The organism is Iodidimonas sp. MBR-22 (assembly GCF_029946565.1).
Lineage (GTDB): Bacteria > Pseudomonadota > Alphaproteobacteria > Sphingomonadales > Rhodothalassiaceae > Iodidimonas > Iodidimonas nitroreducens.
In genome coordinates, this window is sequence record NZ_JARKVQ010000005.1 from 114,210 (window position 1) to 170,116 (window position 55,907).

The window sequence follows — 55,907 nt, forward strand, 5'->3', positions numbered from 1 at the left end:
CCCGATGATCAGGACATCGTGCGGGATCGCTATGCCCAAGCGGTGCAGAAAGGCACATTTGGCGATCTGTTCGATTTTCGGTTGATCGCTGCGGATGGAAAATCCGTTTGGGTGAGCTGCCGTTTTGGCACCATTCGCTGGCATGGGCGGGCGGCGATCGTCTCGTCTTTTTTCGATATCACCGAAACAAAACGCCAAGTTTATCAAAGCAGCGAAACGGAAAAGCTGTTTACCAGAATTCTGGAAATTTCGCCCGATGTGGTGGCCATATCGCGCTTGTCGGATGGCACCTATTATTGGGTGAACAAGGCTTTTACCGAATTTTTCAAATGGGAAAGAAGCGATGTGATCGGCCGCTCGGGCATCGCGCTGGGCATCTGGAAGGAACCGGATCAAAAACTGCACCTCTTGTCCGAGCTTGAACGCCATGGTGTGGTGCAATCCTTTGAAGCGATCGCCTGCGATAGTGCAGGGCGCAGCTATACAACATCTTTGAATGCCACGAAAATCCGCTATCTGAACGAAGATTTCATCGTCACTGTGGGACGGGATATCACGCCTGAGAAAGAACAGCGCAAAGCCCTCGAACAGAGCATGCTGACAGCCGAGCTTGCCAATCGCGCGAAAACCGATTTCCTTGCCAATATGAGCCATGAACTCAGAACGCCGCTCAATGTGGTGATTGGTTTTTCAGGATTGATCATCGATCAGAAGGATCGTTCTTTCCAACCCGCAAAGATCATCGATTATGCCGAAAATATCCAGGCCGCCGGGCAGCATCTTTTGCAGATCGTCAATGATCTTCTGGATATGTCGCGGATCGAGATCGGGGCGGTTGATCTGAAGCCCGAAGATTTTGATCTATGGTCGGCTTTCGATCAGGTGATCCGGCTTTTGCAGCCTAAAATCGATGAGCGAAGATTGCAGTTGCATATCGCTCCGATCCCGGATGAGTCTGAGGTGCATGCCGATTTTTTGCGGACCCGACAGATCATGATCAATCTTATGGCCAATGCCATAAAATTTACGCCCGAAGGCGGCAGCCTTGTTTTTAGCATCCACGCAGAAAGCCCCGATTTTTGCAGCTTTTCGATCAAGGATAGCGGCATCGGGATGGCGGAAGATGAAATCGCGCGGGCCATGCAGCCCTTTGGACGGGCCGATAATTCCTATACCCGCCAGCATGATGGGGTGGGGCTTGGTTTGCCGATCGTGCAAAATCTCACCTCTTTGATGCAGGGCCGTCTGGCGATTGTATCAACGCCCGGCGAAGGCACCGAGGTGACGATCTCACTGCCCCGTGCTCAGCCACACTAGAGCATTTTCCGATCAAAGGGGATCGGATCAAATGCTCTAAATATCTGTTTTACCGCGATTTCCTAGCCGCGTCGTGATTCCACTCCGCTCGAAATCTCTCTAGGGCGTAGACTCATAAAATCAAAGCCATAGCAGGATTGAAGCGAGTTTGATTGGGGCCGGGAAGGTCTCGGGGCTTTTGTCATCTTAGCCAAGAAACGACATTTGCGGCTGCCATTCCCACCCATACGGCCGATACGATGACGATCCAATTTACATCCTCAAACGGACCAACAAAGGCTATATAATATGCTGATCCAAGAATAGAGCAGAGTGGAAGCAGAAAATAACTCCATCCGGCATAATTCGGGATCGTAATATTTTTTGTAGATTCATTAAATTTATCGTCGTTCGAATAAATAATATAAAGATATTTTGTTACAAAAGATATTAAAAGAGTAAATATAAGAAATATCAGGATATTATTATATCCTTTAGTGTGCAAAATGCTCAGTAGAAGGAGAAATCCGGCACTCCATAGCACAAGCGCTCCAATATCGATCCATTTTGCCTTCATCTGTGGCGAACCTCCGAACTCAGAAGGGGGCAAAGCCCGCATCGATATTATATCTGTCGCGCCTCTAAAGCCGTGCTCATAAGCGGTTACAATCTCTTATCAAGCAGCGGATAAATCGCGCCAACAATAAGCCCGACGATTAACGCCAGAATGCCTGTCTGCCACAGTGAAAGATCTCCGATAAGGAGTCCCCCTGCTATGGCTGCAAGGCTTCCGAAGGCGATTGCACTGACCAGAGAAACAACTGCCGCTTTTTTGTTCAATGCCTTTAACATGGCGGACATCCCCTTTCAGAAATTCCTAAGCGAGTTTGTGAACAAGTCTGTTGCAGAACGGAATTGATCTGATTGTCGTCGGCATCTGGAGCAACTATTGCGCGGCTAAAGCGCATGATGCCGTCGGCGTCGCTTTGCGAGCCCGCAACCGGATGGATTAAAGTTCATCGTTCCGGGCAGAACAACCCTTTTTAAACGAAAAAATTTCACAGTCTCGTTTAAACGAAAGTGCCCCCCATGTTCCTGTGCGCCGGAAAGGCTCGGCCCCTTGGATGGTTTTCTCTCCGCTGCCCCCTCCCTTTTCATGAAGCTTTTCTTTTCCGGGCAGAGCTGAAATGCTGCGTCTTCGGATAGCGAAAAGCATCACATCTTGTCAGGAAATATTCTTATGTCTTTGCCGATCACCCTCTTGGCGGCGTCTTTACTGGTTAGTTTATTTCTGATTCTGGTTGTCAGAAATATTCAGGCGCGTTTGCTCAAAATCAAGGCGGATCAATCGGGTGGCGCCTCGCCCGAGATCGAAGCGCAGTTAAATCACCGGATGCGCGTGGTTGCCAATTTCTCTGAATATGCGCCTTTGGGTCTCGTGATTTTGGGGGCATTGGAAGCCGCCCGCGCCCCCACATTTCTGGTCATGGGGGTGGCGATTGCGCTGGTCCTGGGCCGTATTCTTCATGCTTGGGGGTTTTCCCGGTCGGCGGGTGCAAGCTTTGGCCGCATGTGGGGCACCATCATCACCTTGCTGACATTGATCGTCGCAGCCCTGGGCGGGCTTTATACGGCGCTGTTGATGGGCTGATCATTTGCCGCTAAACCGCATGCTTTCCAGTTTTTGGCTAAGATCGGGCCGTGCTTGCGGTCAAAAGCCATGAGGAGCCGGATATCATGCTGTTGCGCCAGCCGCCCTTTGCCCTTTTTGATCGCGCAATGGACGAAGGCGCGCCCGAAATGGGTGGAGAGAATCAGGCGATAGACACCCCGGCCATGGGGGCGCGGCTTTTTAGCCAGCCCATTGCCCTTTTATGTGCCCGGGATGTGGATGCGGTTTGGCCGGTTTTGCGGCAGGCCGAGGCCGCGCTCGCCGCAGGTCATTGGCTGGCGGGCTGGATCGCCTATGAGGCGGCGGCCGCTTTTGAGCCGAAAATCCGCAAAGCCCAGCGCTTTGATCCGCAAGAACCGCTGATCTGGCTGGGGGTATTTCCTGCGCCCCTTGATCTTTCGCCCCCAGATCTGGACGATCTTTTTGCTCAGGCTCATTCCGGCACTACGCGGCGCGCTGTTTTATCCCATCCTCGATTATCTGAGACGATAAAGGATTATGAAGCGGCCTTTGCCCGTATTCGCATGGGCCTTGATGCGGGCGAACTTTACCAGATCAATTACAGCATGAGGCTGGATCTGGAGCTGGCAGGCGATCCGCTGAGCCTTTATCAGCAATTGCGCAAGGCCCAGCCCGTGGCCTATGGCGCTTATGTTCATGATGGTAAGCGGCAGATTCTCTCGCGCTCGCCCGAGCTTTTTGTGAAGCGTCACAAGGGCATTTTGGAAACCCGTCCGATGAAGGGAACATTGGCCCGGGGCCTTGATCTGGAGGACGATCGCCGCCGGGCGGCTTTTTTGCGGGGCGATGAAAAATCGCGTGCGGAAAATCTGATGATCGTTGATCTGTTGCGCAATGATCTGAGCCGCATCGCTGCCCCCGGCAGTGTCGAGGTTCCGGGCCTTTTTGAAATCGAACACTATCCCAGCGTGCTCCAGATGATCTCAAGGATCAGGGCGCAGCCACGGCCCGATCTGGGCTTTGCTGCCTTGATCGAGGCCATGATGCCCTGTGGATCAATCACCGGGGCCCCGAAAATCAGGGCGATGGAGTGGATTGCCGCCCTCGAAAATCAGCCGCGCGGGATTTATACGGGGGCCATTGGCTGGGCTGCCCCGGATGGGGACCTGTGCTTTAATGTGGCGATCAGAACACTGGTGGAGCAGATCGCGCCGGCCCCACATAGCCCCGAACCAGGCGCGCCGCGCCGGATGTTTCGCTTAGGGCTCGGGAGCGGGATCGTGGCCGATAGCCAATGGCGCGCCGAATATGAGGAATGCCTGCTCAAGGGGCAGTTTTTGGGGCCAAAGCTTTCAGGAGAGGCTTGCGGCGGCTTCAATAAGAGCGGTGATGCCAGCCTAGATGCCAGCGTTGAGGATGCTCCTTGGGCGCAAGCCGATTTTGCCCTCATTGAAACCATGCTGTGGCAATCCGGTCATGGCTGTTTGCGCCTGCCCCGGCATCTCGCCCGATTGTGCGCTTCGGCGCAGTATTTTGCGATTCCGTATGACGAAGATGTGATCTTACAAATATTTGATCAGGCTCTTGCACAGGATTTTGAGGGCCGATCTGATGCCAGGATGGGGGATGCTTCAGGCAAGCGCCTTGTGCGCCTGCTCCTTGGGCGCTCGGGTGCGGTCAGTGTTATGGTCGCGCCCTTTCGGCCCTGGCAAAGCCCGATCCGGCTGCATCTGGCCCCCCGGCCTTTGCACAGTCAGGATCTTTTGGGGCGGCACAAAACCACTTTGCGCCAACGCTATGCCGTTCATGATGCGGCAGGACGCTCCTTGTTGTCGAGGCTTGCAACAGATGAAGACGAGATCATTTTCTGTAATGAAAATGGGCGTTTATGCGAAGGGTTGCGCAGTAATCTGTTCATCAGGCGGGGCCAATTTCTGCTCACGCCCGCCTTGGATGAAGGCCCTTTGCCGGGGGTTTTGCGCGCCGAATTGCTGGCCACGGGGCAAGCACAGGAAGCCCGCCTTGATCTTGATGATCTGATCCATGCCGATGCTGTGTATATCGGGAATGCCGTGCGCGGCCTTGGTCGGTGCGTGGGCACTCTCTTGCAACCGGGCCATGGCCATGCTTCCGACAAGAAGCGTTCATAATCAAACCATAATTCTATCTCATCTTGGTGAGAATGAATGCAGATGGAGCGATTGTTAACGGTCACTTTACGCGATGCGTGTATTCTTGGATGTTGAAGGCTGCAAAGGGCAGTTGAAAAGGCATCATGGAAAGCCACGTCGTCGCTTGATACGTGAACATCCGGGGCCTCTATCGAATGGAAAGCGGACCATGGCAACTCAACACAAACATGTGACGATGCAATATGCTGATGCCTTAGCCACCGAATTGCTCCGCCATTTGGGATATGAAGCGGCAGAAAAAACCTGCTGTGAAAATCATTGGGATGGTGTTTTGGAAGCTTTGCGTAAGCAAGCCGAGCGCAAGCCCGTGGCCCGTTGAATCTTAGAATAAACATTTTAAAACAAGAGCTTCTGGCCATGTTTGTGGCCCGGATACCCCCTTCATCTGATCATGAACGCACAAGCGAATCGCAGGCGCTAAGGAAATTCTTGGCATCTAGCAAGACATAATTTGGAAACTTTTTGCTTGGAATCGAGCGAAATTCTTGGATTATGTGGCGCGGTTTTGGCACATTGAGCTGAAATCGGGCATCAGCGTTCTAAAAGCCATTATAGATTTGGCTGCATATTTTCGCTATGTCTGTACTGCTAAGGATCACGGTTCGCGCTCTTGAGTGTTCTCTTTGCGCACGGATTTGGATCATTAGGTTATAGAAAATCTTGTCCCGGCTTCGGCACGGGATGGATCAACGCAGGAGAGATGGTGTCATCGTGTGTGGCCAAATCAGCCCGCAAGTTCAGCCGTTTAATCCGCTTGCCAGATGCATCAGATCTGGCGGCGCTCTTTCCTGCATATCTCAACATGGTCATGAATTCGGGCAAGATGGAGCCGTGGTCAGACAATGATGCACAGCGAACACAATCTGCCCGAATCGAGCCGCAGCAGGGGCTGCGGTAGAGTGGCAAGTCCTATGGGAAGAAAAATGCAACCACGATTGAGAAAGCTCGCTTGCTCGACGGCGGTCGCCGTCGCCTTCGTCTGCGGCGCGGGTGTCGCCCAGGCTCAAAGCACAGCGCCACAAACACCGCCACCTCCGGTTGAAGTGCGCACCGGTCAAGATCTTGACAAGATCTTCAAGGAGGCGGAAGAAATCAACTTGTTCGCTCAAGCCTCGCAAGAGCGGATCGATAGCACGGCCTCTGAAACCCAGCGTCTGCTTCGTGATTTCCAGGCCGTTTTGCGGGAAATCGAAAGCCTGAAGGCTTATAATGCCCAGCAACGCCGGGTTGTCAGGGATCAGGAAAGCCAGATTTCCGAATTGCAGCAGTCCATTGATGAAGTGGTCTCGATTCGTCGGGAAATCACCCCTTTGATGCTGCGGATGATCGACCGTCTTGGGGAATTTGTCTCTCTTGATGTGCCGTTCCTCAAGGAACAGCGGGCCATGCGGATCGAAAATCTGCGCGAATTCATGGATATGTCGAATATCTCGCCCTCTGAAAAATTCCGCCTCGTGTTGGAAGCGTATCAGATTGAAAATGAATTCGGTCGGACCATCGAATCCTATCGCGGTTCCCTTGAAATCGATGGTCAGGAACGTCAGGTCGATTTCCTGCGCATTGGCCGCGTTGTGCTTGCCTATCAAACGATTGATGGACAGTTCCAGGGTCGTTGGAATCAGGATAGCAAAAGCTGGGAAGCTCTAGGCGCGGACTATAGTGGTTCCATCGATGCTGCCATGCGCTTTGCGAAAAAGCAGGCAGCGCCGCAGATGTACCTCCTGCCGGTTTCCGGTCCTGAACAGTCGAAGGAGGCAAAATAATGAACAAACTTTTCACAACAGCCATTGCCCTGATGATGGGCAGTGTGGCCTCCGTTGCATTTGCACAGGATAGCGCTGAACAAACCGAGCCGCCGGCGCCGCAATCCCAGATGCGCCCGGCTGATCTTGATAGCTTGCTGGAGCAGGTGCGTCGCGGACGGGTGACGGAAACATCTGAGCATCGCGAACGGGAAGCGGAATTCCGCGCGCGCCGTGATCAACAGGATCGGATGCTTACGGAAGCGCGTCAGGAACGGGCTTCGGAAGAAAAAACCGCTGAAAATCTTGAGCGGACCATCCAGAACAATGAACAGCGTATTCGCGAACTCGATGCCACTTTGCAAGATCGACTGGGCGAACTGAAAGAAATGTTCGGCGTGCTGCAGCAGGTTGCTGGCGATATGCGCGGGGTCATCGAGAATTCGCTGGTCACCGTGGAATATGGCAAAGCCGCCCGTGTCGATGGCATCAACAAGCTGATCGAAAAAGCGTCGCGGTCTTCAACTTTGCCGTCGATTAACGAAATCGAGGTTTTGTGGCAGCAGATGATGCTTGAAATGGTGGCATCGGGTGAAGTCACCAAATTCGATCATACGGTTGTTGCCAACTCGGGTGAGAAACAAACCGTTCCTCTGGTCCGGGTTGGGAATTTCAATCTCGTTTCCGATGGCAAATATTATGATTATCTTGCCGAAAGCGGCAATGTGGTCGAATTGGGCCGTCAGCCTTCCGCACGCTTTACGGGGTCTGCATCCGCACTCGCCAAGGCCAGCGCAGGTGAAACTATTGCGTTCGGGGTGGATCCCACACGCGGTCAGCTTCTGAGCCTGCTGATCCAATCGCCCACTTTGCAAGAGCGGGTCGATCAGGGCGGTGCCGTTGGTTATGTCACTCTTGCCCTCGGGGCGATCGGGGTGCTGATTGCGATCATCAAGGCGATCACCTTGTCGATCACCACCGCGAAGGTCCGTGGCCAAAGCAAAACCCCGGGCGATCCCAAAACCAGCAATCCATTGGGGCGCGTTCTTTCCGTCTATCAAAACAACAAAGGCGTTGATGTGGAAACGCTGGAGTTGAAACTTGATGAAGCTATCCTGCGCGAAACCCCTGCGCTGGAGCGTGGCCTCACAGTGATCAAGCTGATCTCTGCCGTGGCCCCGCTGCTTGGTCTGCTCGGCACCGTGACCGGGATGATCGCGACCTTCCAGGCGATCACTCTGTTTGGTACCGGTGACCCCAAGCTGATGGCCAACGGGATTTCCCAAGCCCTCGTGACAACGGTTATCGGCCTTGTGGTGGCCATTCCAACCTTGCTGATGCACAGCTTCGTTGCTGGCATGAGCAAGAAGGTCATCCACGTTCTTGAAGAACAAAGCGCCGGGATCATCGCTGTTCACGCGGAAAAGGAGCATGGTCGTGCAGTCTCTTCTTGACGCATTGACAGCTATTCAGATCTTCATGGAGAAGGGCGGCGTCGTGCTCTATGGCGTCCTCGCCGTCACCTTCGTCATGTGGATCCTGATCATCGAACGCATCTGGTACTTCACCGTTAATGCTAAGCTGGATGTGAAACAGGCTCTGTCCGCATGGGAGTCGCGCGACGAACGGCGTTCGTGGTATGCTCATAAAGTGCGGACGGCGATGATCTCTGAGGTGTCCCAGAACCTCAATACGAATATCGACCTGATCAAGACCCTGGTTGCAACCTGCCCCCTCGTTGGGCTGCTTGGAACCGTGACCGGGATGGTCAGTGTGTTCGATGTGATGGCGGTTCTGGGCAGCGGCAATGCCCGCGCGATGGCGGATGGTGTGTCGAAAGCCACCATTCCGACTATGGCCGGGATGGTCGCAGCCTTGTCAGGCGTGTTTATGAGCACATGGATCGAGCGCAAGGCCAAAAGTCAGGCCGAGCGACTTGAGGACACACTGACGATGGATCATTGAGGAACGAGAAGGCTTGGAGAATTTGACCGCTGCGCTTACCGGCGCAGCGGGATGACCCGAAGTCACACTCAGTAACCGAGAGAATCGATGCGCAAGTTTTCAAAAGCCGAAGAGGAAGCAGAGATCAACATGACACCGATGCTCGACATCGTGTTCATCATGCTGATCTTCTTCATCGTGACTGCATCATTCGTGAAGGAATCCGGCCTTGATGTTAACAAGCCGCCGCCTAACGAACAGGAGCAGAAAGATGACGACAAGAAAAATATTCTGATCCAGGTGGATAGTTCGAACCGGATCTTCGTTAACAGACGGCCCGTTGATATTGCATCCGTACGCGCCAATGTCGAACGCATGCACGCAGAAAATCCCGAAGGTGTGGTGGTGATTCAGCCTGCACCAGATGCATTTTCCGGAATCGTGGTTGAGATTTATGACCAGGCAAGACAGGCTGGCGTTTATAATGTTTCGATCGCGGAATCAAAACAGTAACCCTAAAGGGGCGTTTGCCGATCATGGCAGGCGCCCCCTCTATCCATCAATGGGGCACAGGCAGGGTACATCATGAGAGATCACGCTCAAAAGCAAGCAGAAGAAAATGAAATCAACATGACACCGATGCTCGACATCGTGTTTATCATGCTGATCTTCTTCATCGTTACCGCCACCTTCATTAAGGAAGCCGGTGTCGATGTGACGAAGCCGCCGGCCGTAACGGCTGAGAAAAAAGACCGCGCCAGCATTCTGATTGCCGTAACGGAATCCGATGAAATCTGGATGAATCGTAAAAAGGTTGATTTGAAGTCCTTGCAGACAAATATTGAGAAGCTGCATGCTGAAAATCCGCAAGGAACCATCGTCATTCAGGCGGATGCCCGGTCCAAGGCCGGTTTGATGATTGCCGTGACTGAGGCTGTCAATAATGCTGGCGTTCCGGGCGTTGCCGTATCCACCGAGGAGAACTAGCATGTTAGCGCGTTATGTTACGGCTTTAATGATCGGCACGGCTGTTACCTTTGCCCTCTTTTACATTATGCAGGCTCTGGTTGTCAGTGATCGCGTCGAACTGAGCGATATCGAAAGTGTTCGCTTTGTTGATGTTGTGCGGGTGGATCGTCAGCAGGAAGCGAAGCAGGAAGACCGCAAGGTTGAAAAGCCTGTGCCGCCCGAAGCCCCGCCGCCCGATCTGGATATCCCCAATGTATCGGCCAATAATGCGAGCCAGGGCTTGAATTTTGGTCAACTCAATCTCAATGCCGGCATCGATTCTGGCGGCGTTGCTTTGGGGGCTCCCACAGATGGCGATTATCTGCCATTGGTGCGTATCCAGCCGCAATATCCTCGTCGCGCTGCAGAGCGTGGCATTGAAGGCTATGTGATTGTGGAATTGACGGTGACACCGCAAGGAACCGTGGAAGATGTCCTGATCGTTGAAGCCGAACCAAGAGGCTATTTCGAACGGTCCGCTGAACAGGCGGCCTATAAATTCAAATACAAGCCCAAGGTCGTCAATGGTGAACCCATCGCTGTGGAGGGTGTTCAATATCTCTTCAGCTTCAATCTTGAAGATGGTGGCCGTCGATAAACTGTATGGGTCGTCCCGATTGTTGGGGCGACCGCACATATCCCCGAAATCGACCTTTGGGAGGGTCATGAGATGATGATGAAACAAAGACTCTTTGGATTGCCACTGTTAACAGCGCTGGGTTTGATGGCTGTGACCGTGCCTGCTGGCTTTGGGCTTTATTCCGCCCCGATGGTACAGGCCCAGGAAGATGAAAAGCCTCAGCGCAGCAGTAAGAAGGTCGATAGCCTGCGCGCCAATATCTATGAGAAGATCGCCAAGGCTCAGGAAAAGCTTGAAAAAGGCGAGAAGGCCGATGCGGTCAAAGATCTCAATAACCTTCTCGGTGATAAGATCAACGATTATGAAACGGCCATCGTTTATCAGATTCTCGCCAGTTCGGTTTATATCGAAGATGAGAATTACAAACAGGCTATCGTTGAATATGAAAAAATCCTGAAGCTTGAGCGTATTCCGGAAAGCCTCCAGATTGCCAGCCTCAATGCCTTGGCACAGCTCTATCTGGTTGATGAACAATATAAAAAATCCATCGAATATATGAACAAATGGATGACGACACAGACCAATCCCGGTCCCTCGCCCTATTATTTCTTGTCTCAGGCCTATTATGGTCTCGAAGATTACAAGAATATCGTTCCCAATATTACCAAGGCGATCGAATTGGGGCGGGCTCGTGGCGATGAACCAAAGGAAAACTGGTATCTGTTGCTGCGCTTGGCTTATTTCGAGCTTGCCCAATATCAAAAGGTTGCTGAAGTTCTGGAATTTCTGACCGTCAATTTTGAAAAGCCTGAATATTGGCGTCAGTTAGCGGCGGTTTATTCCGAGCTTGGACAAGAGAAAAAGCAATTTGCGACCATGGAAGTGGCCTATCGCCAAGGCTATTTGGATCAGGAAAGCCAATTGATCAACATGGCGCAGCTTTATCTTTATCATAGTGTCCCGATCAAGTCGGCTTGGGTCCTTGAAAAAGGTATGAAAGACGGCACTATCGAGAAGAAGGGCGAGACTTACGAACTTCTTGGCCAAGCCTATCTCAATGCACAGGAAATGCGGAAAGCTGAAGAACCTCTGCGTTTGGCTGCCAAAGATGATGATGATGGCAAAATCTGGATGCGTTTGGGCCAGGTTTTTGCCGAGCAGGAACGTTGGGAAGAAGCCCTTCCGCCCCTGCAAAAAGCGGTAGATTCCGATGATCTGGATGAGCCCGGCTATGCCCATCTTTTGATCGGAATGGCTAATTTCAATACCGATAAATTGGATGACGCCAAAAAAGCCTTTCGGGCCGCAGCAAAATTTGATGCAACGGAAAAAGCTGCCAAACAGTGGTTGGATTATACCAACAAAGAACAGCAGCGCCGCGCGCAATTGACCGAATATTATGGCGGCGGAGGCCAATGATCTTCGCGATCTTTTAACCTTACCCGCGTTATAGATCCGGCAAAAGCGCTTAGGCGCAATAAAAAAAGCCGTCCATGCAGATATGCATCGGGCGGCTTTTTATGATGAGGCAAATGTGATGAATGATCCTGCTGATCGCATAAATGGAACTGGTTCTATGAAGATTGGCATCATTGGATTTGGCTTGATGGGGGCATCCCTCGCCTTGGCCTTGCGTGAGGCTGAACCGGCGCTGACATTTGTGATCGCCGATCGCGATCCCGGGCATCGTGAAGTTGCCCGGCGTCTGTTCCCCGATGCCGTGATAGATGATGATCTGCCAGGAATTGCAGGCTTGAGCGACATACTTTTTCTCGCCACCCCGGTCCGAACCATGGGGGCAATTGTGCAGCAGATCGGCCCCTTTTTGAAACCGGATATGATCCTCACTGATCTGGGTTCGGTGAAGGAGCAGGTCATCCGTGATGTGGCGCCCCATGTGCCAGGCGATTGCCATTTCATTCCGGGACATCCGGTGGCCGGGCGCGAACGATCAGGCCCCAATGATGCCGATCCACTGATATTCAAGGATCGGAATTGGGTTCTCACCCCGGATCAAAACTGCAATTCTGAAGCCCTTGATCGTCTGACAAAGCTCTTGGAACGTCTGCCTATTGCCCATGTGTTACGGCTCGATGCGCCCAGTCATGATCGTGTTCTTGCCTTTAATTCTCATCTACCACACATCATTGCCTTTGCGGCGATGCTGGAAAGCGCGAAAATCGGGGAGGATCTTGGCGTTGATATGCGCAATTTCAGCGGCGGCAGCTATGATGATATGACGCGTGTGGCCGCCGCCGACCCGGTGATGTGGCGTGATATTTTTCTCACCAATGGCGAACGTCTTGAAGAGATGATCCGGGCCTTGATCGGACGGATGGAGAATATTCTCGATGCCATGCATGCGGGCGATGAAACGAACCTTACTGCCCTTATCGCCAAAGCACGGGAACTCAAAATCCGGGATTGAAGCAGCGGAAGGGGATTTCCCTGGCAGTGTCCCCATCCTGGCCGTTACCCCGTCTCCTGAGCCGGGTTCTATATGGTGAAGGGCTGAGCGCGGGAAAGATGGAGCCCCGTGTGTTGGAGCCCGGGTCTCCGCCCGGGATGATGCGGGGGAGGCAAGCTCGGAATGAGAAAAGTCCTTGGACAGACATTTCAGTGTTCAGGCTCAACCCAGGTCACATGGCCCATTTTGCGGCCCGGCTTGGCAGCAGCCTTGCCATAATGATGGAGATGCGCATAAGGATCGCTCAGAATATTTTGCCAATGGCTGATATCATCGCCGATCAGATTTTCCATGCGCACCCGTCCCAAAGCATCGCTCGCCCCAAGGGGGAGGCCGCAAATCGCCCGGATATGTTGCTCGAATTGGCTGGTCACCGCGCCATCGATGGTCCAATGGCCGCTATTATGAACACGGGGGGCAATTTCATTGACTATGACCTCATGCTGATCATCGATCACAAACATCTCGACCGTTAAAATCCCCACATAATCGAGGGCCGTGGCAATGGCATGGGCATAGCTGATGGCTTGCTCGAAACAGCTTTCATCAAGCTGTGCAGGCAGATGGCTGGAGCGCAAAATTCCAGATGCATGGCGGTTTTCAATGGGTGGGTAATGGCGCATAGAGCCATCCCGCGCGCGGGCCAGAATGATCGAGATTTCACGATCAAAGGGGATGAGCTTTTCAACGATCACCAGATCAGAGCCTAAAGCCGTCCAACCGGTCTCAATCTCATCCGGGCCATAGAGCCGCACCTGACCCTTGCCATCATAGCCTAGCCGTCTGGTTTTGGCGATAACCGGATAGCCCAGCACTTGCGCCGCATCGGCCAAAGCGGCCGCAGTTGCCACATCATGATAAGGGGCCACCGGAATATCGAGAAGGGAGAGGAAATCTTTTTCCAGCATCCGATCCTGGCTGGTGGCCAAAGCCTTGATTCCGGGTTGAATGGGCTGAAGCGCCGAGAGAAAATCAAGGGAGGGAGCCGGGACATTCTCAAATTCGAAGCTGATCAGATCGACGGCATCGGCGAATTCGGCAAGGGCAGTGCGATCCTGATAGGATGCCTGCCAAAAACGATCACATGCGCGAAAGGCCGGGCTTTCCGGTTCGGGGGAAAAAATGGCGGTACGATAACCAAGCCGCGCTGCCGCCAAGGACAGCATCAGCCCAAGCTGGCCACCACCCAAAATCCCGATCCGGGCCCCCGGTGCAAGGATATCGGCCATGCATCAATCCTTCATGGGGGATGTGGCGACGGACTGTGTCTGGCTTTCGCGAAAAGCATCGAGCCGGGCCGCCACAGTGCTATCGAGAAGGGCGATCACCGATGCCGCAAGCAGGGCGGCATTTTTGGCCCCGGCCTTGCCGATAGCAAGCGTCCCCACCGGAACACCCGCAGGCATTTGCACGATAGAGAGGAGGCTGTCCATGCCCTTCAAGGATTTGCTTTCAACCGGCACCCCCAAAACAGGTAGGGGTGTGAGGGCTGCGGCCATGCCCGGCAGATGGGCGGCTCCCCCGGCCCCGGCGATAATCAGCTTCAGACCACGAGATTTGGCTGTTTTGGCATAGTCATAAAGGCGCTCGGGCGTGCGATGCGCGGAAACGATCAGCGCTTCATAGGGGATAGCCATGAGATCGAGAATTTCAGCGCCATGGCGCATCGTGTCCCAATCGGATTGGCTTCCCATGATGATGCCTATCAAAGGTGCAGCCGCATTCATAAGACGCTCCTTTAACGAGCATAAGGGCACTGATCGGCGGCATTATAGGGATCAGGCGCCGGGATGCAACGATAAGCAACGGAATGCTGGTCATTCTTGACATGGCCGTATAATTAATAAAATGTTAAAATGTGCACAAAAGCGAGGGGGGTCGCATGCGCGTTGATGCCATGGATGCAAGCCATTCCGTGTCGAAAGACACACAGCATGCCGTGAATGCGCGTCGCCGCACGGCGAAATATCGACAAAGCAGGGCTTATGAAGATGCGGCTGAGCGAGGGGATCAGGATGCGGATGCCGTTTATGTTTTGGGGATTCCCGAAGAGGATATGACCACCGAGGTTCGCGCTGCCATCAGCCGGATATTGAACGATAATAAGGCTTTGCGCCGAGAGCTTTTGAAGGCGGAACGGGTGATCGCCGATTTGCACGATCTGGCTGATCATGACAGCCTGACACCAACTCTTAATCGTCGCGCCTTCATGCGGGAACTGAACCGCCTTCTGGCGCTGGCCAAGCGACATGAAACGCCTTTGGCGCTCGCCTATTTCGATATTGATGATATGAAACAGATCAATGATCGCCTGTCCCATGCGGCGGGGGATGCGGCCCTTTTGAGGATCGGCGAAATACTGGTGGAGCATTGCCGCAGTTCGGATCTTGTCGCCCGGTTGGGGGGTGATGAATTTGCCATCGTGCTTCCCCATAGCAATGCGGAGCAGGCAGCCGAACTGGCAGCGCGACTGACGGCCGCCCTGGCTGCAAACCCGCCCATGATCCATGATGATGTGGTGGACTTGAAGCTCAGCTATGGGGTGAGCACGGCTCGGGCCGATGATCAGGCAGAGCAGCTTCTGGCCCGCGCCGATGCCGATATGTATGCGCACAAAGCCAAGGCCAAGGCTGAAACGGGCGCGGCACAATCCTGAATTTCAGGCTCCAAATTCAGGCAATGATATCGGGTAGGATTTGATCCTCGATATGGCGGATTTGATCCTTCAGGAGCAATTTGCGTTTTTTTAATCGCATGATCTGAAGCTGGTCATAAGAACCGGATTGCTGCAGGGCGACAATCGCACTATCGAGATCACGATGTTCCTGTTCCAAGGTCAAAAGGCGCTTCTTGAGTTCGGCGTCGCGCAAAGACATCCCATCATGCATGCATCAGGCTCTCGTATGAACAATCCTGCGAAAGATCATAAGCCCTTGCCGCGGGCTTCACAAGCATCGTGGCATTGCCCTCTGATTCGGTGATGAGCGGGCTTATGAAAGGCTTTATCTTCATGAAGGCGGGCCGATGCTCCTTTGCATTTAAACCGTATCATGAGCACCTTTCGCTTTGGGAAAAGATGGTGCCATTGTGTGAAAAGAACGGGCTATGAGGCTTTTGAGAAAGATGCGCAGATGAAGGCAAGGATGGAAAATATTTTGGCGATCAAGACAGAAGAATTGAAGTGACAATTTGGGGTCAAATATGTTGCGATAGATACCCACTTCCGTAGCAAAGGAGATTACCGGCATGACTCAACAGGCGCATGTTCAGGCTCTGGCAGATAAGCACGCAACTTTGGAACGTGTTATCACACAGGAAACCAAACGTCCTTCGCCAGATACCCTGCGGATTGCCAAATTGAAGCGGGAAAAACTTTTGCTGAAAGAAAAGATGCGGTTCATGGGCCAATGATCCACCCTTTTAAAGGGGGAGACTGATAGGCCTAAATCTGATCAGAAATAGAACGGCTTTCAAAAATTGAATGAACAAGGGCGGCGCAGATGAATGCGACCGCCCTTTTTGTTATTGAAAAATCACCCCACAATCCTTCACGCCATCAAGCAGAACAGGCCCTCAGGACGGCGGATCGGCCCTCAGCTTTGGGATGGGGCTTCATCAGGGCTATTGGCCTGATCATCGACCACATCACCGGATGCTGCGTCCTCAGCCTCATCTCCCGCTTTGATGACCCCGTCTTGTTGGCTATTGGCGGCTTTCGCGTTGCGGATGGCGGCGCGTTTCACGGCTTCATCCAATTCGCTTTGTTTGCACAGGCCCAAAGCCACCGGATCCTGTGATCGGATATTGGCGATATTCCAGTGCGAACGATCCCGAATGGCACCGATGGTGGGCTTTGTGGTGCCTACAAGGCGCGAAATCTGGGTATCTGAAAGCTCGGGATGATTGCGCAAAATCCAGGAAATGGCGTCGGGTTTGTCCTGGCGTTTGGAAACCGGAGTATAGCGCGGCCCACGGGTGCGGGTTTGTTCTGGCTTCGCCCCTTTGCTCAGTTCCAAAGCCGCCGCCGGATCATTCTGGCAGCGACGAATTTCATCCCAGGTCAATTGACCATTCGCAGTGGGATCGATCCCGGCGATGGATTGACCCACGGTTCCATCGGCGATTCCCTGCACCTCAAGATCATGCAAGCCGCAAAAACGGGCAATCTGCTTGAATGTCAGCGATGTATTATCGATTAACCAAACGGCAGTTGCCATTGGCATCAGGGGCTGGCTCATAGTCCTCTCCAAAACACGCATATTCCATCACCGCTCTTGCCAAGGGCTCTTCCCCGGCAGGTGAAGTGCATGTGTTCATCACAAAAGAGAAGACCCGACGCAAAAGGCGATTGGTATCAAATGACTTTGGCGCAGCTTGCGCAATCAATCAAGGATTTCGCATCGCTTTCCCCTCAAATGCCGAAGATTTTTTGCAAATGGCCCCGATTCTGCCTCTAGCGGCTGCCAAAAGCCTGAGCCACCGGCAAGCGCGCCGCCCGGATAGCCGGGAAAAAGCCGCCGATCAGGCCAATCAGCAGGGCAAGCCAAAGGCCTTGGATGAAAAGGTCGCTGCTCAGGCTGAAATTGAAAACCACCTGGGTGAAATTACCCCCCAAGGTGGAGGCGCTCAACCCATCGAAAAAAACCAGCGCCACCAGGGCCCCGAGCAATCCCCCCACAGCCGAGAGGAAAAGCGATTCTGCCAGCGTGCCGCAAAAGGCGGAAAAGCCTGAAAAACCAATGGCACGAACGGTGGCAATGTCGCGGCTGCGGGCGGAAACTGAAAGATAAATGGTATTGAGCGCGCCCGCCAGCGCCCCCAGCGACATGGCAATGGATAAAGGCCAGCCCAGCACCAGAATGAGATCGGATGTGCGTTCGGATTGTTCGGCATAATAGCGGCGTTCGCTGATGATATCGACCGTGAGCCGGGGATCCTGATCGGCAAAGCTGCGCAAGATTTCGATGGCTTGCGGGTTGATCAGCTTTGCCCGCACCGATTGCACCGAACTGCCGCGATTGAATTGGTTTTGCACGCCGCCCAGATCGCTCCAGATTTCCGAATCAAAAACGCCGCCGGTGGAAAAGACCCCCACCACGGTCCATTGTGTGGCCCCGAAGCGCAGCATCGAACCCGGTTCAAAGCCATTGAATTCGCGCAATAAAGCTTCGCCCACGATCAGTTCATTGCGCCCGGGGATAAACATCCGCCCGGCTGTGATGGCGGGCGCGCGGATAGCCACCCCGGCAGGTCCCAGCCCGCGCAAAGGCAGATTGGCTTTGGTCCCGCTCGATTTCTTGGTGCCATCCACCACCACATAAAGTTCGCCCGAAACCAAAGACGCGCCATCCCGCTCTAGAAGGCCCGGGGCGGTTTCGATAAGGGCAAGCTGTTCGCGGCTCAATACGGAATTAAGCTCGGCCCCCGAACCGCCGCGCAAAATGATCGCCACATCTTCAGAACCCGATGATCCAAGGGTTTGGCGAAAGCCCTGCGACATGGATAAAAACGCCAGCAAAACCGCCACCACAACCGCAATGGTGATGACGGTGGCAAGGCTGAGCCATAATCTTTGGGGCAGGCTTAAAAGCCCGATCCAGATCATCATGAAAATTTGCTTCATCATCATGCATCAAGCCCGGGCAAAAGCGGCGGTGGGTTTCAAACGATAAGCGGAAAACGCGGGTAAAAGGCCGGTGATCAACCCCAATGCCAGCATCAGCCCGAAGGACGAGAGCCAGATGCCGGATGTAAATCCCAAAGGAAAGGGAAAGCCCGGCACATTGCTGATGAAGCTGGCCATCATCTGGGCCGCCGCCACCCCTAAAAGGCCCCCGATGAGGGCCAGTGCCAGCGATTCCCCCAAAATGAGGGCGAACACCATGCGAGCATCAAAGCCCAGCACCTTCATCACGCCGATTTCCCCGGTGCGCTCGCGAATCGATAAAGCCATGGTATTGCCGGTGATGATCAGGATGGTGAACATCGCCGCCCCGCTCACCGATAAAACGATCAGCCCGATATTGCCAAGCTGTTCAACGAACGAGCGGTTGAAGGCTTCTTCGGTGCGGGTTTCGGTGGCATAGGCAGAATTTTGGAAGCGGCTGTCGATGGCTTGGGCGATGGCATCATTTTGCGCCGGATCAAGGGTGGTAAAGCTGATGGTGCCGGTAAAATCGCGGGCGGTGGTGCGCGCTTCATTCAGATAATCATAATGCAGATAAAGGGTATTGGCCGCGATATTGGCCCGGCCCGCGCGATAAATCCCTTCGATCACCAGATCCCAAACATTGGAGCCATCGGCACGTTGCCAGATATTGCTGGAAATGGGGATCAGATCGCCAATCTGCCAGCCATAATTCCTGGCGACATCCTCACCCACCAAAGCCCCACGCCGGTTCTGGATGAAGGCGGCGGCCTGTTCCGGCGGCAGGGCGATATCATCGGCATAAATCTGCAAATAGCTTTGGGGTTCGATGGCAAAGCCGAAAATGAAATTGCGCGGTTCCTGATAATAAGACCCCATCCAGCTTTGATGGCTGACCTGGCGCACGCCCTCGATGGAAGCAATGCGATTGACATAGGCAATGGGCAAAGGCTGGGTGAAATTGATCCTGTTAGAGATGATCAGGCGATCAGCGGCGGCCAGATCGGCCCCGGCATTCAGGCCGCGCTCGAAGCTTTGCAAAATGCCAAACAGGAAAAAGGCAATGAAAATGGCAAAGGCGGTCAGGGCAAAGCGCAGGCGGCTGCGGCTGAGATTGGCCCAGATCAGGGATAGGGATGCCAAGGCCACGGTCATGACGCCCCCATCGCCTCGGCCTCGATGAAGCGGCCCTTGTCCAGATGCAGGATACGGCGGGCATAGCGGGCGGCTTCGGGATCATGGGTGACCATGATGATGGTTTTGCCGAAATCCCGGTTCAGCATTTGCAGCATGGATAAAATCTCATCGGCGGTTTCGCGGTCCAGATCGCCGGTTGGCTCATCGCATAATAAAAAATCGGGGTCGGAAACGATGGCCCGGGCAATCGCCACCCTTTGCTGTTGCCCGCCCGACATTTCCCTTGGGCTGTGTTTGGCGCGATCTTCCAGCCCCACGATTTTCAGCGCGGTCATCACATGATCCCGGCGCGCCCGGCCCTTCAGATGGGTCAGCAACAAGGGCAATTCCACATTGCGCGCGGCATTCAGCATGGGCATCAGATTATAAAACTGAAAGATAAAGCCGATATGGGCCCCCCGCCAGCGGGAAAGGGCGCTTTCCCCCAACTGATCGATGCGGGTTTCATCGATGGTGATCGCGCCGCTATCGGGTCTATCCACACCGCCCAAAAGATTAAGCAGGGTGGTTTTTCCCGAACCCGATGGCCCCATGATGGCAACGAAATCGCCGCGTGCGATGCTCAGCTCAAGCTGATCGAAAATGGTGATGACATGCCCTGCCTTTTCATAGGATTTGCTCACGGCATGCAGATTGATCAGGGGCTTTGTGGTCATGCTTGTGCTCATCTTTCCAGGGCCGGATCAGTGTTTAAAAAGGCAACATTCACCCCCATATCGGGCAGGATACGCGGGTCTTTCTCGCCAAGGCCGATTCGCACCCGCACCGTGGCGCGATCCCGATTGGCGGTGGGGATGATGGCGATCACCCGGGCCTTGATCACCCAATCGGGATAAGCATCAAGCCGGGCTTTTACCGGCTGACCGGGGCTGACAAGGCCAATGAAGCTTTCATTCACATCCACCTCGATTTCAAGGCTATCCATATCAACGATGGTGCAGATCCCCGTTCGGGTAAAGCCGCCGCCCGCCGAGCCGGGGGCGATAATCTCGCCCGGCTGGGCATTTTTATCGATCACCACCCCGGCAAAGGGGGCCAGCACCAGATGATCGCGCACCCGTTCTTCGGCGCGCTGTGCCTGCAGGCGGGCGATTTCAAGATCGGCCTCGGCCCGGGCGAGATCGGCGGTCAGGGCCTCCACCGCTGCTTTGGCCTGCGTAAAAGAGGCCTCGCTTGAGAACATGGCCTCGCTCAATTGCGAAACCCGCACCAGAACCCGCTTGGCTTCCGCAAGATTGGCCGTGGTGGCATCCAAAGTGGCCCGGGCGGCAATCATCTGTGCCTTTGCCAAAGACAGATCGATCTGCGCCAAAGCATCATCAAGGCGGGCCACCAATTGTCCTTCTTTCACGGCCATGCCTTCTTCCACCAGAATATCGGTGATCCGGCCGGTAATTTCGGCTGAAATGGTGGCGATGCGCCGCGCCGTGATATAGCCCGATGCATTGAGAATTTCATCACCCTTTGCGGCTTTCGGCTGTTGGGGCGAAGGGGCTGAAACAGGCGAAGCGCTGGATGGGCTATCGGCTTCAGATGCGTTTGGCGATGAACTTTGGGCCGGGTTTTGAGTAGGGTTTGCGGTAAAATCAAAAGCCCAAAACGCCACCGCCCCTCCCAAAGCCAGCCCAAAAAGCAAAAGGAGGAACGCCCCCATGCGGCCCCGCTTTGAAGCCGGGGCAGTGGGTGCCTGCTTTTGGCTGCGATCGATCGACAGGCTATCGAGCAGGGCTTTCTTGTCGTCCATCACGATCTCCGGTCAGGGATTTCGGCAAACCCATCCTGGGCCATGCTTCTTATTCGTCGGAAATCTGCAAAAGGATTTTTCCCTTATGCAGGCTGCTATCCATCAGCCGATGGGCAAGGGCGGCTTCTTCAAGCGGGAAGATGCTATCGATCATCGGGCGAAAGCGGCCTGCCTCGATCAGGGGCCAAACCAGCTCTTCGACCGATTGCGCTAAAGCCGCCTTGAAAGCCAAAGGCCGGGCCCGCAGGGTCGAGCCGGTGAGGGTGAGCCGCTTCAGCATGATCGGGGCGAGGCTGAGGGTGGTTTCAGGGCCCTTTAAAAAAGCGATGGTGACATGGCGGCCATTCTCGGCAAGGCATTGGAGATTGCGCGGCAGATAATCCCCCCCCACCATATCCAGCACCACATCCACCCCGCGCTTGTGCGTGATGGCAAGGGTTGCCGCCACAAAATCCTCATCATGATAATTGATCGCCGCATTGGCCCCCAGATCGCGGCAAAAACGGCATTTCTCATCGCTGCCGGCGGTGGTGATCACATGGGCATCAAAGGCTTTTGCTAATTGGATGGCGGTGGAGCCGATGCCCGATGATCCCCCATGCACCAAAAGCCATTCCCCATGATCGAGACCGCCGCGCTCAAACACATTCGACCAGACGGTGAACACCGTTTCCGGCAGGCCTGCGGCATGGGCCAGGGGTAGGCTTTTGGGGGCGGGGAGCAGGGTTTCAACCGGTGCCGCGCAATATTGCGCATAGCCCCCGCCGGTGACCAAAGCACAGACCCGGTCGCCAATGGCCCAGCCCTTCACATTGGCCCCCAAAGCCGCAATGGTGCCGGAAATTTCAAGGCCGGGAATATCCGATGCGCCGGGGGGTGGGGGATAGCGCCCTTCTCTTTGTATCACATCCGGGCGATTGACCCCGGCGGCCACCACCTTGATCAGCACTTCGCCCGGCCCGGGCGCAGGATCGGGGCGCTGGCATAAGCGCAGCACATCCGGCCCGCCAAATTCCGATATTTCAATGGCCTTCATCGCCTGTCCCCCTGTTCGATTTATGATGAGTGTGACCTGTCATTGTGGCTTAATCAATCCGTGAAGACCATTCCCTGCCATTATCCCCTCAATGGCCAGGACCAAGGAGAGATGCATGTTTCATGATGAGCCGGCCAAACCCGCCATGGCCCCCCTTGATGCACTGGAGCGCGAGGATCTCGACCGCCATTCCCTTGCCGAATTGATCGAGCGCATCGCCCGCCTCGATGCCGAGATCGACCGCGCGAAAAAGATTCATACAGCCAAAGCTGCCAGCAAAGCCGCTGCCGATGCCTTGTTTGGAAAAGGCTGAGATGGCTGAGAAGGGGGCAGCCCCTCGCCAATCAATCGGGGGGCATTTTGAAGATCGACGAAAGCTTGCTATACTCGGATCGGGCTGATCCATCCGCCGCACAGATAAAGGCCAAAGGATGCGCGAAACCAAAGCCACCGCACCGGATCATGTCATCCCGTTCACACATGGGGTTGATGGCCTTTATTCTGATGCCATGGCTTTGGCTTATGAAATGCGCGCCTGTCTATCAGATCGCCGGGCTTTGGGATGGCCAAAGAATGGGCCCGGCGATGGGTCCCTTGATGCTGAAAAGGTCTATTGCGTGGAAACCATGCGCATTTCCACCCGGATCCTCCATGTGATTGCCTGGGCGATGGGGCGCAAAGCGGTGGCTGCGGGCGATCTCAGCGCCCAGCAGGCAAAAGCGCCGGAATGGCGATTGGGGGATCGCGCGCTGTGCCTTGCTCATCCCGATCAGGTACCGGATATGCAGTTGTTTTTACTGTGCCAGCCTTTTGATGGCCTGTGGTGGCGGAGCGATGCCCTTTATCGCCGGGCGCTGCGCCTGCAAAAGATGCTGCTTTCGGATGAAGCAGCCCATGCCGCACAGGCGATGCCGTCCGCGCCAAGGCGCTCATCGCCTGCGGTCATCAGTTTGCCCTTTTAAAGAAAAGCCCCACGCAAAACAGCGCCAGTGCTTAAAGCACCAGCGCAGTTTGATCGGTTCATTGCTTTTCAGGCCGCTGCCGATTGCATAAAGCCACAGCGGATAAAAAAGCCTTATTTCTTAAGCTTGAAGGCACCGAAGCGTTTTTGGAACCGCGCAACCTGGCCACCCCTATCCATCAGGCGCTGTGCGCCCCCGGTCCAGGCCGGATGGGATGTGGGATCGATTTCCAGCGTCAGGCTATCGCCTTCGGCTCCCCAGGTCGAGCGGGTCATGAATTCGGTACCGTCCGTCATGACCACTTTGATCATGTGGTAATCAGGATGAATGTCTTTTTGCATGGCCCTCTCCGAAAATCTGAAGCGCGGTCTATAGCTTGCCCCAGCCCTGATTGCAAGACCCGTGGCAGCGACATTTGACCCCAAAAGCGTCGATAAGGCAGATTGTTTGCGCGCATCTGCGCTGCTATAGCCTCAATCTACAGAAACCGGAAAGGGAATAAAGCCCTGATGATCGGATCGACCAACTCATGACCGCCGCCGCACCAGAACAAAATGAACAAAACGGACAGGCTGAATTGCCCGGTTTCAAATCCGATGGGCCCAAATCCAATGAGGATGGCCGGTTGAAAGGATTGGCGGGTTTGGCGCGGCTGAAGCTGGTGGCGGGCTATGTGCTGCGCTATAAAAAGCTGGCGGCCATGGCTTTGTTATCCCTGTCCATTGCGGCGGCGGCCAATCTGGCGGTGATCGGGGCTTTGCAGCCGGTGATCGATAAAGGGTTCAATGCCGATGATCCGGCGGCGATTGATCGGTCTTTCGCCATTTTATTCGGGATCGTGGTGATCTTGGCCCTGGCGGCCTCGGCGCGGGCCTATTTCGTAACCCTTTTGGGGGAACGGGTGGTGGCGGATCTGCGCCGGGCCGCCCATGCCCGGGTGGTGTCTTTGCATCCATCGTTTTTTGAAGAAAACCGCCCCAGTGAAATCGTTTCGCGACTCACCGCCGATGCCGGGGTGATCCAGCAGGTGGTCAGCACCTCGGTCTCTATCGCTTTGCGTAATAGCGCCCTGTTTATTGGCGGGTTGAGCATGATGGTGATCTATAATCCCGGCCTGATGGCGATCATCACGGTGGCCATTCCCCTCATCATCGCGCCGATTCTCTATCTGGGGCGAAAGGTGCGGGCTTTGTCGCGATCAAGCCAGGATCGCATCGCCGATGTGGCCACCATGGCCACCGAAAGCCTGGGCGCGATCCAGGTGGTGCAGGCCTTCACCCGCGAAGGGGCAGAGAAAAACCGCTTCCGCGATGCCGTGGAGCGGGCCTATGAAACGGCCCAGCGGCGAATCATGGCGCGGTCGGTTCTGGCGGGGGTGGTGATTTTTCTGATTTCCGCAGCCATCACCTTTATTTTATGGCAAGGCGCGCATGAAGTGGTGGCCGGCCACATGACCGGCGGCGAAATGGCCGCCTTTGTGGGCTATGCGATCATGGCCGCCGCAGCTGCCGGGGCCGTGGTCGAGGTGTATAGCGATTTGCAGCGCGCCGCAGGGGCCGCAGGCCGCTTGGGCGAATTGCTCGAAGCGCGGTCGGCGATCATCGTGCCAGACAATCCCATCGCTTTGCCCCATCCCCTGAAGGGGCGCCTTGCTTTTGAAAATGTCTCTTTCTTTTATCCTTCAAAGCCCGCCATTGCGGCCTTGCAAGAGATCAGTTTTGTGGTGGAGCCGGGGCAAACGGTGGCATTGGTCGGCCCTTCGGGGGCGGGGAAATCAACCATCCTGCAATTACTGATGCGGTTTTTCGATCCCCAATCGGGGCGGGTTCTGCTCGATGATGTGGATATCAGCCAAACCGATCCGGTGGAATTGCGGCAGCATCTGGCCATCGTGCCGCAAGATACGGTGATTTTTGCCGATACGGTGCGGGAAAATATCCGCTATGGCCGGATCGATGCCGATGACGCGGCGGTCGAGGCTGCCGCCATGGCCGCCATGGCCGATGGCTTTATCAAGGATTTGCCCGGTGGCTATGAAAGCTGGCTGGGCGAACGCGGGGTGCGGCTTTCCGGCGGCCAGCGCCAAAGGCTGGCGATTGCCCGAGCCATTTTGCGCGATGCGCCCATCCTGCTGCTCGATGAGGCCACCAGCGCCCTTGATGCCGAGGCCGAACGCACGGTGCAGGGGGCTTTGGAATATCTGATGCAGGGCCGGACCAGCCTTGTCATCGCCCATCGCCTGTCCACGGTTTTGAAGGCGGATCGCATTCTGGTGATGGATGAAGGCAGGCTGATTGCCAGCGGCACCCATGCCGAGCTTTTGGCGAGCAATCCCCTTTATGCCCGTTTGGCAAAGCTGCAATTCGATCTGGAGGAAACAGGGCCTGACCCCTTGTTGCCCCAAGACCGGAAGCTTGACCTCAACGCTGGGTAAAGCGCATTTCGATCCGGCGATTGCGGCGCAGGTCTTCGGTGCTGTCGCCGCTTGCGATGGGCTGATATTCGCCAAAGCCCGCCGCCGCCAGGCGCTGGGGAGGCACGCCTTCGCTGATCAAAAATTGCACCACGGAAATCGCCCGGGCTGCTGAAAGCTCCCAATTATTGGCGAATTGCGCGGTTTGGATGGGCACCTTGTCGGTATGGCCATCCACCCGTAAAATCCAATCGATATCGCCCGGAATATCACGGCCAATAGCCAAAAGGGTTTGGGCCACCTGCCGCATCTGGGTGCGCCCTTCAAAGCCCAAAGCCGCACTGCCCGAAGCAAACAGCAATTCCGATTGAAAAATGAAGCGATCCCCTTCGATGCGAATATCCTGTCTTTGCCCCAAAACCGCGCGCAGGCGGCCAAAAAATTCCGATCGATAGCCCGCCAATTCCTCAACTTTCGAGGCCAGCGCCACATTCAGCCGCCGCCCCAGATCAACGATGGTGGCTTTTTGCTGCTCATCCCGCTTTTCCGAGGCATCAAGGGCGGCTTCAAGGCGCGCAAGCTGCTGCTTTAAGGCGATCAGGCTGGCTTCTAAATCCGCCACCTGCCGCCGGGCTTGGGCCGACAGTTCTTTTTCCTGCTGAAGCGCTGTGGTGCGCTCATCATAGCGATTTTTCAAATCAGCCAGATCGGCGCCCCGGCTTTCGGCTTCATTTTGGGCGGCTTCAAGCGTGCTGCGGGTGCTTTCCAAAGCGGATTGGGCAGCGCTAAGCTGATCATCAAGATCATCGCGTTCGCTGCGGATGCTTTGCAGGCTGGCGGAAAGCTGGCTCAGATCATTGCGCAAATCGCGGTTCGTGCTGCGCTCCAGATCCAGAAGCTGGCCCAGTTCCGCCACTTGATCGCGCAGTTGGGCCAAAGCTTCATCCCGCCCCGAAAGGGCCGCGCCCATGAAAAATTGCGCCAGGGCAAAGATCGATAATAAAAACACCAGAACCAGCAGCAGGGTGGATAAAGCATCCACAAAGCCCGGCCAGATATCATCGCCCCCCTCCTGGCGGCGGCGTCTGTGGCTGAGGCTCATGGGGCCTTGTCTCCCCCCTCGCTGCGGCCAGAGGGGCCAGAGGAGCTTGTGGGCGTCTTGCGGTCCAAGGCGGTGGCAAGGGTGCGGGCCAGCAATTTGATTTCCGAGCGCAAAAGCTCGGCGCTTTTATTGCCGCTGCGGGATTGATCCTCCAAAAGCTGGCGGATGCCCACATCGATATTGCGCAGATGGGTTTTCGATGCATCGTCAAGGCCCGCGGGCTGATCAAGGGATTGATCGGCCAAACGCTCCAGGGTGCGTTGGGTTTGGGTTTGGGCATCGGTCAGCCGCTTGGTCATCGCCTGATCGGCGCGCATCTGATCGGTCAGGGCCGCCAGCCCTTCGGACAGGCGCATCAGGGCGGCATTGCCATCATTGCGGGCGGTTTCCGATTGCTCCATGGTGCGGCGCAATTGATCGATGCTGTCGGCGGTTTGTTCCAAAAGGGCGCTGAGATAAGAGCCCGCCGATGGCCCGGCTTCATCCTCATCCGTGCTGGGGCCGCTTTGCAGCCCCCCGCGTGAAATGCGGGCCACGGTGGAAAGCCAATCTTCCAGATCATTGTAAAAGCGGTTCTGGGCCTGCCCCGCCTGTAAATCGAGAAAGCCCAAAATCACCGATCCCGCCAGCCCGAACAGGGATGAGGAAAAGGCGATGGCCATGCCGCTCAAGGGATCCTGCAGGCCGCGCTTTAGGGCATCAAACATCAAATTGAGATCGGTGGTATCGACACTGAGGCTTTGAATCGTATTGCCAATGGCGGCCAGAACCGCCAACAGGCCCCAGAAGGTGCCCAAAAGGCCGAGAAAAATTAAAAGCCGGGTGAGATAGCGGGAAATTTCGCGGCTTTCATCCAGCCGTGCCGCCACGCCATCGAGCAGGGTGCGCATGGAAAGGGCGGTCATCTGCACCGGGCGGCCATCCGCCTGTTCGCCGATCATTGCGGCCAGCGGCCCCAGCAATTGCGGGCTGCGTTGGGGCAGGGGGCCGCCACCCCGGCGATAGGCGCGGAGCCAATCCCCTTCGGGCTTTAAGATCAGCACCTGCCGAAAGCTGTAGAGAATGCCGATCAGCAAAACCACGCCAATGATGCCGTTCAACAGGGGATTGGCCAAAAAGGCTTCGCTCAATTGCCGCACGAGAAGGGCAATCATCACAGCCACCGCCAGAATGAAGATGATCATGCGGTTCAAAAAGCGTTTTTGTCCGTTCATAGCAGCCCTTTATCCCGTGCTGTGCCCTTTAGGCGATCATTTAATCGTTTTGACAGCCTCTCACCGGCCCCTGGTATCATGCCCTTGAAAAGGGGCAGGCGGCAAGGCCCACGGCATTGTTCCACAACAGGGGAATATCAGCAACCAGGCGGAGAAACAGGAGAGACTGCCGTCCGGTTTCAGGGCCAGTGTTTCAGGGCCAATGTTTCAGGGCCAATGTTTCAGGGCCAAAGTTTCAGGGTTGGGGTGGAGTCTGATGATCATCAACGCGAATGGCGACATGGGCCTCTTGGTCGATGGGCGCACCTTGGGGCGCCATACCCTTGTTGCGGGCCGGATCGCTGATCGCTTCCAAGGTGATGCGGTCGATCCCCACTCCTTCGCGCAATAAAAAGGCCCGCACGGCCAAAGCCCGGGCCAAAGCGCGCTCCAAAGCCTGCGCCCGGTCATCATCATCTTGTGATATGGAACCGGTGCGGCTGGTGATGAGGATTTTATCATTGGCGGCGCGCAGGCGCTGGGCCAGCCGGGATAATTGATCCGCCTCGCTGCGATTGAGGGCGATGCGATCCTCTTCAAAGCGGAAATCAAGGGGGCGCACGGGCAGCAGGAAACGCTCCAGCGGGGCGATGTCTCCGGCGTTGGCGGGTGCGGGGGAGGGGGCGCGGGAGGAGGGGGAGGACGATCTCCCCGGATCGGCGGCTTGAGCCTCGGGGTCTGCTCTTTCAGGCTGGGTCGTTGCTTTTTTTGGGGCCGCTTTTTTCGCCTCGTCGGGGGTCACCGGCATGGGCACCGCATGATCGGGGGTTTTGGGGCGATAGGGCCAGCCCACGGGCTCGTCTTTTTGTTGGGCCAGTGCTGGAAACGGGGTGAAACCAAGCACAAGGCCGATCAACAAAAGACGCGCCTTCGTGATCATCAGTCGTCGCGATCAGCCGATTGGCCTGCACCGCGCAGAATTTTCAGCATGGGCAGATGCAGATGGGTATTGGCCGCAATGATGGTGCCATTGTGCAGCATCTGCGCCCCGCCCTTGAAATCGCTGACAAAGCCACCGGCTTCGCGGACCAGCAAAATCCCGGCGGCGATATCCCATTTTTGCAGATCGCTTTCCCAAAAGCCTTCATAGCGCCCGGCGGCAACATAAGCGAGATCAAGAGATGCCGAGCCAAAGCGGCGGATGCCCGCCACTTCGGGGGTAAAGGCTGCCAATTGCCGCAGAAAAGCCGGATGATCGGGCTTCCCCATAAAGGGAATGCCGGTGGCGAGCAGGGATTGCGCCAAAGTGCTGCGCCCCGAAACCCGCAAGCGCTGATCATTGACGAATGCGCCATTGCCCTTATCGGCCCAGAACAACTCGTCTTTCAACACATCATAAACAATGCCCGAAACAATCTCGCCGCGTTCTTCCACCGCGATGGTGATGGCCCAATGGGGCAGGCCATGGAGAAAATTGGTGGTGCCGTCAAGGGGATCGACGATCCAGCGGCTTTCGCCCTGCTCGCCTTCCACTTCGCCGCGTTCTTCCATCAAAAAGCCAAAGCGCGGGCGGCCCTTTTTCAATTCGGTGTAAATGATCTGCTCGGCGCGGCGGTCGGCTTCGGAGACGAAATCCGCCGGGCCCTTTTGCGAGACCTGCAAATGCTCGACCTCGCCAAAATCGCGGCGCAGATTGCGCGCGGCTTTTTCGGCGGCGGCGGCCATCACATTGACCAGAGGGGATCGACGGGCCATCAGTCGGCCCGCTTTACATAGCTGGAATCTTCGGTGGCCACGATGATGCGATCCCCTTCATTGACGAAGGGCGGCACCATCACCCGCACGCCATTTTCCATGCGCGCAGGCTTATAGGATGAAGAAGCGGTTTGCCCCTTCACCACCGGTTCGGTTTCGCTCACGGTCAGTTCCACCTGTTCGGGCAGATGCACCCCCAAAGGCGCGCCATCATACATTTCAAGCTGCACATCCATACCATCGCGCAGGAACACCGATTGCTCGCCCACATCGGCCTGGGTGAGGGCGATCTGTTCATAGCTTTCGGTATCCATGAAGGTGAACATCTCACCATCCTTAAACAAAAACTGATAATCGCGCTGTTCAAGGCGAACCTTTTCAACCTTTTCCGACGAGCGGAAGCGTTCATTCAGCTTCGAGCCATCGCGCAGGTTTTTCAATTCCACCTGCAGATAAGCCCCGCCCTTGCCGGGCTGGGTGTGCTGGATTTTCACCGCGCGCCACAGGCCGCCTTTATGTTCAATCACATTGCCGGGTCGAACGGCATTTCCATCGATCTTCATCGTTTGGTATCACTTTATCACAATGGTTGCGTCATGAAGGCCCTACCAGAAGGCCTTCAGCAGAAATCGATGGCCTTCTAGCAGAGCCGGGCGGTGCGTTCAATCCTTAGGGACGCGTGGGCGTTCACCCGATCATTAAGACGCCGGCTGAAAGGCCGTATCGATGGCTGCATTCAGTGCCCTGATGGCGGCCGCCGGGCCATCTGCATGCCCCCACACATAGCCCGAGATCGCCAGAAAATCCGCCCCGGCCCGAACCAGATCCCCGCAATTCGTGGCGGTGATGCCGCCTATGGCCACACAGGGAATTTCGGAAATCTCGGACCAGATCTCCAGCGTTTCCAATTCGGCCTGATGCTCGATCTTTTTGGTATCGCTGGGGAAAAACGCCCCAAATGCCACATAATCGGCGCCTTGATCCCCGGCATCGAAAGCCAGATGGCGCGAATTATGGCAGGTCACGCCAATATCCTTGTTAAAGCCCAAAAGATTACGGGCGGAGGCAATATCGCCATCCTTTTGCCCCAGATGCACCCCATCGGCATCGCAGGCTTTGGCCAGATCGGCGCGATCATTGATCAGGAAAGCGGCATCATGGGCATGGGCGATGGGCATCAGCCGCCGCGCGGCCGCCAGCACCGTTTCATCATCGGCCCCCTTGAGGCGCAATTGCACGCAGGCAATATCGCCGCCGGAAAAAGCGGCTTCAAGCTTTTGGGCCGCCGCATCAGGCTCCAGATGATCGGGGGTGATCAGATAGATGCGCGGGCGATCACGCCCGGGGGATTGGGTCATTTTAGTCCTTTCGGCCCTTTTCGATCAGGCCTTTCCCTTATAGATATCGACGATCTGAGACAACATCGCCAAGGCTTCATCGCGCGGACGCTGGAAACTGTTGCGCCCGATGATCGAGCCATGGCCGCCGCCATCGCGAATGGCGCGGGCATCATCATAAAGGCTATCGGCCCCTTTTTTATTGCCGCCGGAAAAAACCACCAGCCGGGTGCCATTATAGGCCGCCTGCATGATATGGCGCACCCGTGCAGCCTGGCTTGAGCGATCGATGCCGGTTGTCTGATAAACCTTGGCGGCTTCGGGCTGTTCCAGATGATCGCTGGGCAGCTTCACCTTGATGATATGCGCCCCCAATGAGGCCGCCAGATGGGCGGCATAGGCCCCAACATCAAGGGCGGTTTCCCCTTCTTTCGATAAAGCCCCGCCGCGCGGATAGCTCCATAAAATCACCGCCAGCCCCAGGGCTTTGGCTTCTGCGGCCAGTTCGCGAAATTCTTCGGCCATTTCATTGAAAAAGGGCGATCCGGGATAAACCGTAAAGCCAATGGCTCCACAGCCCAGCCGCAGGGCATCATCAATGCCGCCATGAATGGTGCTGTCTTTTTCCGGCGCCCAGCTATTGGAACTATTGAGCTTTAAAATAAGGGGAATGCGCCCCGCCGCCCGATCCGCAACCGCCTCCATCATGCCTAAAGTGGTGGTATAGGCATTCAGCCCGGCATCAATGGCCAATTGCAGGTGATAATTGGGATCATAAGCATCGGGATTGACCGCAAAGGATCGTGCCGGGCCATGTTCAAAGCCCTGATCGACCGGCAGAATGACCATTTTACCGGTGCCTGCCAGCTTGCCGGTCATCAGGATTCGGGCCAGATTGGCCTTGCTGCCCGGCGTATCGGATTCATAGTGAGACAGGATGGATTGGACGGTGCGCGACAGCCTCATTGAACATTTCCCCAGTGTGAAAGAGCAAAATTTTGTTCGTCTTTACACCACTGTTCATAAAGGAGCAATTGCCCACTATAGAGAGCGTGCGCGGAAAAAGCGTTCAGCGTTCGAGCGCCGCCACCCCGGGGAGTGTTTTGCCCTCCATCCATTCCAGAAAAGCACCGCCCGCCGTGGAGATATGGGTCAGTTGATCGCCCACCCCGGCCAGATTGATGGCGGAAACGGTATCCCCACCCCCGGCAACGCTGAGCAGATCCCCCGCTTTCGTCAGCCGCCCGGCTTCATGGGCCAGCGCCATGGTTGCCTGATCGAAGGGTTTGAGCTCAAACGCCCCCATCGGCCCATTCCACACCAGTGTTTTCGCCTGTTGCAGCACGTGTTTTAAGGCCTCCACCGTGGCGGGGCCGGCATCGAGGATCATCTCATCATCGGCAATATCGGTGATGGCGGCAATGCGATGCGGGGCATTTTCGGCAAAAGCCTTGGCCGCCATCGCATCGATGGGCAGATGAATGGTGCAGCCCGCAGTCTTGGCCCGCTCCAGAATGGCGCGGGCGGTATCGGCCAGATCGCGTTCCGCCAGCGAGGTACCGATGGCATGGCCCTGAGCAAACAGAAAGCTGTTGGCCATGCCGCCGCCGATGATCAGATGATCGACCTTTTCCACCAGATGGGTCAGCACATCAAGCTTGGATGAGACCTTGGCCCCGCCGACGATGGCCGCCACCGGGCGCGTGGGATTGCCCAGCGCCTTTTGCAAAGCATCCAGCTCCATCGCCATTGTTTCGCCTGCGTAATGAGGCAGCAGATGGGCCAGCCCCTCGGTAGAGGCATGGGCGCGATGAGCAGCCGAAAAGGCATCATTGACATAAAGATCGCCCAAGGCGGCAAGGGCCCCGGCAAAGGCCGGGTCATTCGCCTCTTCGCCTTTATGAAAGCGCAGGTTTTGAAGCAAAACAATACCCGCATCGCCCTTCAGCGCTTCGGCCGCAAGCGGCCCGATGCAATCGGCGGCAAAGCCCACAGGCTCGCCAAAAGCCGCTTCCAAGGCGGGCAGAAGCGGCTCCAGGCTCATATCGGGCACCACCGCCCCCTTGGGCCGCCCGAAATGCGACAACAGGGCCACCTGCGCCCCTTTTTGGCGCAGGGCCTTCACCGTCGCTACCGCCGCTTTGATGCGGGTATCATCAGCCACCCGGCCATCCTGAATGGGAACATTCAAATCGGCACGCACCAGTGCGGTTTTGCCGGAAAGATCGCCCAGATCGGCAATGCGCTTATAGGCTGTCATGAAAGCTCTCTTTTAATAGATGGCAGGGTGGTGGGGTGGCTCGGCGAACTCAGCCCAATTGGGCCATTTTGCGCGCTGTATCCACCATGCGGTTCGAGAAACCCCATTCATTGTCATACCATGCCATCACCCGCACAAAGGTGCCATCGATCACCTGCGTTCCCGTGGGATCGAGGCTGGAGCTGGCCGGGCAATGATTGAAATCGATGGAAACGGCGGGATCTTCGACAATATCCAGAATGCCTTTCATCGGCCCTTCGGCGGCAGCGCGCATCAGGGCATTCACCGCATCGGCGCTGGTGGCCTTGCTGACATTCACCTTCAGATCGACCATCGACACATTGGGCGTGGGCACCCGCACCGCCGAGCCATCGAGCTTGCCAGCCAGTTCGGGCAGCACAAGGCCAACAGCGCGGGCCGCTCCGGTGCTGGTGGGGATCATCGACAAAGCCGCAGCCCGGGCCCGGCGGGGGTCCTTGTGCAGGCTATCCTGCAGGCGCTGATCAGCGGTATAGGCATGAACCGTGGTCATATAGCCGCGTTCGATCACCAGATTATCGTGCAGAACCTTGGCGATGGGGGCAAGGCAATTGGTGGTGCAGGAGGCATTGGAGACGATTGTATGCGCAGCCGTCAGCTTGTCGTCATTAACGCCAAAAACCACGGTCAGCGGAACATTGGTGGCAGGCGCCGAAATCAGCACTTTTTTCGCGCCGCCATCCAGATGCGCCTGCGCCTGTTCGCCGCTGGTAAAGCGCCCGGTGCATTCCAAAACGACATCCACCCCCAGATCGCCCCAGGGCAGCTTGGCCGGATCGGGATTGGCGAACACCTTGATCTCGCGCCCATTGACGGTCATCACGCCATCACCGCCGGTCACCTTGCCGGGGAAATTGCCATGCACGCTATCGCGGCGGAGCAGATAGGCATTCATCTCTGCATCGCCCAGATCATTGATGGCCACGACCTCGATATCGTCGCGATGGGTTTCTTCAATTGCCCGCAGAACCAGACGACCAATGCGGCCAAAGCCATTGATGGCGAAACGAATGCTCATGATATGTCCTCAATTATGTCTCGATTGGCAGATTATGTCGTTCTATAGCCGGGAAGTGATGGCTTCAACAACCGCTTCGGTCGTAATTCCAAAATATGTGAACAGATCCGATGCCGGAGCCGAGGCGCCGAAGCCGGTCATGCCGATGATCACCCCATCGCGGCCCACATAGCGTTCCCAGCCATAGGTGCTGGCGGCTTCCACGGCCAGCCGGATCACATCGGGCAGTTCATCGCCCAAAACAGCGGCGCGATAAGCTTCGGGCTGGGCATCGAACAGCGATGTGCAGGGCATGGAAACCACGCGGGTGGGGATGTTTTTGGCTTCCAGCCGTTCCTGCGCCTCGATAGCAAGGCTGACCTCAGAGCCGGTGGCGATCAAAATGGCGCGCGGGGTGCCGCCTTTGGCCTCGCGCAGGATATAGCCGCCCCGGGCGCTTAAATTTTCATCGCTTTTTTCCAGCCGAAGCTGTGGCAGACCCTGACGGGTGAGGGATAAAACAGAGGGTGTTTCGCCGGATTTGAGGGCGGCATCCCAACATTCTGCGGTTTCCACCACATCGGCAGGGCGAAACACATGCAGATTGGGCATGGCGCGCAGGCTGGCCAGATGCTCCACCGGCTGATGGGTGGGGCCATCTTCGCCCAAACCGATCGAATCATGGGTCATCACATAGATCACCCGCAGTTTCATCAGGGAAGAAAGCCGAATGGCCGGGCGGCAATAATCGGTAAACACCAGAAAGGTGCCGCCATAGGGGATGAAGCCGCCATGAAGCGCGATGCCGTTCATCGCTGCGGCCATGCCGAATTCGCGCACCCCATAATGGATATAGCGGCCCGCAAAATCATCCCCATTGATGATGGCCAAGCCCTTGGTTTTGGTATTGTTGGACCCGCTTAAATCCGCCGAACCGCCGATCAGATCGGGCACCGCTTCATTGATGACCTCAAGCATCATTTCCGATGCCTTGCGGGTAGCCACCTTCACCGGTTTTTTGATCAGGCTGTCGATATAATCCTCCACCGCCTTGTCAAATCCGGCGGGCAGAGCGCCGCACAGCCGCCGTTCCATCTCGGCCCGCTGATCGGCGGGCAGGGCATCGAAACGCTGATACCATGCCTCGGCCAAAGCTTTGGAGCGGCTGCCGATGCGCAGCCATTCAGCGCGAATATCGGCGGGGATATCAAAGGCCGGGTGCTCCCAACCCAATTGGGCGCGGCTCAAAGCGATTTCATCGGCCCCCAAAGGCGAGCCATGGCTTGATGCCTTGCCCGATTTATTGGGCGAGCCAAAGCCGATGGTGGTGCGGCAGGCAATGAGCGAGGGGCGATCATCGGCCAAAGCTTCGGCAATGGCGGCTTCCACCGCTTCCGCATCATGGCCATCAACGCCTGAGACATGCCAGCCATAGGCCTCAAAACGGGCGCGGCTGTCGTCGCTGAAAGACAGTGATGTGGGGCCATCGATGGAAATGCCATTGTCATCATATAAAACGATCAGCCGTGAAAGCCGCAGATGCCCGGCAAGCGATGCCGCTTCATGGCTCACCCCTTCCATCAGGCAGCCATCGCCAGCAATCACATAGGTATGATGATCGCACAGCCCGGGATAGCGGGCGGCTTCCATGCGTTCGGCCAAAGCCATGCCCACGGCGGTGGCCAGCCCCTGACCCAGTGGGCCGGTGGTGGTCTCGATCCCGGGCAGTTCGCCATATTCGGGATGCCCGGCGGTGGGGGAATGAAGCTGGCGGAAATTTTTCAGATCATCAAGGGTTGGCCGATCATAGCCGGTGAGATGCAAAAGCGAATACAGCAGCATCGAGCCATGACCGGCGGATAAAACGAATCGGTCGCGATCGGGCCATTCCGGCTTTTGGGGATCGAAACGCAAAAATTTGCTGAATAAAACCGTGGCCACATCGGCCATGCCCATGGGCATTCCGGGATGGCCGGAATTGGCTTTTTCCACCGCATCCATCGATAAGGCGCGGATGGCATTGGCAAGGATTTCAGGCGAGAGGGTATCGACATCTTGATCAGACATGTGCAGGCCTTTTGACGAGAGCGATGCCCGGCAGATGCCTGTTTTCATCGCTTCTTGGGGAATTTTGGCGCAACAATGCTGCGAGGGCCGATCAAGGTCAACCGCTTTCCCTGTTTTGCCCTCATTGACCGGGGCTTTATCGAGATCATAAAGTGGCCGGGTTGGCGATGGACCCCGAAAGATCGGTGGCGACCGGAGGGGCCGAGCGCATGAACGGAGACAGATGGATGACGATGGAGACAGGAAGCGGTGCCCTTGATAAAGCCACCCGGCGTTTGAAAACGGCAATCAAGCGCCTTGAAACGGCTTTGGCCGATCAGCAGGCTCAAAATCAGAACCTGTCGCGGCAATTGGCCGAACTTCGCAGTGATGCCCGGAAAGACAGCGAAAAAGATCAGATCATCGCGCAACTGCATGATGAGGTCGAAAGCCTGCATCAGCAGCGTCAGCAGATGAGCCGTAAGCTCGATGAAACCATCGCCACGGTTGAACGGCTGATGCGGAGTGCCGCCTGATGGGCCAGATCAGTGTCAGCGTGAATAGCCAGAATTATACCCTTGCCTGCCGCGATGGTGAGGAGGAACGCCTGCGCGATCTGACCCGGCAGGTGGATGAAAAAGCGCGGGATCTGTCGCAAAAGCTGGGGCAGGTGGGGGAAGCGCGCCTGCTTTTGATGGTGTCCCTTCTTTTGGCCGATGAATTGCGCGATCTGCGCGAACAGGGGCCGGGCCAGGAACGCGACTGGGCGGCGGCAAAATTGCTCGATGATGCCGCCCTGGAGATCGAAGGGATTGTTGAACGGCTGCAAAGCGCTTAAATAAGGGGCTGGCGGGTTCTGCCCGGTGCGTGCGGCACTGTGAATCCCTGGGGCGATAATCTTCCGAATGGGAGCTGTCCCTGATCGGGCCCTGGTCCGGTTATTACGGCACCCACCTGGTGCAACTGGCGCCAGAGGATCGACAAGACCCACGGCCATGGTGGGCCCGCCAACCTTGCCGCAGCTTTGAAAGAGACAGCCCAGACAGGAAAGACACAGGCTTGACCAAGGATGCCTTGCGCAGCATCGCCCGGCAGCAGCGCCTAAAGCTGATCGAAGCGGACCCGGGTGCAAGCGAGCGGCTGGCGCGTCATCTGCTGCCGCATTTGCCGGCCCTGATGGCGGATCGGGGTTTGACGGGGCCGATCGCGGGCTATCGGGCGCTGGCCGATGAAATCGATCCCGCGCCGGTGCTGGATGGGCTGCATCGGGCGGGCATGGCTTTGTGTTTGCCGCGTGTGTGGGGGGCGGCCCGGCCCTTGCATTTTCACCGCTGGCAGCCGGGTGATCCCCTGCAGCCGGGGGCTTATGGGATCATGGAGCCTGCGCCCACAGCCGCGTGCATCGATCCTGTGGTGCTTTTGGTGCCGCTTTTGGCTTTTGATCGCCATGGCCATCGTTTGGGCTATGGTGGCGGTTATTATGATCGCACATTGGCGGCGCTGTCTGCGCGCGGCCCGCTTTTATCCATTGGTCTTGCCTTCAGGGGGCAAGAGCTTTTATCCCTGCCCCATGAAGCGCATGACAGGTCCCTTGATCTGATTGCAACGGATGAGGGGCTGCTCTGGCCCGAGCCGCTGGCCGCGACCTTAAAAGATATCAACTTCTGACACGACAAGGATTTTCATGCGCGTTCTTTTTCTGGGCGATATTCTGGGCCGACCGGCGCGGCAAAAGCTGATCGAGATGCTGCCCCAATGGCGGAAAGATTGGCGGCTCGATTTTGTCATTGTGAATGGCGAAAATGCGGCGGGCGGTTTCGGCATTACCGGGGCCATTGCCGCCGAGATGCTGGCGGCGGGGGTGGATGTGATCACCACCGGCAATCATGCCTATGATCAAAAAGAGATCATGGCGGATATCGACCGCGAGCCAAGGCTTTTGCGCCCCGCCAATTATCCCGATAGCGCGCCGGGGCGGGGCTTTGGCGTTTATGATGCGCCGCGCGGCAAAAAGGTTCTGGTGATCAATCTGATGGGGCGGGTGTTCATGAATCCCCTCGATGATCCCTTTGCCATTGCCGATAAAATTCTCAAGCGCCATGCGCTTTCAAGCCAGCTTGCCTTCAGCCTCATCGATTTTCATGGCGAGGCCACCAGCGAGAAAATGGCGATGGGGCATTTCGCCGATGGCCGGGCAAGCTGTGTTGTGGGCACCCATAGCCATGTGCCCACCGCCGATGCCCAGATCCTGCCCAAAGGCACCGCCTATCAAACCGATGCCGGCATGTGCGGCGATTATGATTCGGTGATCGGCATGGACAAGGACGAGCCCCTGCGCCGCTTTACCAAACACATCCCCGGCGGGCGCTTCAGCCCGGCTTTGGGCGAGCCGACTCTGTGCGGCATCATGGTTGAAAGCAATGCCGAAGGCCTTGCCACCCGCATTGAGCCGGTGCGCATCGGCCCCCGTCTTTCGCAGGCCGTGCCTGTTCCCGGCTAAGCTGCAAGCCGCTCATCCGTGCAGGATCATTTTTTGGGAGATGACAGAATTGCCTCTGCTGCCGGGTGGCAAGCGGTGATGAAAGCCATCATTTCGCTGGCATCTTTCGAGAGATAAAAACGCACCATCTTTTCGTTGAATTCCTGCGCCTTAGAGGCGGGCACACTGATCGCATCAATCCCATGCGACATCAGAACGCCGTTCATCATGAAGCGCGATGTACGCTTGTTGCCGTCGAAAAAGAACTGTTGCAAGGCACCAAAAAGAAAGAAGGCGATGGCGCGCTCGAAGGGGCTACATTCCTGCAAGGCAGCAACGCCTGTTTGAAAAACCCGGTTCAGGTCCGGCGCACCGGGGCGGGTTGGTAAAGGGGCGTAGCGCCCATATTCACCGAGGCTAACCTGCGGGGAATAGGTCGTCTCTTGGCCTTCGCCGCGAAAAACACCCCATTCAAGGGCTTCCTTGCGGGCGATGATGCCGTTCAATTCGGTGAAGACCGGCTTTGACAGCGTGAATTCGCCGTTTTTGATCATGGCCAGCAGCCGTTTTGCGCTGTCCGCCAGATTGAGGACCTGCTCCTGATCGGAAATCTTGCGCCCGCCAATGGTCACGCCATCCAACAGGGTTTGCACCTCGACAAAGGTGAAGGGGTTCCCCTCAAGCATCGCGGCATCCCATATATATTCAGGGAGCATCTTATGAAAATGAAAGCACACGCGCTCCATCGCATACGACGGAACGGTTCTTGGCAGCGCCGCTCTATCCCAATGAAAACCAAGCGCATCAAAGACTGTCATATCGCTCAACCCATCCGCCATCAGCCATCAAACAGGCCGCTATAAACAGCGCCCTATCATGCCGAGACGAAGGGAGGGCCTGAGCCCCCCCCTTCGTCGATAAGATGCCGCTCACCAGCCGCAGGCGCGATCCTTGTTCTGTTCATCGAGCCATGTTTTCAAGGGCGCGAAATAAGCCAGAATGGCGGTGGCATCGGCCTTTGATGTGCCGGTGAAGGCGGCCAGGGCTTCCTGCCAGCTTTTGGATGCGCCCATTTCCAGCATGGCGTTGAATTTTTCCCCCACGTCCTTATTGCCATAGATCGAACAGCGATGGAGCGGGCCTTCCCATCCGGCCAGTTCGCACGCCGCGCGTTGGAACTGGAACTGGAAAATATGCGACAGGAAATAGCGCATATAAGGCGTATTGCCCGGAATGTGGAATTTGGCACCGGGATCAAAGGCATCGCCGGGGCGCTCATCCGGGGCGCGCACCCCTTGATAGGCTTCCCGCAAGGCCCACCAGCCTTCATTATAGGTTTCAGGGGTTAATTCCCCTGAAAAGACCTGCCAGCGCCATTTATCAACCATCAGGCCAAACGGCAGAAATGCCACTTTATCAAGGGCCTGGCGCAGCAAAAGCCCAAGATCGGCCTCGGCCGAGGGCAGGGTTTCCAACAAGCCGATCTGCTGAAGATATTCGGGGGTGATGGAAAGCGCGATCATGTCGCCAATGGCTTCATGAAAGCCATCATTGGGATCATCGCGGAACATCGGATCCTGCACCGCATAAGCGCGCTGATAGATATTATGGCCGATTTCATGATGGATGGTCTGGAAATCCTCAGCATCCACCTTGGTGCACATCTTGATGCGGATATCGTCGATATCATTCAGGTTCCACGCCGAGGCATGGCACACCACATTGCGATCTTCGGGCTTTAAAAACAGCGACCGCTCGTAAAAACTTTTGGGCAGGGGGTCAAAGCCCACGGAGGTGAAAAAGCCCTCGGCGGTTTTCACCATATCCAGTTCGCTATAGTTTTTTTCCTTCAAAAGAGCGGTGAGATCAAAGGCCGGGGCGGTGCCTTCGGGGGCGACCCTATCATAAACATTGCCCCAGCTTTGCGCCCACATATTGCCCAGCAGATGCGCCGGAATGGGCTGATCGAGCGGCACCAGATCATCGCCATATTTTTCATTGAGCTTGGCGCGCACATGGCATTGCAGGCCATCATAAAGCGGCTTCACCTCGCCCCACAGGCGATCCACATCCTTTGCAAAATCATCGGCGGGCATATCATATTTCGACCGCCACATGGTGCCGATATCGGCGAATCCCAGATCGCGCGCCCCTTCATTGGCGATCTCGACCATGCGGGCATATTGGTCTTTCATCGGCACGGCAACGGTGCGCCAGCCTTCCCAGGCTTCCAGCAATTCGTCGGGGTCCTGAGACGAGCCGATCACCGCTTCCAATTCGGTGAGGCTCAAACAGCCATCCTTGCGGGCATAGGCGGCCAGCGTGCTATCGCCGCCCTCGGGGCAATAGGTGCCGGTGCCATATGATGCTTCGAGATTGGTGGTGATTTCGGCCAGTTCAGCGGTGGCCTTAGCATCGCCCTGGGGCGCGGGGAGGGTGAGGCCAAGGCGCAACAGCTCGATCTTGCGGGCGATATCGGCAGGCAGATCAAGGTCGCGATAAAGGCTAGCTTCCTGCGCCAGTTCAACGCCCAGCGTGGTCATCTTCTCGGAGCTTTTGGCGCTCAGCCAATTGGTATCGAAGGTGATGAAATTGGCATTCACCCAGGCGGTGCGGGCAGCGGCTTCGGATTCGCGTGTCACGGTGGCTTCGGCGCGCTCCACAAAGGCAATGGCATCCTCCACCGTGGGGGAGGCGCTTTGCTCATTGGCGGGTTCGCAGGCAGCAAGGGCAAAAAGGCTGGCCCCCAGCAAAAAATGTCGGGCAATCGTGCGTTTGGATGGTCCCATGATCATCAGTCCCTTTTTCTCATTCTTCTTGTTTATTTGATCGTTCTCGTCCCGATCTGATTGCTGAGTGGAAACCCGGCGGGGGCGCTTGTCAAGATGGCAGGGGTTTTGACCCCCACGGGGAATTGGTCAGGAAGGGAATTGTTCAGGATCTGTGCCCCAGCAAAGAGGATTGGTTGCAGGGTGATTTCACAAAAACTTCAATATTGATTTAACGATTATTTAACAATTTTTTAAACCAAAACCCTATTTATTTATCAAAATACAACTGTAAATTTTAATTTATTGCAAATTATGGCGAGATTGTGATACGAGAAATTCAATCACGAGACTCAAAAAATAAAGGGAGTTAACGCCATGTTTAGAAAGACTTTTTCTGCTATTTTACTGGTGACGCTTTTGGGCGTGACTGCAGCCTGTACGGATGTTTCACGGGGTTTGGGCAAGCTGACGGCCAATAAATTTGCCGATCCGCGCAGCGGCACCAATTGGGTGATCGCGCCCCCACAGCTTGATCCACCACGGGTTGCCGATAAAACCGTTTATATCTCGTTTCGCAATCTCAGCGATGCCGATGTCAATCTGTTGAATGAACTGCGGTCTGGTGCTTCGGCCCTTGGCTGGGTGCTGGTCAATGATCCGGAAAGCGCCAAATATCGCTTGCGTGGCGATCTGCGTTTCTTTGGCGAGGTCGCTCCGGAATCGGGGGGGCTGGGCGCTGCTTCCGGTTTAGGGATCATTTCAGGTGCGGCCACCGCTGTTGGGGTCTATGCCCTTTCCGATACCATCATGGGCAATAATGCTTCGGCAGCTATTGGCGGGGTTGGTGGTGGTTTGGTGGGGCTTGGGATCGCCAATGCATCACGGCCACGCGAATGGGCCATGATCCTTGATTTCGTGCTCGAGGAATATAAAGACCAACCGGTGGAGTTCACCTTGGCAACCGATGCAAACAGTGCGCGTGTTGATGCAACGGGTGCGGGCAGTGGGCGGATGACCTCTGGGGGCGGCGAAACCAAAACCAACAGCTCTACCGCCACATCAACCCGCACCAGCAATTATTTCCCCCATGGGGTTCGGCTCACCGCCTGGGCCAATCAGATGAACATGGGGGAAGCGGAAGCCATTCCGCAGATTCTGCCTCGTGTTGAACGGGTGGTGGCGCAAATCCTCCCACAATGACGAAGATGCCCTGAATGGGTTCTGACCCTGAATTCAATAGAACGCCTTTCCAAAGATCACTGCTTTGGAAGGGCGTTTTTTTTGGCGGATATGGCTTGGCCCTTATCTTTTGGCAAAGGGCTATGGATGGCTGTGGGCCCTTCACATTTGCGAAAGGCGGGCGCATATAAGGGGCTATGTCTCAGCCCCAAAGCCATATCAATCCCCATGTGTTCATCCCGCCCAAGGCCGCGCGGCCAGAGAAAACCGAGGGCGGGATCGCCTTTCGTTTGGCCAGCGAATTTGACCCCGCAGGCGATCAGCCCCGCGCCATTGCCGAATTGATCGCGGGCCTGAAGGAGGGCGAGCGCAATCAGGTGCTGCTGGGGGTGACCGGATCGGGCAAAACCTTCACCATGGCGCAGGTGATTGCCCAAACCCAGCGGCCCAGCCTGATTCTTGCCCCCAATAAAACGCTGGCGGCCCAGCTTTATGGCGAGTTCAAAAGCTTTTTCCCCGATAATGCGGTGGAATATTTCGTCAGCTATTATGATTATTATCAGCCCGAAGCCTATGTGCCCCGCACCGATACCTTTATTGAAAAGGAATCGACCATCAATGAACAGATTGATCGGATGCGCCATTCCGCCACCCGGGCGCTTTTGGAACGCGATGATGTGATCATCGTTGCCTCGGTGTCGTGCATCTATGGCATTGGCTCGGTTGAAACCTATTCCAACATGACCCTGAAAATCGCCGTGGGGGATGCCCTTGATCATCGCGAATTGCTGCGCCAATTGGTGGCTTTGCAATATAAGCGCAATGATCAGGCCTTCAGCCGGGGCACCTTTCGGGTGCGCGGCGATGTGATCGAGATTTTCCCCTCGCATCTGGAAGATCGGGCCTGGCGGCTTTCGATGTTTGGCGATGAGGTGGAAAGCCTGCAGGAATTCGATCCCCTGACCGGGCAAAGCCATCACAGCTTTGAAGAGATCAAGCTTTACGCCAATTCCCATTATGTGACCCCGAAACCGACGCTGGAACAGGCGATCCGGCAGATCAGAAACGATATGGTCGAGCAGGTGAAGCGCTTTACGGATGAGGGCAAGCTTTTAGAAGCCCAAAGGCTGGAACAGCGCACCCAGTTTGATCTGGAAATGATGATGGCCACCGGCGCCTGCCCCGGCATCGAGAATTATTCCCGCTATTTATCGGGCCGCAATCCCGGCGAGCCGCCGCCCACTTTGTTTGAATATCTGCCCGATCATGCGCTTTTGTTTGTGGATGAAAGCCATGTTACCGTGCCGCAGGTGGGGGGCATGGCGCGGGGCGATCTGCGGCGGAAGGCAACGCTGGCTGATTATGGCTTTCGCCTGCCCGCCTGCGTGGATAACCGGCCTTTGCGGTTCGAGGAATGGGAGGCCATGCGCCCCCAATCGCTGTTTGTTTCGGCCACTCCCGGCCCTTGGGAGATGGAGCAGACGGGCGGGGTTTTTGCCGAGCAGGTGATCCGTCCCACCGGGCTCATCGATCCACCGGTGGATATCAGGCCGGTGGAAAGCCAGGTGGATGATCTGATGCGGGAAACCCGGCTGATGGCCAAGCGCGGGCTGCGGGTTCTGGCCACCACCCTCACCAAAAGGATGGCCGAGGATCTGACCGAATATCTCCATGAAAATGGCATCCGCGTGCGCTATATGCATTCCGATATCGATACGGTGGAGCGCATCGAACTGATCCGCGATCTGCGGCTGGGGGTTTATGATGTGCTGGTGGGGATCAATCTGCTGCGCGAAGGGCTGGATATTCCCGAATGTGGGCTGGTGGCGATATTGGATGCCGACAAGGAAGGCTTCTTGCGGTCGGAAACCTCATTGGTGCAAACCATTGGCCGGGCGGCGCGCAATGTGGATGGCCGGGTGATCCTTTATGCCGATAAGCGTACGGGCTCGATCGAGCGCGCTTTGGCTGAAACGGAACGGCGCCGTAACAAACAGATCGCCTATAATGAGGCCCATGGCATCACCCCCCAAAGCATCCGGCGCGGCATTTCCGATGTGATGGGGCATGTGGCCAATGCCGATTATCTGACCATCGATACCGGGGTGGATGGCCGTCTTGATCGCACCGGCGATAATCTGAAAACGGTGATGGCCGATCTGGAAAAGCGGATGCACGCCGCCGCCGCCGATCTGGAATTCGAGGAAGCCGCCCGCCTGCGCGATGAATTAAAGCGGTTGGAAGATGCGGATCTGGGAATTTTATCGGGGGCTTTGAAGCAGATGCATCCCCGCGATCAGGGGGCAGCGGGTGGCCGGGAAAAAGGCCGCTCCACCGCCGGTCGGCCCGGCACCCGCACGCACAAGGCCAAAGCCAAAGCAAAATGGTAGGGCGAAATGGTGAGGGATCGCAATCCCGGCAAATAATCTGATCATGACACAACACCCCTTTCAGGGTTACGCGCCTGTCGGGGCAGGGCGGTCGAGGGCCTTTTTCACAAAGGGTAGGATCCGATCCACCATGATCCCAATGCCTTCGGCGGTGGGATGGATGCCATCATCAAGATTAAGCGCCGGATCCGCCGCCACGCCATCAAGGAAAAAGGGATAGAAAACCACATCATGCTCTTTCGCCAGTGCGGGGAAAAGGCTGTTGAAGCGATCCTGATAATCCGCCCCCATATTGGGCGGGGCCAGCATTCCCGCCAGCAAAACCCGAATACCCCGGCTTTTGATATCGGTGATCAGGGCATCGAGATTATCGCGGGTGATTTCGGGCGCGATCCCGCGCAAGGCATCATTGGCCCCCAGTTCCAAAATCACCAGATCCGGGGTTTTGCCATCAAGGGCGGATAAAGCCCAATCGAGCCGGGATCGGCCGCCGGTGCTGGTATCGCCTGAAACCCCGGCATTGATCACGCGGACCGGCTGATCACAGTCCTGATCGAGGCGGCGCTCAAGCTGACCGGTAAAGCCCTGCCCGGGGGCGAGGCCATAGCCCGCCATCAGGCTGTCGCCAAATCCGATGATGATGGTTTCGGCGTCTGCTTTGGCTTCCTGATCAGACTCATCTGCCTGCCCCGCCAAAACGGGGGTGAGCAGGGAAAGGGCTGCAAGCAGTGATCCGAGCAGCAGCCTCATCGCGAATGGGATGAAGGGATATCTCGGCACTGGCCTTGGGCGCGCCTTTCGGGGCATGATGGTGGCGAAGACGGCAGACGGGTTTTTATCATAAAATATGGTCATGGAGAAAAAGATGGCGTTGCCACGTCAGATAATCAATCTCTCAAATGTTGAACTGACATTGAACAGCGCCGCCGGACCGGTTCATATCCTGCGCGGCATCGATCTGGCCATTGATGAAGGCAGCACCCTTGGCATTGTTGGGCCATCGGGATCGGGCAAATCCACCCTGATGGCGGTGATGAGCGGGCTGGAGCAGGTGAGCCATGGCCGGGTCGAGGTGGATGGGCTTGATCTCACCCATCTTGATGAAGATGCGCTGGCCCTGCATCGTCGTCAGCGGATCGGGATTGTTTTGCAGGCTTTTCATCTGATCCCCACCATGTCGGCCCTTGAAAATGTGGCGGTGCCTTTGGAATTGGCCGGGCGGCGCGATGCCTTTGCGCGGGCCCAAACCGAGCTGGAGCAGGTGGGGCTTGGGCATCGGCTGGATCATTATCCGGCGCAATTATCGGGGGGCGAACAGCAAAGGGTGGCGCTGGCCCGGGCCATGGCCCCGGATCCGGCGATTTTATTTGCCGATGAACCCACGGGCAATCTGGATACCAAAACCGGCAGCACTATCATCGATCTGATGTTTGCGCAGCATCTGGCCCGGGGCACCAGTCTGGTGCTGGTGACCCATGATCAGCATCTGGCCCGGCGCTGTGATCGGATCGTGCAGATGGCGGATGGCCTGATTGTTGGTGACGAGGGCACCAAAGCGGCCATCAAGCACGAGGCCGCACAATGATCAGCCGCTCCCCATCCACGCCTCTGGTTTTCCGCCTGATGCTGCGGGAATTGCGTGAAGGTCTCTCGGGCTTCCGCATATTTCTCGCCTGCCTGATTTTGGGCATCGCGGCGATTGCGGGGGTGGGCTCATTAAGTGCGGCTTTATTGGCGGGCATGGCCGATCAGGGGCGGGTTCTGCTGGCGGGGGATGCCGAAATCCGCAGCCAGCATCAGGATTTCACCGCCGAGCAACAAGAGTGGATCAAAGCGCAGGGGCAGATTTCGCGCGCGGTGCGCGGGCGGACCAATGCCTTTGCGCCGGCAACCGATCAGCGCACTTTGGTGGAATTTCGCGCCGTGGATGATAGCTATCCCCATTATGGCGCATTAGAAACCAGCCCGCAGATGGATCATCAGGGGCTTTTCGCTCCGCGCGATGGCCAATGGGGGATTGCGGTGGATGAAACCTTGGCCACCCGCCTTGATCTCGATCTGGGGGGGATCATCAGATTGGGCAGTGTTGATTTTGAATTACGTGCCTTCATCACCAATGAACCGGATCGCGCCAATTTCGGTTTCGAGCTTGGCCCTGCGGCGATCTTTGATCTGGGGGCTTTGCCCCAAACCGGGCTGATCCAGCCGGGCAGCCTTGTCACCTATGTGTATAAGCTGCGCATGGCACCCGAAATTGATATCAAGGCATGGGAGAAAGAGGCGCGCAGCCTGCATGAGGGGGCAGGCTGGCGGATTCGCACCCGGGATAATTCCGCCCCCAATATTCGCCGGGTCATCGATCAGATGGGCAGCTTTCTCACCCTTGTGGGGCTCACGGCTTTGCTGGTGGGGGGTGTGGGGGTTGGCAATGCCGTGCGCGCCTATCTTGATCGCAAATCCGATACCATCGCCACCTTAAAGGTTTTGGGGGCCACCGGCTGGATGATTTTTGCGATTTATCTGGTGCAGGTGATGGCCCTGGCCAGCATTGCCGTGCTGGCGGGCTTGGCAATTGGTGCGGGATTGCCCTTTTTATTGCAGGATTTCATCAGTGATCGGCTGCCGGTGCCGCCCTTGTTCGGTTTTTATGCCGCCCCTTTGTTCAGTGCGGTGATCTATGGCTATCTGATCACTTTTGCCTTTGCCATCTGGCCTTTGGGGCGGGCGCGGGATATTCCCGCCCAGCGCCTGTTTCGGACCATGGTGGCCGATCAGGCCAGCCGCTTGCGGCCGGTGTATCTGCTGATGCTTGGTGTCTCGATTGTGTTGATCATCGCGGCCGGGATGCTGTTTTCCGAAGAACGGCTTTTGGCGGGCGGATTTATTCTGGCGGCGGGTGTTTCGCTTTTGGTGCTGCGCGGGGCGGGGGCGCTGGTGGCAAGGCTGGCAGCGCTGGTGCCCCGGGTTCATTCCCCGGGATTGCGGCTGGCGATTGCCAATCTGCATCGCCCCGGGGCGGCTACCGGGCCGGTGGTGGTGTCATTAGGCTTGGGGCTTACCCTGTTTGTGATGATGGCGCTGGTGGAAGGCAATATGACGCGCGAGGTCAATGGCCAGATACCGCAAAATGCCCCGGCCTTTTTTTTCGTGGATATTCAGCCCTGGCAATATGATGATTTCGTGTTGGCCGCCCGGGATATTCCCGGTGTGGATGGGTTGGAAACCGTGCCATCCCTGCGCGGCACGATCACCAAAATCAACGAAACGCCCGCCGAAGATTGGGATGTCAGCAAGGGATCGGGATGGGTTTTGCGCGGGGATCGCAGCTTGAGCTATGCCGTCCAATTGCCCGAAGAGAATAGCGTGGTGGCGGGGGATTGGTGGGCTGCCGATTATCAGGGGCCGCCGCTGATTTCCTTTTCCGCCGAAGAAGCCCGCGATCTGGGTATCGGGGTGGGGGATCGGATGACCTTATCGATTCTGGGGCGTGAAATCGAAGCTGAAATTGCATCCTTGCGCGAACTGGAATGGGGCAGCCTGCAATTCAATTTCGTTATTCTGTTTGATCCCCATACGCTGAAAAGCGCGCCCCACAGCTATATGGCGACCCTGGAAGCCCCCGGCGAGGCCGAAGCACTGGCCTATCGCAGGTTGACCGATCAGTTTCCCAATGTCACGGCGGTGCGAATCAAGGATGTGTTGCAATCGGTCAGCGATATTTTAGGCACTGTGGCGGCGGCGGTGCGGGCGATGGCGGCGGTCACCATCTTTGCCGGCATTCTGGTTCTGGCCGGGGCGATGGCGGCGGGCTATCGCAATCGGGTTTATGATAGCGTGGTGATGAAGGTTCTGGGGGCCACAAGGCCGAATATCCTGCGGGCCTATATTCTGGAATATATCCTTTTGGGCAGCGTCACCGCTTTGGTGGCGTTGTTGCTTGGGGGCCTTGGCGGTTATCTGGTGATTGCTTATGTGCTGAAAATCAATTTTGTGCTGATGCTTTGGCCGATGGTGATCATCGCTGTTTTCAGCATGGCGATCACTGTCATTTTCGGCCTTTTCAGCACATGGTCGGCGCTTTCGGTGCGCCCGGCGCGCCTTTTGCGGGCGGCCTGAGGGCGATCTTTGGGCGTTCCCGATTGGATATGACGATTTTTGTCCGCTTTTGCTTGAACTGGGGGGGCAGGACGCCGATATTTGTGCTAATCCTAAATCGCACCCGTTTATATAAGGATGAGGCGAGCAGATGGTCGAAAGATTTGAACGAAATTACGCGCCGGGTCAGGCTGGTACGCAGACCAAGGCTGATGTGGATGCGGGCTTACGGGCCTTCATGCTGCAGATTTACAATTACATGACCGGCGGCGTGCTGCTGACCGGCATCATGGCAATGCTCACCTATCGCGTTCCTGCCATTCAGGAATTGCTTTACAATATTGTGCCCACGGCGCAGGGCCCTGCCATTGCCGGGATGACCGGGCTTGGCTGGATCGTCACCTTTGCCCCCCTTGGCTTTGTGCTGGTGATGTCGTTTGGGATCAATAAATTATCCACCAGCGCGGCGCAGGGCCTGTTCTGGGCTTTTGCGGCGGTGATGGGCTTGTCTTTGTCGTCGATCTTTTTCACCTACACAGGCGCATCCATCGCCCGCACCTTTTTCGTGACAGCGGCTACCTTCGGCGCGCTCAGCCTTTATGGCTACACCACCAAGCGGGATCTGAGCGCCATGGGCAAATTCCTGTTTATGGGCCTCATCGGGCTTTTGATTGCCATGGTGGTGAATATCTTCATGGGATCATCGATGCTCGATTTCGTGATCTCGGCGGGTGGCGTGCTGATTTTCGCCGGCCTTACGGCTTATGATACCCAGCGCTTGCGCAATCTTTATTTCCAGATTGGCCATGATCATGCGGTTGCGTCCAAACATGCAATCATGGGGGCGCTTAATCTCTATCTCGATTTCATCAATCTCTTCCTGTTTTTGCTGCGCTTCATGGGTACATCCCGTAATTAAGCTCTGATTTGATGGGCTTTGAGATTGTAACACACTGATCAACCCGGTCTGGAAACAGGCCGGGTTTTTTGCGCCCAGGATTTTCTGGATTGAGACGGAAAGGAATGATGTTTGGCCAGCCGCTCTTTTGATCGCTCAGAGCTGATTGCCCGATTGGCAAATGTTTTTCGCCATTATGGCTATGAAGGGGCAAGCCTTGCCCGCATCACCGCCGCCACCGGCCTTGGTAAGGGCAGCCTTTATCATGCTTTTCCGGGTGGCAAGGAAGAGATGGCTCTGGCGGTTTTGCGTGCTTTGGATGAAGCCACCACCGCCGAAATCCTGCACCATCTGGGGGGCGATCATCCCCCCTTGGCGGCCTTTGGCCTGATGTTTGAGGGCATGCGCCGCCATTTCGATGAGGGCCGCAGGATCTGCCTGATCGGGGCTTTTGCGCTGGAAGGCAGCCATGAACGCTTTCCCCGGCTGATCAGCGGCCATTTTAACGGTTGGCGGGATTCCATGGCCGATTGCCTGGTGCGCGGCGGCCTGAAGCCTGCGCACGCCACGCGCCTGGCGCTCGATATTCTGGTGGCTATGGAAGGCGGGCTGGTGCTGGCGCGGGGGCTTGATGATCCTTCGGTTTTTATGGAAGCTATCGCCCATCAGGAAGCCAGAATCGCCGCCCTTTTGGCAGCGCGTCAGCGCACGGGATAGCGCAGGCGCCCCAAAAAGCGGGTGAGGGACGGCAGATTTTCGGTGCTTTTGCGCCATTGCGCCTTCAGCTTTTCAAATTGCATCACATTTTCGATCCGGCGGTCGAGAAACGCCCATGTCTCGGCACAATCTTCGGAATCATCAGCGATCCATACCAACAGGCATGAGGAATAAACCGCAGCCAGCGTTGCCCGCTTGGTATAGTGATTATAATCGGTGGAGCGATCCCCCAAGGCATGCCAGATCACATCCACAGTGCGCCACAGGCTTTTCGCTGATAGGGCGGCATTCTGGGGCAGGGCCAAAACCCCCAGCGCCCGGCGCACGGCTTCGCGATGGGGCGCGGCCTGCTCGAATCGGATGCGGATGGCGGCGGTGATGCGGGCTCTGATCCGCTGATCCATGCCATCGGGATCGGCAGCGCGGCGTTCCAACTCGTCCAGCATCAGGCGATCAGCCCGGCGCATCATATGATCGATGGCCTCCAGCGGTCCGCCGGGGAATACCAGCCGCACGAAGCCTTGCGTCAATCCAAGCTCCGTCCCGGCCCGGTTCATCGCCGCCCATGTCCAGCCATCGAAAGCGGCGTGGATCATGATCGCTTCCACCAGATCATCGCGCCATTCCTGCGGTATTCGGTCGTCTGCGCTGGTCATTGTCTGCCTTTCCAGGATCAAGCGGGCAGTGTAGCTTTGTGCCCTTGGTCTCGCAAGCCATTCACCCCCTTACCATAGCGGGCATCCTGTGATAGAGTGCCGCATAAGATGATGAATGCAAGTCCATCGATGCGCCGGGGCTTTCCCGCCTCTTGGCCCATGGGTGGTTATTTTTTGCATCCGGTGCAATCTGGCTTGTTCTTGGCGGCTGCCTCTGCTATCGCGGGCGGGCGTTTCGGGTGGCCTTGGGATTTTGGATCGCATGATCCGTCTTGATGGCTGTCACCACTATTCAGATGAACCCTTTAGGCGATCAGATATTTCGATCCGCCCTGCGCATCGATCGCAGATCGGTTTGAAGTTGAAGATCAGAGTCAAAGACAGGAGAGAACGACCACATGCAAGTTTCGGTACGGGACAATAATGTTGATCAGGCCCTGCGCGCGCTCAAAAAGAAGCTGCAGCGCGAAGGTGTGTATCGTGAAATGAAGCTGCGTCGCTTTTATGAAAAGCCATCAGAACGCCGCGCTCGTGAGCAGGCCGCCGCTGTGCGCCGCGCCCGCAAGCTTGAGCGCAAGCGTGCCGAACGCGATGGTGTGCGGTAAAAACCCGCACGCGCTCTCCGTCATTTAAAAAAAGCCGCTGTCCCATTGCCTATCCCTTGCCGGATAGCCTGTGGGTGTGCGGCTTTTTTGTTTTTTATCAAGCAGGTTGAATCAAGAGTGGCGAATCAAAAGGGTTGGCAAGGGATGAGGCTTTCCTCAGCCCTTCCAGATCGGCTTGCCAGAGCCGGGCAGGCCCAGCCTTTCCCATTTTTCCGTCACCCGATCAATGATCTCGCGATCCATAGCGATTTCGCGCCCCCATTCGCGGTTCGTTTCGCCGGGGAGCTTATTGGTGGCATCAAAGCCGATCTTGCCACCCAATCCCGAAACGGGTGAGGCGAAATCAAGATAATCGATGGGCGTGCCTTCGATCAGGGTGCTATCGCGCACCGGGTCCATCCGGGTTGACATCGCCCAGATCACATCCGGCCAGGAGCGGGCATCGATATCATCATCCACCACGATCACGAATTTGGTGTACATGAACTGGCGCAGATAAGACCAAACCCCCATCATCACCCGTTTGGCATGGCCCGCATAAGCCTTCTTCATGCTCACCACGGCAATCCGATAGGAACAGCCCTCAGGCGGCAGCCAGAAATCGGTGATTTCCGGGAATTGCTGGCGAATGAGGGGGATGAACACTTCGTTCAGGGCTTCGCCGAGCACGCTGGGTTCATCGGGCGGACGGCCGGTATAGGTGGAAAGATAGATCGGATTGCGCCGCATGGTGATGGCGCTGATGGTAAAAACCGGAAAGGGCTCCACCGAATTATAATAGCCGGTATGATCGCCATAAGGCCCCTCATCGCCATGCTCATCAAGGCTCACATGGCCCTCAAGAATGATTTCGGCATGGGCCGGCACCTTTAAGGGAATGGTTTTGCAATCCACCAATTCCACCGGCTTTCCCCGCAAAAGCCCGGCAAACTGATATTCCGAAAGCGTATCGGGCACCGGGGTCACGGCGGCCAATGTGGTGCCGGGATCGGCCCCGATAACGGCGGCTGCGGGCAAAGGCGCGCGTTTATCCCGCGCCCAGCGATCATATTGCTGGGCCCCGCCGCGATGCTTCAGCCAACGCATCAGGGTGCGTCGCTGATCCAGCTTTTGCATCCGGTAAATGCCCAGATTGAAATTGTCTTCCGCCTTGTCACTGGGGCCTTTGGTCACGATCAGGGGCCAGGTGATAAGGGGGGCGGGTTCCCCCGGCCAGCAGCCCTGAATGGGCAGACGGCCCAGATCGATCTGATCACCGGTCAAAACGATCTCCTGACACGGGGCCTGTTTGACCGATTTGGGGCGCATGGCCAGAACCTGTCGGGCCAAAGGCAGCAGATCCCATGCCTGCCGGATCCCTTTGGGCGGCTCGGGCTGGCGCAGGAAGGCAAGGGTTTCCCCCACCTCGCGCAATTGATCGGGGGTGCGGCCAATGGCTCCGGCCACCCGCGCCACCGTGCCATAGAGATTGACCAGAACCGGCATCTCGGCACGGCTGCCATCGGGATTGAGCACATGCTCGAACAAAATGGCCGGGCCGCCTTCGGCAATCACCCGGGTTTGAATCTCGGTCATCTCAAGATGGGTGGACACCGGCTCGCTGATGCGAACCAGATCACCGCTTTGTTCCAGATGATCGATGAAATCACGCAGGGATTTGAAGGGCATAAGCTGTCTTTTTGCTTGAGGGCGGCGGGATGGAAAAAATATCAGGATTTTTTCTGATTGGCTGCGAAAGGTTCCAGGATTTGATCTAAAAAATTTTCATAGTCGATTTTGGCGCTGATCAGATGGGTGCAATTCAATTGAAACCTGTCTGCCTGGATAGGCTCAAATTTAGCAAAAGGGTTATCCATTGATTTTTTGTGAGGGTTTTTAAGGACAATATATAATAACTCACCAGAATCGTCGGTCTTAAAATCCGTTATAATTCCGCTATATGCGAATATTTTATCATTATCGATTATTTCAATTTCTATAATGACTGCTGAAAAATCTTTATTCTTTTTATTTTTTATTTCATTCCATATATCATCAAATTTTTGTTTTTTACTTTCTTTATTTTCAAAAGATTCATAATTATAAAGTTCTGATACTTTTTTATTCTGGTCACTTAGATAAAGTTTTAGCTCTTTATATGTAGTGACTTTATCCAAAATAGGACCTCTGAGAATAGCAGCCCAGCGTCCATCCGCAAAATACGGGTTAAACCAAAGCGCGGCATATTCGAGATATAAGTCATCGACTATCCTTCGGAGCGCAGTGCCGCAGATATAAGCCGCTGCGATGACAGCAAACATATAAGCCAGAAAAAACCAGCTTTCACGCGATGTGGGGATGAAGTCGCGATTGCCCGCGATCACAGAAAAAAAGCGGGGCAGGTCAGGTTCGGGAAAAATTGGCAGATTGCAGACGAGGAGCAAGAAAAATATGTGAAAAATTGCCGCCGACAAAACGGCATTGATAAAGCTGGCGGATAGAGGGTTCTTTTTGATCGCTTCCCCATGGATGGTATTATAGGCATTTTTGAAAATAATACCGGGCAAGATCAGTATGAATAGGAGAAAGGTCGGCAGGGCCAAAGCCATGATAAAGCCTTTCTCACATGCTTTGCCCGGTTAAGAGCCGGGGAATCGAATTTTGCCTATGGATGTTGGTTCAAAATGGATGTTGGTTCAAAATGGATGTTGGTTCAAAATGGATGTGGGGAACACATAAAACCACTCAACCGATGATGTTATCAATCATCATTATTAACGTTCTGAGAATTGCTCCCATCATCAGGTGCGGACTGAGTTTCGTATACGCCTTCTTCTTTTTCTTTCATATAAAGATCGACCCGATCAATAATGTAATCCCTGAAGCGAGGATCACTATATAAGGCCAGAACGCCTGAACCCGTATAAGAGCGCATGGTCATATCCCCGCATTCAATCTGTGAACTACTCGGAACCTACAGCTTTGAAACATAAGTTGACAAAGGCAGAATGTCAAGATTTTCGGGGGTTGGGTGAGGCGATCCATCGTCTTGATATCGCCTTTAACCAAAGGGATTTCCTTAATTTTCCTGATAGCGTTTGATCGAATCCTCGATGATTTCAGCGGCGATGTCCGCGTCTTTCCAGCCTTTGATTTTGGTCCATTTGCCATCCTCCAGATCTTTATAATGCTCAAAGAAATGAGCGATCTGGTCCAAAGTGATCTGTGGCAATTCGCGATAGCTTTTCACGCCCTTATGAAAAGGGTGGAGTTTATCGACGGGCAAAGCGAGGATTTTGGCATCGATCCCGCCATCATCTTCCATTTCGAGCACCCCGATGGGGCGGCAGCGAACAACGGCACCGGGCATGATCGGGGTGCGATTGGCGATCAGAATATCGGTGGGATCACCATCTTCGGCCAAAGTATGCGGCATAAAGCCATAATTGCAGGGATAGCGCATGGCAGTGTGCAGGATACGGTCCACAAAAAGGGCGCCTGATGCTTTATCAAGCTCATATTTCACCGGCTCTGATCCCACCGGCACT

General features: G+C 56.0%; 57 protein-coding genes and 1 other RNA gene (2 of these 58 cut by a window edge). 29 read left to right on the forward strand and 29 right to left on the reverse strand.

All coding sequences use genetic code 11. From position 1 onward, the window contains the following. Window positions 1-1,317 carry the 3' portion of a PAS domain-containing sensor histidine kinase gene (locus QK300_RS05660; protein WP_281300701.1) on the forward strand. It extends 588 nt beyond the left edge of the window, so only the last 1,317 of its 1,905 coding nucleotides appear in the window; its start codon lies off the left edge, out of view; the stop codon is at window positions 1,315-1,317. Window positions 1,318-1,959: 642 nt separating this feature from the next. Here QK300_RS05660 and QK300_RS05665 read toward each other — a convergent pair. Continuing rightward, window positions 1,960-2,148, reverse strand: coding sequence for a hypothetical protein (locus tag QK300_RS05665; protein WP_281300700.1), 189 nt, complete (start codon window positions 2,146-2,148; stop codon window positions 1,960-1,962). Window positions 2,149-2,536: 388 nt separating this feature from the next. Here QK300_RS05665 and QK300_RS05670 point away from each other — a divergent pair, with 388 nt between their 5' ends. From QK300_RS05670 to QK300_RS05720, 11 genes are all read left to right on the forward strand, one after another. Further along, window positions 2,537-2,947, forward strand: a complete 411-nt coding sequence (locus QK300_RS05670) for an MAPEG family protein (protein ID WP_281300699.1) — start codon at window positions 2,537-2,539, stop codon at window positions 2,945-2,947. A 50-nt stretch (window positions 2,948-2,997) separates the two neighbouring features. Then, a complete protein-coding gene (gene pabB, locus QK300_RS05675; RefSeq protein WP_281300698.1) occupies window positions 2,998-5,079 on the forward strand; it encodes an aminodeoxychorismate synthase component I in 2,082 nt (693 codons plus the stop codon). Window positions 5,080-5,152: 73 nt separating this feature from the next. After that, window positions 5,153-5,440 carry a hypothetical protein gene (locus tag QK300_RS05680; RefSeq protein ID WP_281302274.1) on the forward strand — a complete coding sequence of 96 codons (288 nt, stop codon included), beginning with the start codon at window positions 5,153-5,155 and terminating at the stop codon, window positions 5,438-5,440. Window positions 5,441-6,044: 604 nt separating this feature from the next. Further along, window positions 6,045-6,884, forward strand: coding sequence for a DUF3450 domain-containing protein (locus QK300_RS05685; protein ID WP_281300696.1), 840 nt, complete (start codon window positions 6,045-6,047; stop codon window positions 6,882-6,884). Then, a complete protein-coding gene (locus QK300_RS05690; protein ID WP_281300695.1) occupies window positions 6,884-8,317 on the forward strand; it encodes a MotA/TolQ/ExbB proton channel family protein in 1,434 nt (477 codons plus the stop codon). The genes QK300_RS05685 and QK300_RS05690 overlap by 1 nt, the downstream gene beginning before the upstream one ends. After that, on the forward strand, window positions 8,295-8,828 hold the full coding sequence (locus QK300_RS05695; protein WP_348651830.1) for a MotA/TolQ/ExbB proton channel family protein: 534 nt from the start codon (window positions 8,295-8,297) through the stop codon (window positions 8,826-8,828). Before QK300_RS05690 ends, QK300_RS05695 begins: the two co-directional genes overlap by 23 nt. 87 nt (window positions 8,829-8,915) lie before the next feature. After that, complete coding sequence (locus QK300_RS05700; RefSeq protein ID WP_281300693.1) at window positions 8,916-9,320, forward strand: biopolymer transporter ExbD; 405 nt, start codon at window positions 8,916-8,918, stop codon at window positions 9,318-9,320. Window positions 9,321-9,392: 72 nt separating this feature from the next. Further along, entirely contained in the window at window positions 9,393-9,794 is a 402-nt protein-coding gene (locus QK300_RS05705) for a biopolymer transporter ExbD (RefSeq protein ID WP_281300692.1), read from the forward strand. A gap of 1 nt (window position 9,795) precedes the next feature. After that, window positions 9,796-10,413 carry an energy transducer TonB gene (locus tag QK300_RS05710; protein ID WP_281300691.1) on the forward strand — a complete coding sequence of 206 codons (618 nt, stop codon included), beginning with the start codon at window positions 9,796-9,798 and terminating at the stop codon, window positions 10,411-10,413. A 99-nt stretch (window positions 10,414-10,512) separates the two neighbouring features. Then, window positions 10,513-11,814 (forward strand): hypothetical protein, encoded by a 1,302-nt coding sequence (locus tag QK300_RS05715; RefSeq protein ID WP_281300690.1) that lies wholly within the window; start codon window positions 10,513-10,515, stop codon window positions 11,812-11,814. 157 nt (window positions 11,815-11,971) lie between these two features. Further along, window positions 11,972-12,823, forward strand: a complete 852-nt coding sequence (locus tag QK300_RS05720; RefSeq protein WP_281300689.1) for a prephenate dehydrogenase/arogenate dehydrogenase family protein — start codon at window positions 11,972-11,974, stop codon at window positions 12,821-12,823. 188 nt (window positions 12,824-13,011) lie between these two features. On the opposite strand, the gene QK300_RS05725 is transcribed toward QK300_RS05720, so the two are convergent. Continuing rightward, window positions 13,012-14,091 (reverse strand): 5-(carboxyamino)imidazole ribonucleotide synthase, encoded by a 1,080-nt coding sequence (locus QK300_RS05725; RefSeq protein ID WP_281300688.1) that lies wholly within the window; start codon window positions 14,089-14,091, stop codon window positions 13,012-13,014. A gap of 3 nt (window positions 14,092-14,094) precedes the next feature. Beyond that, a complete protein-coding gene (purE, locus tag QK300_RS05730) occupies window positions 14,095-14,589 on the reverse strand; it encodes a 5-(carboxyamino)imidazole ribonucleotide mutase (RefSeq protein WP_281300687.1) in 495 nt (164 codons plus the stop codon). Window positions 14,590-14,744: 155 nt separating this feature from the next. Here purE and QK300_RS05735 point away from each other — a divergent pair, with 155 nt between their 5' ends. Next, on the forward strand, window positions 14,745-15,518 hold the full coding sequence (locus tag QK300_RS05735) for a GGDEF domain-containing protein (RefSeq protein ID WP_281300686.1): 774 nt from the start codon (window positions 14,745-14,747) through the stop codon (window positions 15,516-15,518). Between the two features lie 16 nt (window positions 15,519-15,534). Here the strand turns inward: QK300_RS05735 and QK300_RS05740 are convergent, their stop codons facing one another. Continuing rightward, entirely contained in the window at window positions 15,535-15,738 is a 204-nt protein-coding gene (locus tag QK300_RS05740; protein ID WP_281302273.1) for a DUF465 domain-containing protein, read from the reverse strand. Between the two features lie 370 nt (window positions 15,739-16,108). Between QK300_RS05740 and QK300_RS05745 the strand changes: the two genes are divergently transcribed. After that, on the forward strand, window positions 16,109-16,273 hold the full coding sequence (locus tag QK300_RS05745) for a DUF465 domain-containing protein (RefSeq protein ID WP_081837140.1): 165 nt from the start codon (window positions 16,109-16,111) through the stop codon (window positions 16,271-16,273). A gap of 182 nt (window positions 16,274-16,455) precedes the next feature. Here QK300_RS05745 and QK300_RS05750 read toward each other — a convergent pair whose 3' ends face one another. The 6 genes from QK300_RS05750 to QK300_RS05775 form a co-directional block, all read right to left on the reverse strand. After that, the gene (locus QK300_RS05750; protein WP_281300684.1) at window positions 16,456-17,100 is read right to left on the reverse strand and encodes a cell cycle transcriptional regulator TrcR; all 645 of its coding nucleotides are present in this window, start codon (window positions 17,098-17,100) and stop codon (window positions 16,456-16,458) included. A 215-nt stretch (window positions 17,101-17,315) separates the two neighbouring features. Next, the gene (locus QK300_RS05755; protein ID WP_281300683.1) at window positions 17,316-18,491 is read right to left on the reverse strand and encodes an ABC transporter permease; all 1,176 of its coding nucleotides are present in this window, start codon (window positions 18,489-18,491) and stop codon (window positions 17,316-17,318) included. 3 nt (window positions 18,492-18,494) lie between these two features. Beyond that, the gene (locus tag QK300_RS05760; protein WP_281300682.1) at window positions 18,495-19,664 is read right to left on the reverse strand and encodes an ABC transporter permease; all 1,170 of its coding nucleotides are present in this window, start codon (window positions 19,662-19,664) and stop codon (window positions 18,495-18,497) included. After that, the gene (locus tag QK300_RS05765) at window positions 19,661-20,362 is read right to left on the reverse strand and encodes an ABC transporter ATP-binding protein (RefSeq protein WP_281300681.1); all 702 of its coding nucleotides are present in this window, start codon (window positions 20,360-20,362) and stop codon (window positions 19,661-19,663) included. The genes QK300_RS05760 and QK300_RS05765 overlap by 4 nt, the downstream gene beginning before the upstream one ends. Before the next feature lie 8 nt (window positions 20,363-20,370). Beyond that, a complete protein-coding gene (locus QK300_RS05770) occupies window positions 20,371-21,450 on the reverse strand; it encodes an efflux RND transporter periplasmic adaptor subunit (protein ID WP_281300680.1) in 1,080 nt (359 codons plus the stop codon). A gap of 49 nt (window positions 21,451-21,499) precedes the next feature. Next, window positions 21,500-22,486: an NAD(P)H-quinone oxidoreductase gene (locus QK300_RS05775; protein ID WP_281300679.1), complete on the reverse strand. Its 987-nt coding sequence runs from the start codon at window positions 22,484-22,486 to the stop codon at window positions 21,500-21,502. A 115-nt stretch (window positions 22,487-22,601) separates the two neighbouring features. Here QK300_RS05775 and QK300_RS05780 point away from each other — a divergent pair, with 115 nt between their 5' ends. Further along, complete coding sequence (locus QK300_RS05780; RefSeq protein ID WP_281300678.1) at window positions 22,602-22,799, forward strand: DUF1192 family protein; 198 nt, start codon at window positions 22,602-22,604, stop codon at window positions 22,797-22,799. Between the two features lie 118 nt (window positions 22,800-22,917). Further along, window positions 22,918-23,448 (forward strand): DUF1465 family protein, encoded by a 531-nt coding sequence (locus QK300_RS05785; RefSeq protein WP_281300677.1) that lies wholly within the window; start codon window positions 22,918-22,920, stop codon window positions 23,446-23,448. Window positions 23,449-23,561: 113 nt separating this feature from the next. Here the strand turns inward: QK300_RS05785 and rpmE are convergent, their stop codons facing one another. Then, on the reverse strand, window positions 23,562-23,789 hold the full coding sequence (gene rpmE / locus QK300_RS05790; RefSeq protein WP_042085673.1) for a 50S ribosomal protein L31: 228 nt from the start codon (window positions 23,787-23,789) through the stop codon (window positions 23,562-23,564). Between the two features lie 188 nt (window positions 23,790-23,977). Between rpmE and QK300_RS05795 the strand changes: the two genes are divergently transcribed. Continuing rightward, window positions 23,978-25,882 carry an ABC transporter transmembrane domain-containing protein gene (locus QK300_RS05795; RefSeq protein ID WP_281300676.1) on the forward strand — a complete coding sequence of 635 codons (1,905 nt, stop codon included), beginning with the start codon at window positions 23,978-23,980 and terminating at the stop codon, window positions 25,880-25,882. Here QK300_RS05795 and QK300_RS05800 read toward each other — a convergent pair. The 10 genes from QK300_RS05800 to tkt form a co-directional block, all read right to left on the reverse strand. Next, entirely contained in the window at window positions 25,869-26,963 is a 1,095-nt protein-coding gene (locus tag QK300_RS05800) for a peptidoglycan -binding protein (protein ID WP_281300675.1), read from the reverse strand. The two genes, QK300_RS05795 and QK300_RS05800, sit on opposite strands and share 14 nt — an antisense overlap. After that, window positions 26,960-28,177: a MotA/TolQ/ExbB proton channel family protein gene (locus QK300_RS05805; protein ID WP_281300674.1), complete on the reverse strand. Its 1,218-nt coding sequence runs from the start codon at window positions 28,175-28,177 to the stop codon at window positions 26,960-26,962. Before QK300_RS05805 ends, QK300_RS05800 begins: the two co-directional genes overlap by 4 nt. 235 nt (window positions 28,178-28,412) lie before the next feature. Further along, a complete protein-coding gene (locus QK300_RS05810) occupies window positions 28,413-29,096 on the reverse strand; it encodes an OmpA family protein (RefSeq protein WP_281300673.1) in 684 nt (227 codons plus the stop codon). Continuing rightward, window positions 29,096-29,911 (reverse strand): inositol monophosphatase family protein, encoded by an 816-nt coding sequence (locus QK300_RS05815; protein WP_281300672.1) that lies wholly within the window; start codon window positions 29,909-29,911, stop codon window positions 29,096-29,098. Before QK300_RS05815 ends, QK300_RS05810 begins: the two co-directional genes overlap by 1 nt. Beyond that, complete coding sequence (gene efp, locus QK300_RS05820; protein ID WP_281300671.1) at window positions 29,911-30,474, reverse strand: elongation factor P; 564 nt, start codon at window positions 30,472-30,474, stop codon at window positions 29,911-29,913. Before efp ends, QK300_RS05815 begins: the two co-directional genes overlap by 1 nt. A 135-nt stretch (window positions 30,475-30,609) precedes the next feature. After that, window positions 30,610-31,269, reverse strand: coding sequence for a thiamine phosphate synthase (gene thiE / locus QK300_RS05825; protein WP_281300670.1), 660 nt, complete (start codon window positions 31,267-31,269; stop codon window positions 30,610-30,612). A 24-nt stretch (window positions 31,270-31,293) separates the two neighbouring features. After that, the gene (locus QK300_RS05830) at window positions 31,294-32,214 is read right to left on the reverse strand and encodes a class I fructose-bisphosphate aldolase (protein WP_281300669.1); all 921 of its coding nucleotides are present in this window, start codon (window positions 32,212-32,214) and stop codon (window positions 31,294-31,296) included. Window positions 32,215-32,317: 103 nt separating this feature from the next. Further along, entirely contained in the window at window positions 32,318-33,508 is a 1,191-nt protein-coding gene (locus tag QK300_RS05835; RefSeq protein WP_281300668.1) for a phosphoglycerate kinase, read from the reverse strand. 49 nt (window positions 33,509-33,557) lie between these two features. Further along, window positions 33,558-34,565 (reverse strand): type I glyceraldehyde-3-phosphate dehydrogenase, encoded by a 1,008-nt coding sequence (gene gap, locus QK300_RS05840; protein WP_281300667.1) that lies wholly within the window; start codon window positions 34,563-34,565, stop codon window positions 33,558-33,560. Between the two features lie 42 nt (window positions 34,566-34,607). Further along, window positions 34,608-36,611 (reverse strand): transketolase, encoded by a 2,004-nt coding sequence (gene tkt, locus QK300_RS05845; protein WP_281300666.1) that lies wholly within the window; start codon window positions 36,609-36,611, stop codon window positions 34,608-34,610. Between the two features lie 227 nt (window positions 36,612-36,838). On the opposite strand from tkt, the gene QK300_RS05850 reads away from it, so the two are divergent. From QK300_RS05850 to QK300_RS05870, 5 genes are all read left to right on the forward strand, one after another. Continuing rightward, window positions 36,839-37,126: a hypothetical protein gene (locus tag QK300_RS05850; protein WP_281300665.1), complete on the forward strand. Its 288-nt coding sequence runs from the start codon at window positions 36,839-36,841 to the stop codon at window positions 37,124-37,126. Beyond that, window positions 37,126-37,428 (forward strand): cell division protein ZapA, encoded by a 303-nt coding sequence (locus QK300_RS05855; RefSeq protein WP_281300664.1) that lies wholly within the window; start codon window positions 37,126-37,128, stop codon window positions 37,426-37,428. Before QK300_RS05850 ends, QK300_RS05855 begins: the two co-directional genes overlap by 1 nt. Before the next feature lie 12 nt (window positions 37,429-37,440). After that, window positions 37,441-37,599: non-coding RNA, 6S RNA (ssrS, locus tag QK300_RS05860), on the forward strand. A gap of 50 nt (window positions 37,600-37,649) precedes the next feature. Beyond that, window positions 37,650-38,258: a 5-formyltetrahydrofolate cyclo-ligase gene (locus QK300_RS05865; RefSeq protein ID WP_281300663.1), complete on the forward strand. Its 609-nt coding sequence runs from the start codon at window positions 37,650-37,652 to the stop codon at window positions 38,256-38,258. Between the two features lie 16 nt (window positions 38,259-38,274). Next, window positions 38,275-39,090, forward strand: coding sequence for a TIGR00282 family metallophosphoesterase (locus QK300_RS05870; RefSeq protein ID WP_281300662.1), 816 nt, complete (start codon window positions 38,275-38,277; stop codon window positions 39,088-39,090). A 26-nt stretch (window positions 39,091-39,116) separates the two neighbouring features. On the opposite strand, the gene QK300_RS05875 is transcribed toward QK300_RS05870, so the two are convergent. Then, window positions 39,117-39,887 carry a cell filamentation protein Fic gene (locus tag QK300_RS05875; RefSeq protein WP_348651836.1) on the reverse strand — a complete coding sequence of 257 codons (771 nt, stop codon included), beginning with the start codon at window positions 39,885-39,887 and terminating at the stop codon, window positions 39,117-39,119. 111 nt (window positions 39,888-39,998) lie between these two features. Next, window positions 39,999-41,858, reverse strand: coding sequence for a M2 family metallopeptidase (locus QK300_RS05880; protein ID WP_281300660.1), 1,860 nt, complete (start codon window positions 41,856-41,858; stop codon window positions 39,999-40,001). A gap of 357 nt (window positions 41,859-42,215) precedes the next feature. On the opposite strand from QK300_RS05880, the gene traT reads away from it, so the two are divergent. Together traT and uvrB are read left to right on the forward strand one after the other, a co-directional pair. Then, window positions 42,216-43,040, forward strand: coding sequence for a complement resistance protein TraT (gene traT, locus QK300_RS05885; RefSeq protein ID WP_281300659.1), 825 nt, complete (start codon window positions 42,216-42,218; stop codon window positions 43,038-43,040). 176 nt (window positions 43,041-43,216) lie between these two features. Then, window positions 43,217-45,409, forward strand: coding sequence for an excinuclease ABC subunit UvrB (gene uvrB / locus QK300_RS05890; protein WP_281300658.1), 2,193 nt, complete (start codon window positions 43,217-43,219; stop codon window positions 45,407-45,409). A 66-nt stretch (window positions 45,410-45,475) separates the two neighbouring features. Here the strand turns inward: uvrB and QK300_RS05895 are convergent, their stop codons facing one another. After that, the gene (locus tag QK300_RS05895) at window positions 45,476-46,159 is read right to left on the reverse strand and encodes an arylesterase (RefSeq protein WP_281300657.1); all 684 of its coding nucleotides are present in this window, start codon (window positions 46,157-46,159) and stop codon (window positions 45,476-45,478) included. A gap of 115 nt (window positions 46,160-46,274) precedes the next feature. Here QK300_RS05895 and QK300_RS05900 point away from each other — a divergent pair, with 115 nt between their 5' ends. From QK300_RS05900 to QK300_RS05915, 4 genes are all read left to right on the forward strand, one after another. Beyond that, window positions 46,275-46,994, forward strand: coding sequence for an ABC transporter ATP-binding protein (locus tag QK300_RS05900; protein WP_281300656.1), 720 nt, complete (start codon window positions 46,275-46,277; stop codon window positions 46,992-46,994). Continuing rightward, on the forward strand, window positions 46,991-49,525 hold the full coding sequence (locus QK300_RS05905) for an FtsX-like permease family protein (protein WP_281300655.1): 2,535 nt from the start codon (window positions 46,991-46,993) through the stop codon (window positions 49,523-49,525). The genes QK300_RS05900 and QK300_RS05905 overlap by 4 nt, the downstream gene beginning before the upstream one ends. Before the next feature lie 130 nt (window positions 49,526-49,655). Continuing rightward, window positions 49,656-50,423 (forward strand): Bax inhibitor-1/YccA family protein, encoded by a 768-nt coding sequence (locus QK300_RS05910; protein WP_348651831.1) that lies wholly within the window; start codon window positions 49,656-49,658, stop codon window positions 50,421-50,423. A gap of 111 nt (window positions 50,424-50,534) precedes the next feature. Further along, a complete protein-coding gene (locus tag QK300_RS05915; RefSeq protein WP_281300654.1) occupies window positions 50,535-51,119 on the forward strand; it encodes a TetR/AcrR family transcriptional regulator in 585 nt (194 codons plus the stop codon). On the opposite strand, the gene QK300_RS05920 is transcribed toward QK300_RS05915, so the two are convergent. After that, window positions 51,104-51,775: a COQ9 family protein gene (locus QK300_RS05920; protein WP_281300653.1), complete on the reverse strand. Its 672-nt coding sequence runs from the start codon at window positions 51,773-51,775 to the stop codon at window positions 51,104-51,106. The genes QK300_RS05915 and QK300_RS05920 overlap by 16 nt on opposite strands. Before the next feature lie 398 nt (window positions 51,776-52,173). Between QK300_RS05920 and rpsU the strand changes: the two genes are divergently transcribed. Beyond that, on the forward strand, window positions 52,174-52,380 hold the full coding sequence (gene rpsU / locus QK300_RS05925; RefSeq protein ID WP_042085728.1) for a 30S ribosomal protein S21: 207 nt from the start codon (window positions 52,174-52,176) through the stop codon (window positions 52,378-52,380). A gap of 156 nt (window positions 52,381-52,536) precedes the next feature. Here rpsU and QK300_RS05930 read toward each other — a convergent pair whose 3' ends face one another. The 4 genes from QK300_RS05930 to ppa form a co-directional block, all read right to left on the reverse strand. Beyond that, on the reverse strand, window positions 52,537-54,048 hold the full coding sequence (locus QK300_RS05930; protein ID WP_281300652.1) for a UbiD family decarboxylase: 1,512 nt from the start codon (window positions 54,046-54,048) through the stop codon (window positions 52,537-52,539). Window positions 54,049-54,089: 41 nt separating this feature from the next. After that, window positions 54,090-54,968, reverse strand: coding sequence for a hypothetical protein (locus QK300_RS05935; RefSeq protein ID WP_281300651.1), 879 nt, complete (start codon window positions 54,966-54,968; stop codon window positions 54,090-54,092). Window positions 54,969-55,120: 152 nt separating this feature from the next. Further along, window positions 55,121-55,294, reverse strand: coding sequence for a hypothetical protein (locus QK300_RS05940; protein ID WP_281302272.1), 174 nt, complete (start codon window positions 55,292-55,294; stop codon window positions 55,121-55,123). A 144-nt stretch (window positions 55,295-55,438) separates the two neighbouring features. After that, window positions 55,439-55,907 carry the 3' portion of an inorganic diphosphatase gene (gene ppa, locus QK300_RS05945; RefSeq protein ID WP_281300649.1) on the reverse strand. 62 nt of this gene lie beyond the right edge of the window, so 469 of the gene's 531 nt are visible here — the last part of the coding sequence; its start codon lies off the right edge, out of view; its stop codon occupies window positions 55,439-55,441.

What these genes read in the sequence shown, in the direction of transcription:
- QK300_RS05665 (WP_281300700.1), bottom strand. Translation starts at nt 2,148, where the DNA reads ATGTTAAAGGCATTGAACAAAAAAGCGGCAGTTGTTTCTCTGGTCAGT.
- QK300_RS05670 (WP_281300699.1), top strand. Translation starts at nt 2,537, where the DNA reads ATGTCTTTGCCGATCACCCTCTTGGCGGCGTCTTTACTGGTTAGTTTA.
- QK300_RS05680 (WP_281302274.1), top strand. Translation starts at nt 5,153, where the DNA reads ATGCGTGTATTCTTGGATGTTGAAGGCTGCAAAGGGCAGTTGAAAAGG.
- QK300_RS05685 (WP_281300696.1), top strand. Translation starts at nt 6,045, where the DNA reads ATGCAACCACGATTGAGAAAGCTCGCTTGCTCGACGGCGGTCGCCGTC.
- QK300_RS05690 (WP_281300695.1), top strand. Translation starts at nt 6,884, where the DNA reads ATGAACAAACTTTTCACAACAGCCATTGCCCTGATGATGGGCAGTGTG.
- QK300_RS05695 (WP_348651830.1), top strand. Translation starts at nt 8,295, where the DNA reads ATGGTCGTGCAGTCTCTTCTTGACGCATTGACAGCTATTCAGATCTTC.
- QK300_RS05700 (WP_281300693.1), top strand. Translation starts at nt 8,916, where the DNA reads ATGCGCAAGTTTTCAAAAGCCGAAGAGGAAGCAGAGATCAACATGACA.
- QK300_RS05705 (WP_281300692.1), top strand. Translation starts at nt 9,393, where the DNA reads ATGAGAGATCACGCTCAAAAGCAAGCAGAAGAAAATGAAATCAACATG.
- QK300_RS05710 (WP_281300691.1), top strand. Translation starts at nt 9,796, where the DNA reads ATGTTAGCGCGTTATGTTACGGCTTTAATGATCGGCACGGCTGTTACC.
- QK300_RS05720 (WP_281300689.1), top strand. Translation starts at nt 11,972, where the DNA reads ATGAAGATTGGCATCATTGGATTTGGCTTGATGGGGGCATCCCTCGCC.
- QK300_RS05725 (WP_281300688.1), bottom strand. Translation starts at nt 14,091, where the DNA reads ATGGCCGATATCCTTGCACCGGGGGCCCGGATCGGGATTTTGGGTGGT.
- purE (WP_281300687.1), bottom strand. Translation starts at nt 14,589, where the DNA reads ATGAATGCGGCTGCACCTTTGATAGGCATCATCATGGGAAGCCAATCC.
- QK300_RS05735 (WP_281300686.1), top strand. Translation starts at nt 14,745, where the DNA reads ATGCGCGTTGATGCCATGGATGCAAGCCATTCCGTGTCGAAAGACACA.
- QK300_RS05740 (WP_281302273.1), bottom strand. Translation starts at nt 15,738, where the DNA reads ATGTCTTTGCGCGACGCCGAACTCAAGAAGCGCCTTTTGACCTTGGAA.
- QK300_RS05745 (WP_081837140.1), top strand. Translation starts at nt 16,109, where the DNA reads ATGACTCAACAGGCGCATGTTCAGGCTCTGGCAGATAAGCACGCAACT.
- QK300_RS05750 (WP_281300684.1), bottom strand. Translation starts at nt 17,100, where the DNA reads ATGAGCCAGCCCCTGATGCCAATGGCAACTGCCGTTTGGTTAATCGAT.
- QK300_RS05755 (WP_281300683.1), bottom strand. Translation starts at nt 18,491, where the DNA reads ATGATGATGAAGCAAATTTTCATGATGATCTGGATCGGGCTTTTAAGC.
- QK300_RS05760 (WP_281300682.1), bottom strand. Translation starts at nt 19,664, where the DNA reads ATGACCGTGGCCTTGGCATCCCTATCCCTGATCTGGGCCAATCTCAGC.
- QK300_RS05765 (WP_281300681.1), bottom strand. Translation starts at nt 20,362, where the DNA reads ATGACCACAAAGCCCCTGATCAATCTGCATGCCGTGAGCAAATCCTAT.
- QK300_RS05770 (WP_281300680.1), bottom strand. Translation starts at nt 21,450, where the DNA reads ATGGACGACAAGAAAGCCCTGCTCGATAGCCTGTCGATCGATCGCAGC.
- QK300_RS05775 (WP_281300679.1), bottom strand. Translation starts at nt 22,486, where the DNA reads ATGAAGGCCATTGAAATATCGGAATTTGGCGGGCCGGATGTGCTGCGC.
- QK300_RS05780 (WP_281300678.1), top strand. Translation starts at nt 22,602, where the DNA reads ATGTTTCATGATGAGCCGGCCAAACCCGCCATGGCCCCCCTTGATGCA.
- QK300_RS05785 (WP_281300677.1), top strand. Translation starts at nt 22,918, where the DNA reads ATGCGCGAAACCAAAGCCACCGCACCGGATCATGTCATCCCGTTCACA.
- rpmE (WP_042085673.1), bottom strand. Translation starts at nt 23,789, where the DNA reads ATGCAAAAAGACATTCATCCTGATTACCACATGATCAAAGTGGTCATG.
- QK300_RS05795 (WP_281300676.1), top strand. Translation starts at nt 23,978, where the DNA reads ATGACCGCCGCCGCACCAGAACAAAATGAACAAAACGGACAGGCTGAA.
- QK300_RS05800 (WP_281300675.1), bottom strand. Translation starts at nt 26,963, where the DNA reads ATGAGCCTCAGCCACAGACGCCGCCGCCAGGAGGGGGGCGATGATATC.
- QK300_RS05805 (WP_281300674.1), bottom strand. Translation starts at nt 28,177, where the DNA reads ATGAACGGACAAAAACGCTTTTTGAACCGCATGATCATCTTCATTCTG.
- QK300_RS05810 (WP_281300673.1), bottom strand. Translation starts at nt 29,096, where the DNA reads ATGATCACGAAGGCGCGTCTTTTGTTGATCGGCCTTGTGCTTGGTTTC.
- QK300_RS05815 (WP_281300672.1), bottom strand. Translation starts at nt 29,911, where the DNA reads ATGGCCCGTCGATCCCCTCTGGTCAATGTGATGGCCGCCGCCGCCGAA.
- efp (WP_281300671.1), bottom strand. Translation starts at nt 30,474, where the DNA reads ATGAAGATCGATGGAAATGCCGTTCGACCCGGCAATGTGATTGAACAT.
- thiE (WP_281300670.1), bottom strand. Translation starts at nt 31,269, where the DNA reads ATGACCCAATCCCCCGGGCGTGATCGCCCGCGCATCTATCTGATCACC.
- QK300_RS05830 (WP_281300669.1), bottom strand. Translation starts at nt 32,214, where the DNA reads ATGAGGCTGTCGCGCACCGTCCAATCCATCCTGTCTCACTATGAATCC.
- QK300_RS05835 (WP_281300668.1), bottom strand. Translation starts at nt 33,508, where the DNA reads ATGACAGCCTATAAGCGCATTGCCGATCTGGGCGATCTTTCCGGCAAA.
- gap (WP_281300667.1), bottom strand. Translation starts at nt 34,565, where the DNA reads ATGAGCATTCGTTTCGCCATCAATGGCTTTGGCCGCATTGGTCGTCTG.
- tkt (WP_281300666.1), bottom strand. Translation starts at nt 36,611, where the DNA reads ATGTCTGATCAAGATGTCGATACCCTCTCGCCTGAAATCCTTGCCAAT.
- QK300_RS05850 (WP_281300665.1), top strand. Translation starts at nt 36,839, where the DNA reads ATGACGATGGAGACAGGAAGCGGTGCCCTTGATAAAGCCACCCGGCGT.
- QK300_RS05855 (WP_281300664.1), top strand. Translation starts at nt 37,126, where the DNA reads ATGGGCCAGATCAGTGTCAGCGTGAATAGCCAGAATTATACCCTTGCC.
- QK300_RS05870 (WP_281300662.1), top strand. Translation starts at nt 38,275, where the DNA reads ATGCGCGTTCTTTTTCTGGGCGATATTCTGGGCCGACCGGCGCGGCAA.
- QK300_RS05875 (WP_348651836.1), bottom strand. Translation starts at nt 39,887, where the DNA reads ATGACAGTCTTTGATGCGCTTGGTTTTCATTGGGATAGAGCGGCGCTG.
- QK300_RS05880 (WP_281300660.1), bottom strand. Translation starts at nt 41,858, where the DNA reads ATGGGACCATCCAAACGCACGATTGCCCGACATTTTTTGCTGGGGGCC.
- traT (WP_281300659.1), top strand. Translation starts at nt 42,216, where the DNA reads ATGTTTAGAAAGACTTTTTCTGCTATTTTACTGGTGACGCTTTTGGGC.
- uvrB (WP_281300658.1), top strand. Translation starts at nt 43,217, where the DNA reads ATGTCTCAGCCCCAAAGCCATATCAATCCCCATGTGTTCATCCCGCCC.
- QK300_RS05895 (WP_281300657.1), bottom strand. Translation starts at nt 46,159, where the DNA reads ATGAGGCTGCTGCTCGGATCACTGCTTGCAGCCCTTTCCCTGCTCACC.
- QK300_RS05900 (WP_281300656.1), top strand. Translation starts at nt 46,275, where the DNA reads ATGGCGTTGCCACGTCAGATAATCAATCTCTCAAATGTTGAACTGACA.
- QK300_RS05905 (WP_281300655.1), top strand. Translation starts at nt 46,991, where the DNA reads ATGATCAGCCGCTCCCCATCCACGCCTCTGGTTTTCCGCCTGATGCTG.
- QK300_RS05910 (WP_348651831.1), top strand. Translation starts at nt 49,656, where the DNA reads ATGGTCGAAAGATTTGAACGAAATTACGCGCCGGGTCAGGCTGGTACG.
- QK300_RS05920 (WP_281300653.1), bottom strand. Translation starts at nt 51,775, where the DNA reads ATGACCAGCGCAGACGACCGAATACCGCAGGAATGGCGCGATGATCTG.
- rpsU (WP_042085728.1), top strand. Translation starts at nt 52,174, where the DNA reads ATGCAAGTTTCGGTACGGGACAATAATGTTGATCAGGCCCTGCGCGCG.
- QK300_RS05930 (WP_281300652.1), bottom strand. Translation starts at nt 54,048, where the DNA reads ATGCCCTTCAAATCCCTGCGTGATTTCATCGATCATCTGGAACAAAGC.
- QK300_RS05935 (WP_281300651.1), bottom strand. Translation starts at nt 54,968, where the DNA reads ATGGCTTTGGCCCTGCCGACCTTTCTCCTATTCATACTGATCTTGCCC.
- QK300_RS05940 (WP_281302272.1), bottom strand. Translation starts at nt 55,294, where the DNA reads ATGCGCTCTTATACGGGTTCAGGCGTTCTGGCCTTATATAGTGATCCT.